General features: G+C 39.1%; 40 protein-coding genes, 1 pseudogene, 1 riboswitch and 1 other annotated feature. Of the genes and pseudogenes, 36 read left to right on the forward strand and 5 right to left on the reverse strand.

Going from position 1 to position 45056, the window contains the following annotated elements; translation table 11 throughout:
- Nucleotides 1-162, reverse strand: a pseudogene (locus tag T408_RS12205) (transposase); the annotation flags it as partial.
- Nucleotides 163-353: 191 nt separating this feature from the next.
- On the opposite strand from T408_RS12205, the gene T408_RS0105565 reads away from it, so the two are divergent.
- The 32 genes from T408_RS0105565 (at nt 354) to T408_RS11745 (ending at nt 37517) form a co-directional block, all read left to right on the forward strand.
- Nucleotides 354-1865, forward strand: a complete 1512-nt coding sequence (locus T408_RS0105565) for an FGGY-family carbohydrate kinase (protein ID WP_028119075.1) — start codon at nt 354-356, stop codon at nt 1863-1865.
- A gap of 14 nt (nt 1866-1879) precedes the next feature.
- Nucleotides 1880-3202 carry a GntP family permease gene (locus tag T408_RS0105570; protein WP_028119076.1) on the forward strand — a complete coding sequence of 441 codons (1323 nt, stop codon included), beginning with the start codon at nt 1880-1882 and terminating at the stop codon, nt 3200-3202.
- Between the two features lie 4 nt (nt 3203-3206).
- Nucleotides 3207-3515, forward strand: a complete 309-nt coding sequence (locus T408_RS0105575) for a PTS sugar transporter subunit IIB (protein WP_028119077.1) — start codon at nt 3207-3209, stop codon at nt 3513-3515.
- Nucleotides 3516-3619: 104 nt separating this feature from the next.
- Nucleotides 3620-6217 carry a DNA mismatch repair protein MutS gene (gene mutS, locus T408_RS0105580; protein WP_035420240.1) on the forward strand — a complete coding sequence of 866 codons (2598 nt, stop codon included), beginning with the start codon at nt 3620-3622 and terminating at the stop codon, nt 6215-6217.
- A gap of 11 nt (nt 6218-6228) precedes the next feature.
- Nucleotides 6229-8070 carry a DNA mismatch repair endonuclease MutL gene (gene mutL, locus T408_RS0105585; RefSeq protein ID WP_028119079.1) on the forward strand — a complete coding sequence of 614 codons (1842 nt, stop codon included), beginning with the start codon at nt 6229-6231 and terminating at the stop codon, nt 8068-8070.
- 73 nt (nt 8071-8143) lie between these two features.
- The gene (gene msrB, locus T408_RS0105590) at nt 8144-8581 is read left to right on the forward strand and encodes a peptide-methionine (R)-S-oxide reductase MsrB (protein WP_028119080.1); all 438 of its coding nucleotides are present in this window, start codon (nt 8144-8146) and stop codon (nt 8579-8581) included.
- A 6-nt stretch (nt 8582-8587) separates the two neighbouring features.
- Nucleotides 8588-9178, forward strand: a complete 591-nt coding sequence (ruvA, locus tag T408_RS0105595) for a Holliday junction branch migration protein RuvA (RefSeq protein WP_028119081.1) — start codon at nt 8588-8590, stop codon at nt 9176-9178.
- Between the two features lie 21 nt (nt 9179-9199).
- A complete protein-coding gene (ruvB, locus tag T408_RS0105600; protein WP_028119082.1) occupies nt 9200-10210 on the forward strand; it encodes a Holliday junction branch migration DNA helicase RuvB in 1011 nt (336 codons plus the stop codon).
- Between the two features lie 4 nt (nt 10211-10214).
- Nucleotides 10215-11252 (forward strand): tRNA preQ1(34) S-adenosylmethionine ribosyltransferase-isomerase QueA, encoded by a 1038-nt coding sequence (gene queA, locus T408_RS0105605; RefSeq protein ID WP_028119083.1) that lies wholly within the window; start codon nt 10215-10217, stop codon nt 11250-11252.
- 55 nt (nt 11253-11307) lie between these two features.
- Nucleotides 11308-14670, forward strand: coding sequence for a DNA polymerase III subunit alpha (locus T408_RS0105610; RefSeq protein ID WP_028119084.1), 3363 nt, complete (start codon nt 11308-11310; stop codon nt 14668-14670).
- Nucleotides 14671-14811: 141 nt separating this feature from the next.
- On the forward strand, nt 14812-15786 hold the full coding sequence (pfkA, locus tag T408_RS0105615; protein ID WP_028119085.1) for a 6-phosphofructokinase: 975 nt from the start codon (nt 14812-14814) through the stop codon (nt 15784-15786).
- A 42-nt stretch (nt 15787-15828) separates the two neighbouring features.
- Nucleotides 15829-17586 (forward strand): pyruvate kinase, encoded by a 1758-nt coding sequence (gene pyk / locus T408_RS0105620; protein ID WP_028119086.1) that lies wholly within the window; start codon nt 15829-15831, stop codon nt 17584-17586.
- A gap of 109 nt (nt 17587-17695) precedes the next feature.
- Nucleotides 17696-18565, forward strand: a complete 870-nt coding sequence (locus tag T408_RS0105625) for a CvfB family protein (RefSeq protein ID WP_028119087.1) — start codon at nt 17696-17698, stop codon at nt 18563-18565.
- Nucleotides 18562-19473: a site-specific tyrosine recombinase XerD gene (gene xerD / locus T408_RS0105630; RefSeq protein WP_235731624.1), complete on the forward strand. Its 912-nt coding sequence runs from the start codon at nt 18562-18564 to the stop codon at nt 19471-19473. The genes T408_RS0105625 and xerD overlap by 4 nt, the downstream gene beginning before the upstream one ends.
- Before the next feature lie 12 nt (nt 19474-19485).
- A complete protein-coding gene (gene deoB, locus T408_RS0105635) occupies nt 19486-20655 on the forward strand; it encodes a phosphopentomutase (RefSeq protein WP_028119089.1) in 1170 nt (389 codons plus the stop codon).
- 82 nt (nt 20656-20737) lie between these two features.
- On the forward strand, nt 20738-21145 hold the full coding sequence (locus T408_RS0105640) for a hypothetical protein (RefSeq protein WP_028119090.1): 408 nt from the start codon (nt 20738-20740) through the stop codon (nt 21143-21145).
- 8 nt (nt 21146-21153) lie between these two features.
- On the forward strand, nt 21154-21933 hold the full coding sequence (locus tag T408_RS11005; RefSeq protein ID WP_035420230.1) for a segregation and condensation protein A: 780 nt from the start codon (nt 21154-21156) through the stop codon (nt 21931-21933).
- Nucleotides 21911-22522: an SMC-Scp complex subunit ScpB gene (gene scpB, locus T408_RS0105650; RefSeq protein ID WP_028119091.1), complete on the forward strand. Its 612-nt coding sequence runs from the start codon at nt 21911-21913 to the stop codon at nt 22520-22522. Before T408_RS11005 ends, scpB begins: the two co-directional genes overlap by 23 nt.
- Nucleotides 22523-23245, forward strand: coding sequence for a pseudouridine synthase (locus T408_RS0105655; protein WP_028119092.1), 723 nt, complete (start codon nt 22523-22525; stop codon nt 23243-23245).
- Nucleotides 23246-23307: 62 nt separating this feature from the next.
- Nucleotides 23308-23435: riboswitch (FMN riboswitch) on the forward strand.
- A 242-nt stretch (nt 23436-23677) separates the two neighbouring features.
- Nucleotides 23678-24265 carry an ECF transporter S component gene (locus tag T408_RS11010; RefSeq protein ID WP_035420232.1) on the forward strand — a complete coding sequence of 196 codons (588 nt, stop codon included), beginning with the start codon at nt 23678-23680 and terminating at the stop codon, nt 24263-24265.
- 152 nt (nt 24266-24417) lie between these two features.
- A complete protein-coding gene (locus T408_RS0105665; RefSeq protein WP_028119093.1) occupies nt 24418-25137 on the forward strand; it encodes a LysM peptidoglycan-binding domain-containing protein in 720 nt (239 codons plus the stop codon).
- A gap of 68 nt (nt 25138-25205) precedes the next feature.
- Nucleotides 25206-25880: a (d)CMP kinase gene (gene cmk / locus T408_RS0105670; protein WP_028119094.1), complete on the forward strand. Its 675-nt coding sequence runs from the start codon at nt 25206-25208 to the stop codon at nt 25878-25880.
- A gap of 119 nt (nt 25881-25999) precedes the next feature.
- The gene (gene rpsA, locus T408_RS0105675) at nt 26000-27313 is read left to right on the forward strand and encodes a 30S ribosomal protein S1 (protein WP_035420234.1); all 1314 of its coding nucleotides are present in this window, start codon (nt 26000-26002) and stop codon (nt 27311-27313) included.
- 85 nt (nt 27314-27398) lie between these two features.
- Complete coding sequence (gene der / locus T408_RS0105680; RefSeq protein ID WP_028119096.1) at nt 27399-28715, forward strand: ribosome biogenesis GTPase Der; 1317 nt, start codon at nt 27399-27401, stop codon at nt 28713-28715.
- Nucleotides 28716-28848: 133 nt separating this feature from the next.
- Nucleotides 28849-29127, forward strand: a complete 279-nt coding sequence (locus T408_RS0105685; protein ID WP_028119097.1) for an HU family DNA-binding protein — start codon at nt 28849-28851, stop codon at nt 29125-29127.
- A gap of 111 nt (nt 29128-29238) precedes the next feature.
- Nucleotides 29239-30531, forward strand: a complete 1293-nt coding sequence (locus tag T408_RS0105690; protein ID WP_028119098.1) for a tetratricopeptide repeat protein — start codon at nt 29239-29241, stop codon at nt 30529-30531.
- Nucleotides 30521-31075, forward strand: a complete 555-nt coding sequence (locus T408_RS0105695) for a YpiB family protein (RefSeq protein ID WP_235731625.1) — start codon at nt 30521-30523, stop codon at nt 31073-31075. The genes T408_RS0105690 and T408_RS0105695 overlap by 11 nt, the downstream gene beginning before the upstream one ends.
- Entirely contained in the window at nt 31053-32276 is a 1224-nt protein-coding gene (locus T408_RS0105700; protein WP_028119100.1) for a CCA tRNA nucleotidyltransferase, read from the forward strand. Before T408_RS0105695 ends, T408_RS0105700 begins: the two co-directional genes overlap by 23 nt.
- A gap of 14 nt (nt 32277-32290) precedes the next feature.
- On the forward strand, nt 32291-34789 hold the full coding sequence (locus tag T408_RS0105705) for an exonuclease domain-containing protein (RefSeq protein WP_028119101.1): 2499 nt from the start codon (nt 32291-32293) through the stop codon (nt 34787-34789).
- Nucleotides 34790-34853: 64 nt separating this feature from the next.
- A complete protein-coding gene (locus T408_RS0105710; RefSeq protein ID WP_028119102.1) occupies nt 34854-35330 on the forward strand; it encodes a PepSY domain-containing protein in 477 nt (158 codons plus the stop codon).
- 50 nt (nt 35331-35380) lie between these two features.
- On the forward strand, nt 35381-36109 hold the full coding sequence (locus T408_RS0105715; protein WP_028119103.1) for a DnaD domain-containing protein: 729 nt from the start codon (nt 35381-35383) through the stop codon (nt 36107-36109).
- A gap of 142 nt (nt 36110-36251) precedes the next feature.
- Nucleotides 36252-37517 carry a LysM peptidoglycan-binding domain-containing protein gene (locus tag T408_RS11745; RefSeq protein WP_051444816.1) on the forward strand — a complete coding sequence of 422 codons (1266 nt, stop codon included), beginning with the start codon at nt 36252-36254 and terminating at the stop codon, nt 37515-37517.
- 96 nt (nt 37518-37613) lie between these two features.
- Here the strand turns inward: T408_RS11745 and T408_RS0105725 are convergent, their stop codons facing one another.
- The 3 genes from T408_RS0105725 to T408_RS0105735 are packed head-to-tail and all read right to left on the reverse strand — an operon-like array spanning nt 37614 to nt 40295.
- Nucleotides 37614-39014 carry an ABC transporter ATP-binding protein gene (locus T408_RS0105725; RefSeq protein ID WP_028119104.1) on the reverse strand — a complete coding sequence of 467 codons (1401 nt, stop codon included), beginning with the start codon at nt 39012-39014 and terminating at the stop codon, nt 37614-37616.
- 12 nt (nt 39015-39026) lie between these two features.
- On the reverse strand, nt 39027-39704 hold the full coding sequence (locus tag T408_RS0105730) for an energy-coupling factor transporter transmembrane component T (RefSeq protein ID WP_028119105.1): 678 nt from the start codon (nt 39702-39704) through the stop codon (nt 39027-39029).
- Nucleotides 39705-40295 (reverse strand): MptD family putative ECF transporter S component, encoded by a 591-nt coding sequence (locus tag T408_RS0105735; RefSeq protein ID WP_028119106.1) that lies wholly within the window; start codon nt 40293-40295, stop codon nt 39705-39707. It lies immediately after the preceding gene.
- 144 nt (nt 40296-40439) lie between these two features.
- Between T408_RS0105735 and T408_RS0105740 the strand changes: the two genes are divergently transcribed.
- From T408_RS0105740 to T408_RS0105755, 4 genes are all read left to right on the forward strand, one after another.
- Nucleotides 40440-41861, forward strand: coding sequence for a Y-family DNA polymerase (locus T408_RS0105740; protein ID WP_028119107.1), 1422 nt, complete (start codon nt 40440-40442; stop codon nt 41859-41861).
- Nucleotides 41858-42226: a hypothetical protein gene (locus T408_RS0105745; protein ID WP_035420236.1), complete on the forward strand. Its 369-nt coding sequence runs from the start codon at nt 41858-41860 to the stop codon at nt 42224-42226. The genes T408_RS0105740 and T408_RS0105745 overlap by 4 nt, the downstream gene beginning before the upstream one ends.
- 103 nt (nt 42227-42329) lie before the next feature.
- Nucleotides 42330-43955, forward strand: coding sequence for a hypothetical protein (locus tag T408_RS0105750; protein WP_028119109.1), 1626 nt, complete (start codon nt 42330-42332; stop codon nt 43953-43955).
- A gap of 64 nt (nt 43956-44019) precedes the next feature.
- On the forward strand, nt 44020-44388 hold the full coding sequence (locus T408_RS0105755; protein ID WP_028119110.1) for a glutaredoxin family protein: 369 nt from the start codon (nt 44020-44022) through the stop codon (nt 44386-44388).
- 97 nt (nt 44389-44485) lie between these two features.
- Nucleotides 44486-44683 (forward strand) — a binding site (T-box leader).
- Between the two features lie 64 nt (nt 44684-44747).
- Here T408_RS0105755 and T408_RS0105760 read toward each other — a convergent pair.
- On the reverse strand, nt 44748-45056 hold a 309-nt coding region (locus tag T408_RS0105760), incomplete at its 5' end, for an IS30 family transposase (RefSeq protein WP_028119111.1).

The following is a 45056-nucleotide window of genomic DNA, read 5'->3' on the forward strand; positions in this document are numbered from 1 at the left end:
CATGGAAAAATCATACTCTCTCGGTCGACCAAAGAGATAGGGGTGATGAATTTCTAAGTCTTCAACAAATTCGTGAATGGTCCAGACAATATGATTGGATTCTGGAGAATATTGAGTTGAGAGTTCTAAAGTGAGTTGGTTTATGTTATAATGGTTACACATTGGAGGTAGTCCTTTCTGGATTATCTTTAAACAGAGGGTCCGATCCTCTGTTTTTTAATTTTACTAACTTAATTATACCATAAAGCCCACCAAGAATGTTGATATATCAACACTCTTGGTGGGTTTTAGATTGACTTATCTTACAGCCTCTTGATTATTAATGATAGCGCTTACTGAAAGGGAGTTTTTCTATGAAACATATAATAGCTGTTGATGTAGGTACAATGAGTATGCGAGCAGGTATCTATGATGAAAAAGGCGACAATTTAAGCTCTTCAACATACGAATATAGTTCAATTTATCTACCTGAAGGTCATGTTGAACAAGATCCTAATGATTGGAAAAAAGCACTAGAATTTGTGCTTTCTGAGGTTGGAATTTATGCACATAATAATAATATTGATATTGACGCTATTTCAGTTACATCACAGAGAGCATCAGTTATTCCAATAGATAAGTATGGTAATACTCTTTATAATGCCGTAACCTGGCAGGATAAGAGAAGTATTCCAATTAATGACAGAATACTTTCAGAATATTCATTACAAGATCTCTATCATAAAACTGGTTTAAGATCTAATCCATATTTTTCTATGCCAAAAATGATGTGGTTTAAAGAAGAGGCACCACTAATCTATCAGAAAACATATAAATTAATTGGCGTTCAAGACTATGTTATTTATCTTTTAACAGGAGAATTCAAGACTGATACTTCTCAAGCTGCTCGAACAATGTTAATGAATATTAAAACCTTTGAGTGGGATGAAGAAATGCTTAATATTTCTGGAATTGAAAGAAGACTCCTTCCAGATTTGATGCCGGTAGGCTCTATTGCGGGAGGTCTTCAAGATCATGTATCTGATTACTCGAAACTAGCTGAAGGAATTCCAATTATAATGGCTGGAGGAGACCAACAAAATGCAGCCCTTGCCCTCAACGTTTTATCTGAAGGTAAGGCAGAGGCAAATACGGGTACAGGTTCATTCATTATTGCCCACACTGACAAACCAGTTTTTGATGATGAGGCAAGGGTTCTATGTAGTGCATCGGCGATGCCAGGAAAATGGATAATTGAAGCTAGTATTTTTAACACTGGATCAATTTATAGATGGTTTAGAAACCAGTTTTATGGAGAAGATACTAGTTTTCTAACATTAAATGATGAGGCAGCTAGTTCGCCTGTAGGCTCGAATGGCGTAATGCTTATTCCTCACTTCGAAGGAAGCGCGGCTCCTTTCTGGAATGCTTATGCTAAAGGTTTATTCTTTAATCTTTCATTGGGAACGACAAGAGCTGATATGACAAGAGCTATTCTAGAGGGAATAAGCTTAGAGATCGCAAGTAATATAGCTCTCATTGAAAATATTTCTGGACAAATAAAAGAAATAAGTGTTGCTGGGGGCCTTACTAAATCCGATCTATTCAATCAAATGCAATCTGATATATCATATAAAAATGTTGTTAGATATAAAGATAGTGAAGCCTCATCGCTTGGAGCGACAATGTCAGCCTTTGTGACATTAGGCGTTTATAGTAATTATGAAGAGGCATTTGAGGGAGTCATCGGGCATGGTGATAAGAAGGAGTACTTGCCAAATGCACAAGCCCATTTGACATATAATCACGTACAAGCTAGAAAATTAGAATTATATGATGCTTTAAATGAAAATCAAGTTTACAATAAATTCATGGGTCAATTATAAGAAGGAGGAAAAATATGTCACCACAAATTCAAATGATTTTTGGACTAATTATTGCTATTTTGCTGTTTGTTTGGATGCTTCTAAAATCAAAAGTACACGTATTTTTAGCTTTACTAATTACAGCTGCTGTTGCTGGAGTTATTGGAGGGATGGACCCCATTGCGGTTGTTGGGGCCATGAAAACCGGGTTTGGGAACACTCTAGGTAACCTTGGTATCCTAATTATGTTCGGAGTAATGTTAGGGAAAATTCTAGAGATTTCTGGAGCTACCGAGCAAATTGCTAACTTTTTAATTGATCTCTTTGGCGAGGGGCGGGAACATATTGCTTTAATAGTGACCGGATTTATTACCTCACTAGCGATATTCTGTGTGCCGGCTTTAGTTATGTTATTTCCTATTGCAAAAAATATCGCTGTGAAAAAACAATTGCCACTAAGTAAAATGGTCTTCTCACTTGCAGCTGGACTGTTATTGAGCCATACTTTTGTTCCACCAGCCTCTGGTCCTATCGGAGCGGCTGGAATATTCGGTGCTAATATAGCTAGTGTTATGCTTTGGGGCTCATTGCTAAGTTTAATTTTATTTTTTGTCTTGGTAATGTATGCAAATTATATAGGGAAGAAATTTAATGATATACCAAGTGCAGATGAATTGGATATTGAGGTGGATACAGAACATGATTTACCATCAACCTTCAGTTCTTTTTTCCCGATTATTTTGCCTATCATATTAATTATTGTAGGAAATGTGCTAGACACAAATTCTGGTGGCTTTTTAATGACCACTATTGCCTTTCTCGGTCAGCCAGTAATTGCCCTAGGTGTAAGTGTTTTAGTAGCAGTGCTTCTTCTTACTGCAAGAATGGAAAGAGGACAAGTGTTGTCAGCTTTTGATCATGGATTAGAAGGTGGCGTTAAAATTTTACTAATGGTAGGTGCAGGAGGTGCTTTAGGTAATGTCGTTAATGAGTCTGGGGTAGGAACTTTTATTGCAGAGTCTATTGCAGCAACCAATATTCCTGTAATCTTATTACCATTTATTATTGCAACGATTTTACGTTTGATTCAAGGATCCGGAAGCGTTGCAACCGTTACAGCAGCATCTATTTCAGCTCCAATAATGGCTACATTGGGGGTTGATCCAGTTTTAGGGACTCTAGCTGCTTCAGCAGGATCAGTATTCTTTTCATATTTCAATGATTCCTATTTCTGGACTATCCAGGAATCAATTGGTAATGAGGACGTAAAAGATCAAATCATCACTTGGTCAGTACCTACAACTATAGTTTGGGGTATCGCCTTGATCTATGTTCTGATTTTAGGATCATTTTTATAAGCTTATGAAGATCATATTAGTTTGTAACGCAGGTGTTTCAACAACATTTTTAGCTCAAAAAATGAAGGGGAAAATTGAAAAAGAAAATTTATCTATATCTTTAGAAGTAGTTCCCTATTCGCTAATTGATGATTATTTTAAGACGTGTAATGCTGATTTAATTCTCGTAACACCGCATTTAAAACTTTTTTATAACTCATTATTAAAAAAATATAAAGACTTATCTCGCGTAGAGATGATTGATTATAATGATTTTACGAATTTAGACGGAGATCAAATTTTAAAAAAATCGCTTGATCTACTTCATGGATAACCTTTTAAATTATTTGAGAACAGCCGAGGCTGTTCTTTTTTATGCCTTTCTTTATTTTTCAAGGTATAATTGATATGATTGTTAGTATGTTTAGATCGGAGAGGATGGATTCGTTGACAAAGAAAAAACAAACGCCAATGATGGAACAATATTATGAAATAAAGGCCAAGTCGCCGGGTGCTATCTTGTTCTTTCGACTAGGTGATTTTTATGAGATGTTTGATGAAGATGCTCGTTTAGCAGCTGAGATCTTAGAGATAACCTTAACTACTCGGAATAAAAATGCGGATAACCCCATACCGATGGCCGGGGTTCCCTATCATTCTGCTAGTGATTATATCCGGCGTCTAGTTGAAGCGGGCTATAAGGTGGCCATTTGTGAACAGATGGAAGATCCTAAATTAACTAAAGGAATGGTTCGACGCGATATTGTAAAAATTATTACACCTGGAACAATTATGGAAGCTGATGCGCTTGAAAATAAAAAACATAACTATTTAGCAGCGCTCAGAAAAGGAAGCTCTGGACAGCTTTTTCTAACTTATATTGATGTTTCAACGGGTGATATTTCAATGACGTCCTCCAGTGATGCGCGGCAAATTTATTCAGAGCTTCAAACAATCTCTCCCAGTGAATTATTACTAGATCCAGATAAGATTGACGACTTTGATATTCTGCAATCTATCCTCCCTCAAGTCTATATTAGTAAGCGAGCTGAAGAGAATTTTTCAGGTTCCAAGTCATTTACTTGGCAATTAGCGGCTGCTAGTCGAGACGAAGCAGAGCTATTGAATTATTTGTTTTCATATTTAGAATCGGTTCAAAAACAAGCTATTAACTATGTCAAGCCCGTTATCCGTTATGAATTGGATCAATATTTGCAAATGAACCATTATACGAAGGCCCAACTTGAACTAACTCAATCTTTAAGAACGCAAAGAAAAAAAGGAAGTCTTTTATGGTTTATCGATAAAACTCGAACTGCTATGGGTGGACGGCTTCTAAACCAGTGGTTAGACAAACCCCTACTTTTGGAAGAGCCTCTTAATGACCGCCACCAAAAAGTAGCGGCATTGATGGATTGTTATTTTGAACGCCAAGAACTAGTTGATAATTTGCGTAATATTTATGATTTAGAGCGATTAGTCTCTAAGATTAGTTTAGGCTCAGCTAACGCCAGGGAGCTGGACCAACTTCGCCTATCCTTATCCTATTTACCTCGGATTAATCAAATACTTACCTCTATTAATGAAGCCATAGCAATTGACTATTTTCAAACATTACCTTCCTTCGAGAAATTGTATCATTTGATTGATCAGGCACTTTTGGATGAATTACCAATATCGATCACTGAAGGAGGGCTGATTCGATCGGGATATAATGAAGATTTGGACCGCTATCAAGACGCTTTAAATAATGGAGAGAATTGGTTAGCTGAATTACAAGTCCGGGAAAGAGAGAAGACGGGCTTAAAAAAGTTAAAAATTGGTTTCAACAAAGTCTTCGGCTACTATATTGAGGTTAGTCGATTACAAGCCCAACAGCTAGATGACCAACGATATCAAAGAAAGCAAACTCTAGCTAATAGTGAAAGATTCATAACAGAAGAACTAAAAGAAATGGAAGCCGTCATTCTTGAGGCTTCTGAAAAGTCAGTGGACTTGGAGTATCAGCTATTTGTTGAACTACGCCAAAAAGTTTCTAACTTTAGCTCATCTTTGCAACAATTAGCTGAATCGATAGCAGAGCTAGATGTTTTAGCTAGTTTTGCTAGTCTCAGTGAAGAAGAAAATTATGTTAGAGCAGAAATTAGTCAACATCCGCATGACTTTAGCCTAGAGGCAAGTCGCCATCCAGTGATTGAGTCGTTAATTGGCCAGGCTAATTTTGTAGCTAACGATGTCGACTTTTCAGCTGAACACTATATCCTATTGTTGACCGGACCCAATATGTCGGGTAAAAGTACCTACATGAGACAAGTGGCCTACTGTGTTATTTTAAATCAAATTGGCTGTTTTGTTCCTGCTAAGAAAGCTCGCCTCCCTTTAGTAGATCAAATATTTACTCGTATTGGAAGTTCAGATGATATTTCAAGCGGTCAATCAACCTTTATGGTAGAGATGATGGAGACTAATACCGCCTTAAAACAAGCCACTTCTAGATCTTTGCTCTTGTTTGATGAGATTGGACGAGGAACGGCCACCTTTGACGGAATGGCTTTGGCAGAAGGAATTATTCATTATTTAGCGACTCAAGTGAAAGCAATTACGATTTTTTCCACACATTACCATGAATTAACTGATTTGGAGTCACAAATTCCTAGCTTAAAGAATATTCATGTCGGTGCTGAAGAAGTAGAGGGGCATTTGGTCTTTCTTTATAAAATCATTTCTGGACCAGCCGATAAGTCATATGGCTTACATGTGGCGAAATTAGCTGGCTTACCGGATTCTCTTATTAATTATTCAGCACAAGTATTGGAGGAATTGGAATCAAACGCTACGTATCTCAGACATATACCAGATTTGGAGCAGGATCAGTCAGATAGGGATCAAGAACAACTGAGCCTGTTCACTGTGTCTGAAACGAATTGTTCAGAGGCGGAGTTGCTAGATGAAATTAAAAAGATAAACCTTAATCGGTTAACACCAATAGAAGCCTTGAATTTAATGTATAAATGGCAAGATAAAATACTAGATTAGGAGGGGCGTCGATGGCTAAAATTCAAGTCATGTCAGATCAATTGGCCAACCAAATCGCAGCTGGTGAAGTTGTTGAACGTCCTGCTTCAGTTATCAAAGAATTAGTAGAGAATTCGATTGATGCGGGTGCGAGTCAGATATTGGTTGAGGTTCAAGAAGCAGGTATTCAATCGATCCAAGTAACAGATAATGGGATAGGGATGGAAGTGGATGACTTAGCGGCGGCTTTTTTACCCCACGCCACGAGTAAAATTTTTAACGTTCAGGACCTCTTTAATATTCAATCGCTAGGCTTTAGGGGGGAAGCATTAGCGAGTATTGCTTCTGTTAGTCGAGTCTATCTTCAATCAATGGTTGAGGGGCAGAATAAGGGACATTTCATACAAGTAGCCGGCTCAAAGATTAAAGACCAGGGAGTAGCACAAGCCAAACCTGGTACCTTAATTAGGGTAGAGGACTTGTTTTATAATACACCCGCTCGTCTCAAGCATTTAAAGTCTTTGAGAACTGAAATGCGTCATATCTTAAATTTTATGCAGGATATTGCTTTATCTTACCCCCATATTCGCTTTGTTTTGGAATCTCAAGGGCAAGTCGTGTTTCGAACGGTCGGTAATGGAGATCTCCAGCAAGCGATTGCTAGCGTTTACCAGCCGGCCATTGCTCGAGAGTTACTTCCCATTGAAGCGCAGGATATGGATTTTGAAATAAAGGGTTATTTATCGAAACCCACTTTGACAAGGACCAGTAAGGATTTTATCCATTGGATTATTAATGGTCGCGCGGTTAGAAGTATTAGTTTGGATCGTGTATTAATTCAAGCGTATGGCCGGCAGCTGATGATTGGTCGCTATCCGATAGCTGTGATTCATATCCACTTGGATCCTCAATTGGTGGACGTCAATGTTCACCCTACCAAGCAAACGGTACGCCTGAGCAAGGAAGAGGAACTGGCCCACTTGTTGCAAGCAGCCATCCAAAAATTTTTGAGTGAAATCAACCCAATTCCAGAAGCAGATGTTGAGCTTATTAGTAAGAACTCTAATATGGAGAGTGGTCAGGTAAAGGTTGATCCACTGCCTTTAAATCTACAATCTCAACCGGTCGTTATGGAAACGGAAGCTAGCTATCAGAGCCAAAAACCACTATTTACTGAATCAAGTTTAAATGATGGACCAACGAATGAGTTGAATTCAGGGGATGAAAATTTTAAAAAAAAGCCAACTTCAAACAAGCCTTTAATAGATTTTGCTAATTTACGTTATGTGGGGCAAATTCATGGTACCTACTTGATCGCTGAATCTGAGAATGGCTTTTACTTGATTGATCAACACGCCGCTCAAGAGAAGATCCGCTATGAAGCTTTTATGGCTGACGATCAGACAGAATTCGTGCAGCAGACTTTACTTCTGCCTATTGTTTTTCAAATGTCCGCTAGCGAGTTTCAAGCGGTTCAGGAATCTCGAAAAGATCTTGAACGCTTAGGTATCCACCTTACACCATTCGGACCGCAAAGTTTTCAACTAGAGTCTTATCCTAATTGGATAGAAGAATCAGCGATCGAAAAGACCGTAAGGGATACCCTGCAATTGGTCATTGATCAACCTAACCTAACCATTCCCCAGATCAAGGAAAAGAGTATTATCATGAAGTCTTGTAGGGGAGCTATCAAAGCTAACCATCGATTAAGCCCTGATCAAGCGCAAAGTTTAATTCAAGATATGGCTGAATTAGCAGATCCATATCATTGCCCACATGGAAGACCCGTATTTGTTGAATTTACGACGCAAACATTAGAAAAATTATTCAAACGAATTCAAGATGCCCATCAAGCTGGAGCTCGTGCTTATTAAGAGTCAAATGTTTTCAAGGTTAAGCATATCTGCTATAATAAAAGGCGAACAAATGTACGAAAGGATGGTCTCAATGACTTCAAATAAATACCAACAGGATATTGATCAATTAAATGACCTTCAATATAAAGTAACCCAGGAATCTGCCACTGAAAGACCTTTTACAGGTGAATATGACGACTTTTACCAAAAGGGGATTTATGTTGATATTGTAGGAGGCGAACCTTTATTTTCAAGTGCTAATAAATTTAATGCCGGTTGCGGTTGGCCTTCATTTAGTCAACCGATTCCGAATACTCAGCTAGTAGAATTGGCTGATACCAGTTTAGGTCATGTTCGCACTGAGGTTCGAAGTCAAGATGCAGATTCGCACTTAGGTCACGTCTTCACTGATGGACCCGAGGAATTAGGTGGATTACGATACTGCATTAATTCAGCTTCTCTGAAATTCATTCCCTTGGGAGAGATGGACGAAGCTGGTTATGGCGCTTATAAAAAATATGTGGAGTAATTATCGATGTATGATTATCTTGAAGGAAGCCTAGTAGGCATTCATCCCACCTATGTTGTGATTGATGTAAATGGGATTGGATATCGTATTTACACGGCTAACCCTTACAGCTTTCAAGCTTATTTAGAACAAAAAGTTAGATGTTATATTGAACAAGTGATACGTGATGATGCTCATTTATTGTATGGCTTTCTAACGGAAGATGAAAGACAGCTTTTTCTTATGCTGAATCGTGTGTCAGGTATTGGACCTAAAAGTGCCTTATCTATCTTAGCCGCCAATGATCATCAAGGACTTGTAGATGCAGTTGAATCTGGCGATAGTAAGTATTTAACTAAGTTTCCAGGTGTCGGAAAGAAAACGGCATCACAAATAATATTAGACCTACAAGGAAAATTAGCCCTCATTGAACCAGAAGAACAAGCTGCTAGCAAGTTGGATCATGATAATGACTTGTTTGATACTGTTTATGAGGCTTTGTTAGGATTAGGTTATTCTAAACGTGAAATCAATCGGATCAAAAAACCATTGGAAGCCGAGCAATTTCAAACGACTCAGGAGGCCTTATCTTATGCCTTCAAATTGTTAATTAAATAAATCTGAAAGGAGGGAAGTCGAATGGAAGATCGTCTGATGTCTAATCATGAATTGGCTGGCGAAGAAGCAGATGGTGATTTACTTAGTTTACGTCCCCAATATTTAAGAGAATATATTGGCCAAGAACCTCTCAAAAAGGAGTTAGCGATTTATATTGAAGCCACTAAGTCTAGACAGGAAGCATTGGATCATGTTTTAATATTTGGTCCCCCAGGTTTGGGAAAGACAACATTAGCTATGATTATCGCGAATGAGCTGTCAGTGAATATTCAAACAACCAGTGGCCCTGCCATCGAGAGACCGGGTGATCTTTTGGCTTTATTAAATGAGTTGAAGCCGGGCGATATTTTATTTATTGATGAAATTCATCGTTTACCTCGAGTTGTAGAGGAGGTTCTTTATTCAGCGATGGAAGATTTCTTTGTGGATATAATTATCGGTCAAGGTCCTAGCAGCCAACCCATTCATTTTGAATTACCTCCTTTTACATTAATAGGAGCTACCACTCGAGCAGGGAGCTTAACTCAGCCACTTAGAGATCGCTTTGGTATCGTCTCAAGAATGGAGTATTATACGCCGGAAGAGTTGAAATTAATTGTAGAGCGGAGTGCAGCTATCTTTGACGCGGTGATTGATCCAGCAGCCGCTGGGGAGATTTCTTTGCGTAGCCGGGGGACACCACGGATAGCCAATCGAATCTTGAGGAGAGTTCGTGATTACGCTCAAGTGATCGGTGAGGGAACCATCACACAGAAGCTAGCTCAAGATTCACTCAATTTATTAAAGATCGACCAATACGGCTTAGATCAAACGGATCGGCGTATTTTGGAGAGTTTAATTGAAGACTATCAGGGTGGGCCAGTCGGCTTGAACGCTTTGGCTGTTAATATTAGCGAAGATTTAGAGACTGTTAGCGATATGTATGAGCCCTATTTGATTCAAACAGGCTTTATGAAGCGGACACCAAGAGGACGCATTGCCACCCGGTTAGCTTATGACCACTTACAATACCCTTATGAGATTGGAGACTAGATTAATGACTTTAACTAGTAGTGATTTTGACTTTAATTTACCTGAAGAATTGATTGCCCAAACACCTCTGATTGATCGGAGTGCATCTAAATTGCTGGTTTTAGACCGAGAGATGGGTAGGATGAGGGACACTCATTTTAATCATATTCTTGACTATTTGGAACCAGGAGATGGGCTGGTTGTCAATGAATCTCGCGTGATTCCAGCCCGTATTTTTGGGGTGAAACCTGACACAGGTGGGCATTTAGAGGTCTTACTTCTTCATAATACATCGGGTAACTGTTGGGAGACTTTAGTTAAGCCTGCTAGAAGAGCGCGAGTAGGAACTGAGATCGTTTTTGGCGATGAAGGTCAGTTGAAAGCTCAAGTTGTTGAGGAGTTGGATCATGGTGGACGTATCATTGAATTTCAATATGAAGGTGTTTTCTTGGAGCATTTGGAGCGTCTGGGACAAATGCCTCTTCCACCCTATATCAAAGAAAAACTAGAAGATCCTGAACGATATCAGACTGTCTATGCTAAAGAAAATGGATCAGCTGCGGCTCCCACAGCAGGCTTACATTTTACCAAGGAATTGTTAGCCCAGGCTCAAGAGAAAGGCGTAGAAATAATTCCTTTAACCCTTCATGTTGGATTAGGAACCTTTAGACCTGTGTCTGTTGATCAGATTGAGGATCATCAAATGCATGCTGAGTTTTATCATTTGAGTCCAGAAAGTGCGGCTAGCATCAATCGAATCAAACAGTCAGGTGGTAGTATTACAGCTGTTGGGACCACTAGTGTCAGAACGCTGGAAACAATTGCCAGGGACAACAAAGGGCAAATTGTTCCTAGCTCTGGCTGGACGGATATTTTTATTACGCCGGGATTTGAGTTTAAGGCAGTGGATCATTTAATTACTAATTTTCATCTACCTCAATCAACCCTGGTGATGCTAGTGAGTGCTTTTTATGAACGAAGTAAAATATTACAAGCCTATGAACATGCTGTAGAAGCTCGCTATCGCTTTTTTAGTTTTGGCGATGCCATGCTAATTATTTAATTTTTATTAGCCGTAGAATTTCCAGTAAATTTTACGGTTTTTTTGGAGGGAGTTTATGTTACTTAATACCCAAACTGTTTACTCCTTATTAGCAAGCACCGTAACCCTTGAAGAATATATCAAAAAAGCCAAGGAATTGGGTTATTTATCCCTAGGAATTGCTGATAAGGAAGTCTTGCATGGAGCCTTGGAATTTTACCGACTCTGTCAAAAATACGGTATGCATGCTTTGATTGGTATGCGCTTGGAACTTGCGGGTCTTGTTAAACAAGACCAGTCTTATTCTTTCCTTCTTTATGCTCGGTCTTATTCTGGTTACCAGGCCTTGATGCAAATTTCATATTTGCTGAATAGTAGTAATAGAAGCAGTCATCAAATATGGCAACTTATTCAGCGATCTCATGGAGATTTGGTATATGTTTCTCTGGGTAAAGAAAGTGAATTGGAGCAAGCCTTGATTAGACAAGATATCCAGCTGGCTCATCAAATTGAAGAAGCATTAGTGAATCTTTTTGGCCAGGATGAAACTTACCTTGGTATTACTGCTTATCCTGCAAATAACTTAGAATTAAGTCATATCAGTGACTATTTAAAGCAATCTGACTTAACACCGGTGATGGCCCAACCTTTAAATACTTTGTCTAGCGACCAGCAAACCAGCCTGAATGTTTTACAAGCAATACGGGATAATCGAACGCTTGATTGGTCGGCTATGGCTATGAGAGGTCCTTACACACTCTATTCACCCGATGAATTAAGAGCACTTTATGGTCAAATTAACTTCTCACAAGCTTGGGATAATACCCTTAAATTGTCTAAATCATTGGTGATTGACTTACCACTTGATAGGGAGCTGTTGCCTAAATTTCCAGTTCCAAGTGGCTATGATTCTAAGACTTATTTAGCTCATTTAACTTACCAAACCATGGAAGATCTGGGGCTAGATTCTCAAGATAAGTATGTCCAGCAACTGGAACATGAATTAGCTGTTATTGATCAGATGGGTTTTAATGATTATTTTTTAATTGTTTGGGAAATTATTGATTATTGCCATCAAAATAATATCCGGATTGGACCAGGAAGAGGATCAGCCGCTGGTTCATTGGTGAGTTATCTGCTAAAAATTACTGGCGTTGATCCTATTCAATATGACCTCTTATTTGAACGCTTCTTGAATCCTGAGCGTTACTCCATGCCGGATATTGATATCGATATTCCTGATAACCGTAGAGATCAGGTCATTAATTATGTGGTTAGGCGGTACGGCTATCAACAAGTTGCCCAGATTGCAACATTCGGTACATTCGGAGCCAAGCAGGCTGTAAGAGATAGTTTACGAGTTTTAGGTGCTGATAATCAAACCCTCAAAGCATGGTCTTCAAGCATACCATCTGATGCCAACCAAGTAATGACTTTGGATCGAGCTTACCGTGAATCCACTGCTTTAAGGCAAATTGTAACAGCTAATTCTGAAAATCAAGAAATATTTAAAATTGCGCAAACCATTGAAGGACTGCCCAGACATATTTCCACCCATGCGGCTGCTGTTGTGATTTATGACCAACCCTTGGTTGAGACCATTCCTGTCATGGAACGTAAAGATGGTGGAGACCAAGCCTTGATGACTCAATTTTCAATGTATGATGTCGAGGCAGTAGGTCTTTTAAAAATGGACTTTTTAGGTCTGCGTAATTTAACCATTTTGGATGAGACCTTGACCACAATAAAAAAGCAAACAGGTCAAGAAATAGCGATTGAATCAATTAACAAAAATGATTCATCTGTTCTTGAATTATTCCAAAAAGGGGACACAATTGGTGTCTTTCAATTCGAATCAGATGGGATCCGTCGAGTGCTAAGAAAGTTAAAACCAGAAAGTTTTGAGGACATTGTAGCAGTCAACGCTCTTTATCGTCCAGGCCCTATGCAACAAATTGATCATTTTATTGATAGAAAACATGGGCGAGAAAAAATAACTTATGTTCATTCAAGTTTAGAGCCTATCTTAAAGAACACCTATGGTATCATTGTTTATCAAGAACAAGTCATGCAGATTCTTGTAAGAATGGGAGGCTTCAGCTTGGGTGAAGCAGATTTGGTTAGGCGAGCCATGTCTAAGAAGCAAGCCGACGTTATGGAAGCCCAGCGCGATCATTTTATTCAAGGCGCATTAGCAAGGGGCTATAGTCAGTCAGAAGCGGAAGAAGTTTTTGACTACATTTATGCCTTTAGTAATTATGGCTTTAACCGAGCTCATGCTGTCGTTTATTCTACCTTAGCTTACCAACTTGCACACTTGAAGGTATACTATCCAGCTTTTTTCTTTAAAAGTTTATTGAACAATACAGACGGTCGATCCAGTAAATTTCAAGCGAATGTCCAACAAGCCAAACGTTGGGTCAAGCAATTATTGCCAGTTGATATTAATCGAAGTTTGATGACTTTTAGTATTGATGGTCAGGGACTGAGAATTGGTTTAGAATCTGTCAGAGGATTGAGACGAGAATTGATCGGTCATATTGTTGATGACCGTCATCTCATTGGACCCTATAAAGATTTTATAGAGTTTTTGCGACGATTACCCGATAAATTTCAAAAAACAGAAATGATCCAACCTCTGATTCATGCGGGAGCCTTTGACAGCTTTGGTTATAATCGACGGACACTTGATTTTAACCTAGATACACTCGTTCAAAGTATTCAATTTGCTGGTAATAGTATGAGTCTCTTTGAAGAGATGGAACCGAAAATTGAGCTTGTCGCTGAATACTCCAATGACGAATTATTGCAACTTGAAGAAGAGGCCTTAGGTTTTTCCTTGGCTCCAGATGTGATGGAGGCATTTGAGCCTATCTTTGATCAAGATCACTCAATTCTAAGGTTGAATGATGTCTTAGAGCAAAGGGTGGGAGCTCGCATTAAAACTATCGCCAAAATAAAAGATGTTCGTGTGATTCAAACTAAAAAAGAGGAGTTAATGGCCTTTTTGACCTTGGCTTATCAAGGTCAAGAAGTCTCCATTGTTGTCTTTCCTAAAATCTATAGACAGGTCCAACAGCTACTATCACTGGGAGAAGTTATAGGCCTTGAAGGAAAAATTGACCTCGATCGACGTCAGCAAAAACAAGTCATTGCTTTAAAAATCCAAGAAGCTGAGACAGTCATAAAAGCCAAGTCCTCTTCAACAGAATTAGTTCCTAACTGCTTTATACGAATTCAGGACTTTACTCAGGATCAGCTTTTGATTGAAAAAGTAAAAAGAATAATTTTAGCTCATCCTGGCCCAAGTCCGGTAATTATTGTCGATCAAGCCAAAAATACAATTCAACTGGATCATCCTTACAAGGTAAGCTATAGTGACCGCACCAAGTCTGAATTGTATGATTTGCTTGGGCGTTCTAATGTCATTTACCACTGATAATTTGTAAAAAGCGAATAGAACGTTTTCATTTAATTTACAGCGAATTTTATATGACTTAGCCTATCTTTAATGCTAGAATAGGGCTACGGGTACAAACTTTTAGTTACTAATAAAATCACCTAAAGAGGGGAGTAATATATGAAACGTATTGCTGTCTTAACTAGTGGTGGAGATGCTCAAGGTATGAACGCAGCCATTCGTGCTGTTGTAGAGCAAGGGCTTCACCATGGGTTAGAAGTTTATGGTGTAAATGACGGTTATCGTGGCCTGGTTGAAGGCGATTTCCGATTACTTACCGTTAGCGACGTACACCATCGAATTAAGACTGGAGGAACACTCCTTCATTCGGCACGTTTTCCTGAATTCAAGGAACGTATCCAGCAAGAAAGAGCAATTGATCAACTAAGTAAACAAAATATTGAAGGATTAGTTGTTATAGGCGGGGACGGTTCATTTGGTGGCGCTTTAGCCTTAACTAAATTAGGTTTTCCTGCCATAGGTATTCCTGGAACCATCGATAATGATATTCCGGGTACGGAATATACGATCGGTTTTGATTCTGCTGTGACGGTAGCCCTAGATGCTATTGATAAGATTTCAGATACGGCTTCCTCCCATGAACGCACATTTGTTGTAGAAGTAATGGGACGACATGCAGGAGATATTGCCATCTGGGCTGGTGTAGCAGCTGGGGCAGATGCAATCATTATTCCAGAAGAGCCTTACGATATGGATGAAGTTGTTCATCGTGTTCGGGTGGGTCGCCGATCAGGTAAGGATTACTCACTGATTATTCTGGCTGAGGGAGTAGACAGTGTAGAAGACTTTGTCGAAAAATATAAAGAAAAAGCCCCAGAGCAAGACGTTAGAGGTGTAGCTCTGTCTCATATTCAACGAGGAGGTAGCCCAACCGCTCGAGATCGTGTGTTTGCAACTTTAATGGGTGCTAAATCCGTCGATTTATTAATGGAAGGCCAGCAGGGAATTTATTTAGGAATTGTTCAAGAACAATTAGCAATCTTTGATATTGTTGAAACGCTCGAGAAGAGAGAGCATCGTGTTCGTGAAGATTTATTTAACTTAAACCAGGCCTTAACTGACAGAGAACTATAAGCCTAAACGTTTTATTGTTCACAAAAGGAGAAATTTTATATTATGAAAAAAACTAAGATTGTATGTACTTTAGGACCAGCAACAGATACTCAAGAAATCATGGAGCAATTGATCAATGCGGGAATGAACGTGGCGCGCTTTAACTTTTCGCACGGTAATCATGAAGAGCAAAAAGCACGCCTTGATAAATTAAAGGCCGCTCGTCAAGCAACCGGTAGAACGGTCGGTGCTCTCCTTGATACTAAAGGACCTGAGATTAGAACGCATAAGATGGCTGAACCTGTCATTCAATTAGAAAAAGGTAATACTGTTCGTATCGCTATGAGCGAAGTGGCTGGAACACCTGAAAAAATCTCAGTCACTTATGACAAATTAATTGAAGATGTAGCTATCGGTGGACACATCTTATTAGATGATGGTTTAATTGATTTATTAATTACTGATATTGACCATGATTTAAATGAAATTGTTACACAAGTTCAAAATACAGGTGTACTGAAATCAAATAAGGGTGTCAACGTTCCAAACGTATCACTTCAACTTCCAGGTATCACAGAAAAAGATGAAGCTGATATCCGCTTTGGTGTACGTGAAGGCATGGACTTTATTGCTGCTTCATTTGTTCGTCGTGCTCAAGATGTCATGGAAATTCGTGAAGTCCTAGAGCAAGAAGGTCGTACGGATGTTCAAATTATTTCTAAGATTGAAAACCAAGAAGGTGTGGACAATCTAGAAGAAATTATTGCGGTTTCAGATGGAATTATGGTTGCTCGGGGTGACTTAGGGGTAGAAATCCCAACCAACGAAGTGCCAATTATCCAAAAAGACCTAATTCGTCGTTGTAATCAAGCGGGCAAACCGGTTATTACGGCTACTCAAATGCTTGATTCTATGCAAGTTAACCCTCGTCCAACTCGTGCAGAAGCTAACGACGTTGCCAATGCTATTTTCGATGGAACAGATGCGGTGATGTTATCGGGTGAGACAGCGTCTGGAGATTATCCGGTTGAAGCTGTACAGACGATGGCAAGTATTTGTCTAAGAACTGAAGAAGCCTTGATCGGTCAAGATGCTATGGCTCTTAAAGCATACGACAAAGGTGATTTAACTGAAGCTGTTGGACAAGCTGTTGGACATACTGCTCGCAACTTAGGAATTGAAACCATTGTTGCAGCTACTTCTTCTGGCCACACAGCTTACATGATCTCTAAGTACCGTCCTAAAGCAAATATTATTGCGGCTACTTTTGATGAAGAAACAAACCGCCGTCTAACTTTAGCATGGGGTGTTCAAGGATTTACCATTGAACGTCCAGCTTCTACCGATGAGATGTTAGATGCAGCAACGGCTCTAGCTCAAGAAAAGGGATTTGCTCACGAAGGTGACCTGATTATAATTACAGCAGGTGTTCCAGTTGGTGAATCAGGAACAACCAATATTATGAAAATTCAACAAATTGGCACCCTGCTCGCTAAAGGTGAAGGTGTTGGTACAGGTACCTTCATTGGTAAAGCAGTTGTGGCTACTTCTTCTCAAGAAGCAATTGACAAAATGCATGACGGTGCAGTGTTAGTAACAATGACTACAGACGCTAGCTACCAGCCAGCTCTTGAAAAAGCCGGAGCATTAGTTGTTGAACAAGGAGGAATGACTTCTCACGCAGCAATTATTGGTCTAGAATTAGGTATTCCAATTATTGTAGCAGCAGACGGGGCTACTCAAGCTATTCAACAAGATGAACTGGTTACAGTAGATGCTAGACGTGGACGCATTTACCGTGGGGCAACTGTTTCAATCTAATAACAAGTGCTTAAGCTCTAAGCTGTGCTTAGAGCTTTTTTGTATTTTTTTGAAAGAATGATCTAGTATGGTAAAATGTTGAGAGGTATAAAGAAATGAGGAAATAATCATGGCAGGGCAACTAATGGAAACGAAAATAACAGATATAAATGAAAATGCGGTATTTACTCAACGAGAAGGTATTACTTACCAAGTAGCACTAGATCAGCTAGAAGCGACTCCCCAAATTGGTGATAATTTGAAAGGATTAGCTTACGAAGATCGAAAAGGTACAAAGAGACTACAGGTTCAATTACCTAAAATTCGACCGGGTATTTACGATTGGGCTCCGGTAGTCTCTTTGCATACTGAAGCCGGAGCTTTTGTAGATATTGGTTTGGATCAAAAAGACATATTACTATCCAGTGATGATTTGCCACTAGAAAGTTGGGAATGGCCAAAGGTGGGTGATGAGTTGTTTGTCACCTATGAAATAGATGAACGGGAGAGGTTTTGGGCAAAGCTAGGCTACCAAGAAGAAATTAGTCGAATTAGAAAAAAAGCACCAGCTAGATTACAAAATCAAGATACTAAGGCACGGGTCTATCGTCTAATTGGTGCTGGGGCGCAAGTATTCACCAAGGATGGTTATGATGCCTTTATTCATACCGATGAGCAATTAAATCCCTTAAGATTAGGGGAAGAGGTAGAGGCGCGGGTGATAGATGTTCATTTGGATGGACGATTAAATTTATCCACTCGTCCACGAGCACACGAATTAATCTCTGAAGATGCCCAGATGATTTTGGCTGTTTTATCACGAAGTCTAGGTGGCTTTCTTCCCCTACATGATAAATCACACCCAGATGAGATCAAAAACTTATTAGGTATTTCCAAAAAGCAATTCAAACGAGCTGTTGGGAACTTGTTGAAAGAAGGGCGAATTCGTCAGGAAGTAGGAGAAGGGATCTATTTACTTGATAAAGGGGCAGACAAGTGACAGGGAATTCAAGCTTTACTTCTCTGATCGATGATTTTATTCGTTATCTTGCTATTGATTTAGGTAGGAGCGAGAATACCCAAACGAGCTACCGAAATGACTTGCATAGATTTATTAATTATTTGAAGCAAGAGGAAATCCAATCTATCCAAGAGGTCAAGGAACTAGACATTCAAGCCTATTTAATAGATTTAAAAGCTAATAATCTTAGCGCTGCCACAACTTCTCGCCATATTACCAGTTTAAAACAATTTTTTCAGTTTTTGTTGAGAGAAAATATTATTCAAGAAAGTCCGATGTCACTCATTCAGGCACCTAAAAACAAAAAGCATCTACCCACGATCTTAAATACGGATGAGATAGACTGTTTATTAGAAGCGCCAGATACAACTACTAACAACGGACTTAGAGACCGGTCCATTTTCGAGTTGATGTATGCGAGTGGTTTGCGTGTCAGTGAATTAATTAGTCTGACCATGGATGAGTTACATTTGCAGATGGGATTTATTCAAACTGTTGGAAAAGGTAACAAAGAGCGACTCGTTCCAATTGGTGGTGAGGCAGAATATTGGTTGAAACGATACTTAGATGAGGTACGTCCCATCTATGCTAACAAGTCAGCCAACTCTAATGACTCAATTTATTTGACTCAACGAGGCAATACTTTCACAAGACAGGGTATCTGGAAGAACCTTAATAAGTATGTCCAAATCGCTGGCATTGACAAAAAAATTTCACCTCATATATTAAGGCACTCTTTTGCCAGTCATTTACTTGAGAATGGAGCAGATTTACGGATGGTACAAGAATTATTGGGCCATTCAGATATTTCTACAACACAGATATACACGCATTTAACTAAAACTAGATTGCAAGAAGTTTATCGCAAGAATTTCCCTAGAGCATAAAAGGAGGACATGATGAATTTTAAACGAATACATTTATTGGTGATGGATTCTGTGGGTATCGGTCAAGCACCAGATGCTGCTGAATTTAATGATGAGGGTGCTCATACACTGGGGCACATAGCCGAAACGGTTGATTTGAAATTACCAAACATGGAAGCGATGGGATTAGGGAATATTGAAGCCTTAAAGGGTATCCAGACCCAATCAGCTCCTAAAGCCTACTGGACTAAATTACAGGAAGTTTCAGCCGGCAAGGACACGATGACCGGTCATTGGGAAATTATGGGCTTAAAGATTGAACAACCATTTAGAGTTTTTCCTGATGGTTTCCCAGATGAGCTTATTCAACAAATTGAAGATTTTTCAGGTCGTTCGATAGTGGCAAATAAACCTGCTTCTGGAACAGCGATCATTGATGAATATGGGGCTCATCAAATGGAAACTGGAGACTTGATTGTCTATACTTCTGCAGATTCAGTGCTTCAAATTGCTGCTCATGAAGACGTTATTCCTCTTGATGAACTTTATCGTATCTGTGAATTTGCACGCGAAATTACCTTAGAGGATCCTTATATGCTGGGCCGAATTATTGCTAGACCTTATATTGGCCAGCCAGGTAATTTTACAAGAACAAGTAATCGCCATGACTATGCCCTGAGCCCATTTGGCAAGACAACCTTAGATTTCTTAAAAGAAGCTGGGCATGAAGTGATATCGGTTGGTAAAATTGAGGACATCTTTAATGGAGCGGGTATTACTCAGGCCAATCGAACCAAGAACAATATGGATGGGGTCGACAAGTTATTGAAGGTTATGGATCAAGATTTCACTGGATTATCCTTCACTAATTTGGTAGATTTTGATGCAGTCTATGGTCACCGTCGTAACCCCGAAGGATACGGTCAGGCGCTTGAAGAATTCGACCAAAGAATTCCAGAAGTTCTAGATAAAATGGAAGACAATGATTTGTTTATAATTACGGCTGATCATGGGAACGATCCGACTTATTCTGGAACTGACCACACGCGTGAGTATGTTCCTCTATTAGTCTACAGTCCATTGCTAACCCAAATGAAGGAGCTAGATGCCAGCTATTTTGCTGATATTGCTGCTACTATCTCAGATAATTTTGGTGTTGCTCAAACAGAAAATGGAACTAGTTTCCTCAGTCAATTGATCTAAATATTGAGCTAACTTCCTACTTATTAAGACTTGATTATTGCTGATTAATTGGTTAGAATTTAAACTCGAAAGGAGGGCGCTTGTGCTCATTTCATCAAAAAATAAAAATGACTTAATTGTCTTGGGTCTTCTATCCTATACTTGTCACGATGAACAAGTAACAACAGAAGACTTGAGAGAATTACTTGAAGAATATCGTCAGAATGATCATTATGAATTGTTCTTGTATCGTCAAGAAGACAGCGAAAATTTTATTGGATTACTAGCCATTGAAGAAAACCGTGATGAAAGCCATGAACTTAATTCTGTTACCTTGCATCGAGTGGCAGTCATCCCGTCATTTAACAATGATCAAATTGATTTTCAGATGTACCGTGAGTTGAGAGCCATCTATGAAGGAGTTCCAATTATTGGTTCGATGGATACTGTCGACCAATTAGCCACTTGGAATCAGCAGTTGGAAGATGAACCTGTTGCTGATGAATATTAGGTTATCTGATGGCTGATTACGAATTAGAATTAGAGCTTGAAGATTTCCATGGTCCTTTAGACTTGCTATTGCATTTAATTAAAAAAATGGAAGTAGACATCAATGATATACCGATGGCTGAGATTACGCAGCAATATTTAACCTATGTTCGATCCATGCAAGAATTGCAACTAGATAAAGTGGCCGATTACTTGGTGATGGCCGCTACTTTGATTGAAATCAAGAGTCGGCTCCTACTACCTGTTGAACCAGATCAAGACTGGGAGGATCCTTATCAAGGTGAAGACCCTCGTGCGAGCTTAGTGGAGCAATTACTTGTGTACCAACAGTTTCAGGAAGTCTCAAGCCAGTTAGAGAAACTAGAAGCGTCACGTGCCTTAAACTATGGACGCCCAGCTAGTGATCTGACCAGCTATTTAGAGACGGTTCCACTTAAAGATGGCGAGCTGACTGTTGATCATCTCGTTGAAAGTATGCAACAAGTTCTAATGGAACAATTGGAGCGAGAGCCTAGGCATAAGCAAATCCATCAAGATACTGAAACGGTTGATGATAAAATCAAGCTAATGCATGATTATTTTAGACCGCTTTCAAGAGAAGATCGAGTTTCTTTTGATACATTTGTTTCTACTGGTAATCGCCGGGAGATTATCAATAGTTTTCTAGCCGTGCTGGAATTAGTTCGTAAACAATACTTGACCTTTTTTCAAGAGGAAATTATGGCTCCTATCTATCTAAAAAAGAATGCAAGAGGAGATGACGATAATGAGTCCTTTAGCTCGTATTAAAGCCCTTATATTTGTAAGTGGGGAAGAAGGGATTACATTGGAGGCATTAGCCTATTCTTTAGATATGGATCAGGATCTAGTAAGAGGTCATCTACAGACCATCGAATTATCTTTTAGAGAAGATTCTGAAAATCCTTTAGAACTCGTCAAGTATAATTCGGCTTATCAATTTGTTACAAAAAAAGAATATGCGAGTGATTTGGAAGCTTTTGCACAGGCTCCCCATACTAAAACGTTGAGTCGAGCAGCCATTGAAACATTAGCGATCGTTGCTTACCGCCAACCCATTACTCGATTAGCGGTTGATCATATTAGAGGCGTCGTATCCTCCAATATGTTGCAACGCCTTCAAGGTAGAGGTTTGATTAAAGAAGTCGGTCGTGTAGATAGTCCGGGTAGACCCCTCTTATATGGCACGACTGATTATTTTATGTCTTATTTTGGCCTACAAACCTTAGAAGATTTACCAGAAATTGAGCCTTTGGCTCTAAATCCTCAAGAAGCAGACAATGAATTATTTGATTTCAAGGAATGGCATCCCAAACTTGAATTAGAAGAAACCGATCAAAGGATAGAAGGAGCCGAATAAATGGAACGACTACAGAAGGTCATGGCCCACGCAGGGGTTGCTAGCCGACGCAAGTGCGAAGAGATCATTAAAGCCGGTAGAGTTAAAGTGAATGGCCAGCTTGTGGATCAACTGGGCGTTAAAGTTAGTCCCAGTGATCAAGTGGAAGTAGATGGTGTTCCGATTTACCGAGAAGAACCCAGATACTTTTTATTCTATAAACCTAGAAATGTTCTTTCAGCTGTGAGTGATGATAAAGGCCGTCCGGTGGTCAACGATTATTTTGAAATGATTGACGAACGGATCTATCCTGTTGGACGTCTTGACTTTGATACGACCGGGCTTTTACTAATGACTAATGACGGAGAATTTGCTAATAGAATGACCCATCCTAGTCATCAAATTGATAAGGAATATATTGCTAAGATTGAAGGCATTCCGAGTCCAGAAGATTTGAAAAGGCTTGCCAAAGGTGTAGTGGTTGATGGTAAGAAAACTTCCAGGGCAAGAAGTCGCTTGGTCAAATCTAATCCGAATAACCAAACAGCTGTCGTGAGTTTAACGATTCATGAAGGATGGAACCACCAAGTCAAGAAAATGTTTCAAGCGATTGGCTACCCGGTGGTTCGCCTCAAAAGAGAACGCGTTGCATTCTTAAACTTAGGACAGCTTAAACCGGGGGAGTATCGGGAGTTGACTGCCTTTGAAGTTGATAAACTCAACAAGATGGCCACGGATGAGTAAAAGTGATGAAAGCCCTTTACAAGTTTATATTATTGTGGTATATTGCCATTAATAGAATAGTATTAGTTCTTCAGGGACAGAGTGAAAATCTCGACCGGTGGTAAAAGTCCACGAGCCTAAGGTTCATACCGAGGGTTGAATCGATGTAATTTCGATACCGACAGTATAGTCTGGAATAAAGAAGACATAAATACGTACTAATGTATTTAAGCGCTTTATCTTGAAGAAGTTAAAGCGTTTATTTTTGTTTGGGCTCATTGCTAGCTACTGTCCACTCAGAAATAATCAGATAACTTCTAATGGGTGAGTGATTGAATGGTCTAATGTAGGATCACTCAATCTTAGCAAATATCTTAAATGAGTATACTGAGACCTCATTACTTTCCCTTGATTAACCTATTATTCTAATTAAAGGTAGAAAGTAGTGACATTATGAAACGTTTATCGACTCAAGATTTAGTTATTTTATCAATATTAGGGGCTCTATCCTTGTTGGTTCGGACGATTGAATTCCCAATATTACCAGCTGCTCCATTTTTAAAAATTGATTTCAGTGATTTAGTTGCCTTAGTTGGTATGTTAATTAAGGGACCTGTCGGTTTTTTCTTGGTTGGATTTATTCGAGATTTATTGAATTTCATTTTGAAAGGTGGTCAGGCAGGGATCCCGATTGGTGCGATTATGTCTTTACTGGCTACCGTAGCCATGCTATTACCAACCCACTGGGTTCTTGCTTATGCTAAATCTTGGTCTAAAGCAATGCAATCCGTTGTTATTGTGGTATCTTCAACCTTATTATTGACCTTAGCTCTCGCTTTACTTAATTATTTTGTTACATTGCCTATCTATATTACGGTTATGAATTTTCCGATTGATGATATTTTATCTTATGTGATGGCCGTGGTAGTTCCTTTTAATTTAATTAAGGGTGTGATTATCGGTATCGGACAATTGATAACGATCAAAGTATTTAAACCTTTGCTTGCTAAGCGAGATCGCTATTATTATAAATATAGTTAAAATTGCTGTAAATGTTACGTTTAGGTTACAATTTAGTGTCATTTAGCCTCAAAAGCCTAAAAGCGCTTTATCTAATTGTAAATTTGGCGTATTATTGTGGTAAACTTATTAGGTAAGATCGCTTGGTGATCTATCTTATTAGGAGGTATTTTATGACAAAAGATAATGAAAAGGATTATCGCGAGAATATTAATCCTTCAACTGAAGAGTTGGATCAAGAGGTGACCCATGAGGAAGCGGAAGTTAAGCAAGACAAGAAGCCGTGGAATCGTAAGTTCTCTCAAGATGAAAACCTAAAGACTCGCCAGTTCTCTAGAACGGCCCGTAACCAACCACAAAAAGAAGCAACAACCTTATCAAAGGTGCTTTTGGGCGCTATTGTAGTGACTGTCATCGCTCCTTTTATAATTTGGTGGTTAATTTCATCTCAAAGAGACAACCAGCAAGTTGCTCAAAGAACCACTGAACAAGTGACAATCTCACGCAATACCGAATCGGCCTCATCACAAGAATCAGCCAGTTCCCAGTCTTCTCAAGCGAGTCAATCAAGCCAATCATCGAGTGTTTCTTCAAGCACTATTGATAATGATGAGTCACGTTCATTAGCTCAAAATCAAGCATCATCTACTAATGAAGCAGCTAATACAACGACTGCGCCGGAACCAACAGCTCCTGTTGCGCCAGCTACTCCAGTAGCACCCGTAACCCCGGCTGAAGAGGCGGCTCCTGCTGGTGGGCATACAGTTGCTCAAGGTGAATCTTGGTATGGTATTGCTCGAGCTTATGGGATTGATGTTTATACTTTAGCGGCTGCTAATGGTGCTTCTATTGATACGCCGATACATCCAGGTCAGCAAATTATTATTCCGTAATTTACAAGTTAATGCAGACAAGACTTCCTTTGAAGTTTTGTCTGCTTATTTTATGAAAGGATGAAATCATGATTCCTAATATTCAAATTGCCATTGATGGTCCGGCCTCATCAGGTAAGTCTACTTTGGCCAAGCAGTTAGCACAAGACTTAGATCTAATCTATATTGATACCGGTGCTATGTACCGTGCGATAACGCTAGCTACTATCCAATCCAACACCGACTTATCCTCCGACCGCCAAGTGGAAGAATTGTTGGAAAGTTTAAATCTGACTTTTCGAATTGATCAAGGGCAACAGAATATATTTTTGAATGGTCAAAAATTAGATCAAGAGTTAAGAAGCCCTCAAGTTAATCAAGCAGTATCAAAAGTTTCTGCCAATCCGCTTGTACGTGAATTTTTGGTTAAAACTCAACAAGACGTTGCTCAGTCCCAATCTGTAATTATGGATGGTCGTGATATAGGGACGGTGGTTCTGCCTGAAGCGGACTTTAAGTTCTTTTTAACAGCTAGTCCGCGTGTTCGTGCCCAGAGACGTTATGATGAAAACATGGAAAAAGGGTACTCCAATCAAACACTTGAAGAAATCGAGAAAGAAATAATTAAAAGAGACCATTTAGATTCGACAAGAGAAATAAGTCCGCTTACTAAAGCCAAGGATGCTATTGAAATTGACACTAGTGACCTTTCAATCCAAGAACTAGTAGCAAAAATAAAATTAATTATTCAAGATAAAAATTAAAGCGATGCGGATTTATTTGGCATAAGTCTAGACTTTATGAACAATATTTGGTATTATAGGTATACTTGATTGATTACAATCAATCATAGATATAGGTAACGCTTAGGAGGAACTGGTAAATGTCAGAGTTTGTAGAAAACAACGAATTAAACGAAGAAGAAGCAGTACAAGAAGAGGCTGTTTCAATGGAAACAATGGAAGATGCTCTTGATTCTGTTAAAGAGATTAAATTAGGAGATAGCGTAACTGTAGATGTATTGGCTTTTGATGATAGTCAAGTACGCGTTGCGATTCAAGAAAGTGGCGGATTAGAAGGTGTTATTCCTCGTAATGAATTATCTGCTACACCATTTGAAGAATTAACTGATGTTGTTAATATTGGTGACGAGATTGAAGTTATCGTCCTTAAACCAATCAAAGACAAAGAAAATGGTAACTATTTACTTTCTAAACGTCGTGTAGACGCTAAGAAAGTTTGGGATGAACTTCAAGAAAAAGTAGATGCCAACGAAACAATTACTGCCCCTGTTAAGAATGTTGTTAAAGGTGGTTTAGTAGTTGATGCAGGTGTTCGTGGATTCGTGCCTGCTTCAATGGTAGAAGACTATTTTGTTGAAGATTTTTCAACTTATGTTGGTCAAACCCTTGAATTCAAGATCATAGAAATTGAACCAAGTGAAAACCGTCTAATCCTTTCTCACAAAGAGATTGCTCGTCAAGAACGTGAAAGTAAACGTGCTGAGCGCTTAGCTGAAATTGAAGAAGGATCAATCATTGAAGGTACAGTTGCACGTCTAGTTAACTTTGGTGCCTTTGTTGATTTAGGTGGCGTTGACGGATTAGTTCATATTAGCCGTATTGCTCATGAGCACGTTAACAAGCCAAGCGATTATTTAACACCTGGTGAAAAAGTTAATGTTAAGGTTCTATCTGTGGACCAAGAAGAAGGTCGCGTATCACTATCTATCAAAGATACTTTACCTGGACCATGGGATGACATCGAAGAAAAAGCACCTGAAGGAGCAGTTCTAGATGGAACAGTTAAACGCCTAACTAGCTTTGGTGCCTTTGTAGAAGTATTCCCTGGTGTTGAAGGACTTGTTCACATTTCTCAAATTTCTCATGAACATATTGGAACTCCTCATGAAAAATTAGAAGAAGGTCAAGAAGTTCAAGTTAAGGTTCTTAGTGTAGACCCTGAAGAAGAAAGATTATCACTTTCTATCAAGGCTTTACAAGATGCGCCTGCTCGCCAAGATGATGCACCAGCTAGACCTGCTAAGAAAGACTCTTCAAGAAGAGGATCTAGCAAGCGTGGTAATCGTTCTAACAACAACCATCAATCATTCCAAAATGATGATGTAGAATCTTCATTTACAATGGGAGATCTTTTAGGAGACGCTTTATCTCAATTTAAATCAGATGAAGAGTAATTCTTACTTTGTTTAATTCGTAATTTAGGACTGACTGGATTCCGGTCAGTCTTTCTTTGTTATAATAACTTTATGGAGGTGTAATATGACTACTATACCTACAGTAGCGATTGTTGGTAGGCCAAACGTTGGTAAGTCGACCGTATTCAATCGATTGGTCGGTGAGCGGATCTCGATTGTTGAAGATATGCCCGGTGTCACCCGAGATCGTATTTATGCGACGGGTAAATGGTTAGGTAGAGACTATCGCTTGATTGATACGGGCGGGATTGAAATGAACGATGAGCCACTGATGAAGCAAATTCGCTACCAGGCTGAGATTGCAATGGATGAAGCAGATGTTATTGTGATGATTACTAGTGTGAGGGAAGGCGTATTGCGTGAAGATGAAGCGATTGCCCGTCTGCTTCATCGAAGCGATAAACCAGTTATTTTGGCAGTCAATAAGGCCGACAATCCTGAACAACGGCAAGAAATATACGAGTTTTATTCTCTAGGTTTGGGTGATCCCATTCCTATTTCTGGTTCTCATGGGCAGGGACTAGGTGATTTATTGGATGAAATTGTAGCTAATTTTCCAGAATTCACTGATAATGACCCGGATGATGATCTGATTCGCTTCTCATTTATTGGTCGACCGAATGTGGGTAAATCCAGTTTAGTGAATGCGATCTTGGCTGAAGACCGGGTGATTGTCTCCAACATGGAGGGGACGACGCGAGACGCCATTGATACAAATTTTGTAGATCAAGAGGGTCAAGAATTTACAGTGATTGATACAGCTGGAATTCGTAAACGTGGTAAAGTTTATGAGAATACAGAAAAATATAGTGTCATGCGAGCTATGTCTGCGATAGATCGTAGTGATATCGTTTGTTTGGTGCTTGATGCTGAAACGGGTATTCGTGAGCAAGATAAACATATAGCTGGATATGCTGCTGATGCAAATAAGGGGATCATTATTCTAGTCAATAAGTGGGACGCTGTGGATAAGGGCAATAATAAATTTGAGGAATTCACTCAAGATATTAGAGAAGCTTTCAAGTTTATTCCTTATGCGCCAATTCTTTTTGTTTCTGCTCATACCCATCAAAGATTGAATCGATTACCAGAGCTATTAAAGACGATCTACAAGAATCGTCACCATCGGATTCAATCCTCGACTTTAAATAATGTTTTAATGGATGCTATTGCGATGAATCCTACGCCAACCGACAAGGGTAGACGTTTAAATATCTTTTATATGACTCAAGTGGCAGTTGCGCCTCCAACTTTTATCATCTTTGTTAATGATCCTGATTTGATGCATTTTTCTTATTTACGGTTCATTGAAAACCAACTCAGAGAAGCATTCTTTTTTGAGGGAACAGCCATTAAACTATTAGTTAGAGAGCGACAATAATTGTTAAGAAAGCGATAATAACAGTCTTTTCCGTTGTAATTATCTATCGTATATGATATTCTTATTAAGAAATGACCCGAGAGGTTTAATTTCAATTGGCTCGAGGAGCCCAAATATAAAGGAGGACGATATAATGGCAAATAAAGCAGAATTAATTGAAAAAGTTGCGGAGAAAACAAACTTAACTAAAAAAGATGTTACAGCAACAGTTGAAGCCTTATTCCAAACTGTTGAAGAAACACTAGCAGCTGGTGAAAAAGTTCAAGTCATCGGGTTTGGTACTTTTGAAGTACGTGAGCGTGCTGCTCGTAAGGGTCGCAACCCTCAAACAGGTGAAGAAATTGAAATCCCAGCTACTAAAGTACCTGGATTCAAAGCTGGTAAAGGTCTTAAAGATGCCGTTAAAGGTTAATTAATTCCTTTTTCTGGGACTGTCTAAGGACAGTCCTTTTTATTTTGGATTCCTTTATAGAAAGTATTAATTTTGCTATAATAGTCAAGTATAAAGATAGGATGTGGTTTAGTGGAACTTTATGAAGAAATCTCTTATCATCTTGAACATGTTGCTATTGATAATGAAGAAAGTATTCTTGGTATTTTATCCGACTATATTGATCGTGCCCCAAATGAAGTGAAAGTTTTTCAAGTCTTGGAATTAATCAGTCAAGATTTAGTTGACCAAGGTCGCATCCATCATGGACTTGAATTAGCCATTAACTTATACGATATCAATGGGCATGATCATTTGGCCTATTTAATTGCAAAGTTTTATCAACAATATCTGTTGTCAAATCAAGCATTAGAATGGATTTATAAGATTCCATCCGAAAATAGGGATTACAACTGCCAGCTTTTATTAGCCGATATTTTAATTAGTCTAAATAAGGTGAATGAAGCTAGAGAAATCTTAACCAATCTGATCCAAGATTATCCTGTCCAAGTTGAAGCATATCATCAGTTGGCTGATCTATATGACAGTCATGATATGATTGAGAGCGCGCAAAAGTACTATCAATTAATATTTGATTATTTCTTGGAGGAGTCAGATCGGCGTCGGTCTAGATTAAAACTATTAGAATTAGCGCTCAAGCAAGAAATCATTGACCAGCAATTAATTGATCAGTTGATCCAAGTTAAAGACCTTCCACTTGAATCTAGGGATGAACTTCAGTTATCTAGCTATGCTTATTTATGGGTCAACGAGTTAACAAAAGCTAAGAAATTGGCTGGTCAACTGCTTGATTTAGATAAGGATTCGTTTGATGCTCACTTTATTTTGCTTCAGATAGCGATCGAAGAAAGTAACAATCAAGAAGCTCAAGATCAAATAGACTGGCTCTGTTTGAGTTTGCCCCCTTATTCTCAAGAGATTATAGAAGTGGCACGTTGTGGTTTGGCAATCAATTACTTACCCGATCGTCTGCTAGAGCGATTGGGGCAATTATTGGATCTGATTGATGATTTTGACTCTTACTATGAAGTATTATCCTTGCTTGTCAATCATTATTTAGATGAAGAACAGCCTGATAAAGCTTTAGAATTGTTATCTCAAGCAAGTAAGGAATTAGAGGATGATCAAATTTATTTAAGTTATTTATTTGGTAAGGCATACCAAGACAAGGGTCAATTAGAGGAAGCTGCCCTTGCTTTCAAGCAAGCACTGGACTTACAAGTCAATGAAGCAAATTTATATGATTCTTATTATCAAGTTCTTAGTGATTTAGGTCGAGTAGAGGAAGCAGAGATTTTGAGAAGAGACTGGATGGGTAACACATTGAAGATGGATGAAGGGGACGATCATGACTATGGTGGTTAATCTGACGAAGATTGAGTTTTTTTCCTGGATCTTAGATCACTTTCCACCTTTGCAACTTCCAACGGCTTATTTTTTTCAATTTCTCATGAAAGAACCTAAGCTTTTGGATCAAATAATTATCACAGAACACGTTCAACAATCACCAAGAGGTATTAGAATTGATTTAATGTGTCAAGATCCTGAGAATGTTGTTTATTTCAAAAATCAGATTGAATGGCAAAGCCTGGATCAGGTCTTTCATGATTTGCGGCTAAGTCGGAATAAACCCAACGACTTTTATTGCTTGGAATTAGTTTTGCCTGATTATTATTATTGGGCGAATTACTACCAAGTATTTGAAGAAAATCCCTATCTAATCTCCCCAACCTTGAGCGATGACTTGGACCAAAGTTTAAAACTTGTGAGTTTGATAGGTAGGATGAATCAACTGACTCAGGCCTTGAATCAAGCCCTTGATGGGGGACATCCTGAAGTAAGTGCCGAATACTTGCAACAAATCAATCGTTTGAAAGAGGAATATCATGTGGCTAGATTTAAAAAATAAATATTTTACACAAGCGATGCCCGTTATGTCAGAACTAGTTGATAAGGGTTTTGAAGCCTATTTTGTGGGGGGCTGTGTTAGGGACCTGCTTCTAGATGATCCGATTCACGATATCGATATAGCCACTAGTGCTAGGCCTGAAGAGATTCAAGCAATCTTTCCTTCGACGATTGATGTAGGAGCCGAACATGGAACTATCATTGTTCTCTATCAACAGCAACCTTATGAAATTACAACCTTTAGAACGGAAGGAAAATATTCTGACTATCGTCGTCCGGATTCCGTTGAATTTGTCCGAGATTTAAAAGAAGATACCTTGAGAAGAGACTTCACGATTAATGCCATGGCTTGTGATCTTGATGGAAAGCTATATGATTATCATGGAGGCTTTGCTGATCTTGAGTTGGGTTTGATTCGGGCGGTAGGAGATCCGAGTGCACGATTTCAAGAAGATGCCCTTAGAATGATGCGTGCCGTTCGTTTTGCTAGTAAATTAGGTTTTAAAATTGAGCGAGCCACTTTTTCAGCTATTCAATCGCTGTCTGAATTGATAACTAAGATCGCCATAGAAAGAATCCGTATCGAAATGGATAAGTTTCTAATTGGTGATTATTTCTTTAAAACTTATTTATCCCTTCAAGAAACAGGTTTAATAGTTTATTTACCTGGGTTTTCAAATCCAGTAGCTGGGCAAGCCTTGGCTGATTTAGCCCAAGATTTAAAGCCTATGATTGAAAACGACATGGATCGTCCTTTACCTTTAGTTTGGGCTTTATTATTAGGGCACTTAGGCCTAGATACAGGCGCCTGTAAAAAAATGTTGCGTGCATGGACCCACAGTAATCAGATGATCAGTGAAACACTGGAAATCATTGAGTTTTTACAAGAAGAATCAAGAGGTCAACTGAATGCTTGGTCGATTTATCAATACTCAGATTTAACAGTTGAACGTTGTCTGTCCTACTTGCAAGTCCATGGAGTGGATACCCATGATTATTTAACTATCTGGCAAAATCTTCCAATTAAGAATCGCCAGGAGATTGTCATGGATGGCCGTTGCTTAATGGCATACTTACAAATGGACCAAGGAGGCCCTATTATCGGTCGTTTGCTCCAGCAAGTGGAAAAAGCAATCGTCCAAGGAGAGTTAATGAATCAGGAAGAGGCTATTAAAGAATTTATTGATCAATACCAAGACTAGGGGAGGTGAAGCAATTGACTGTAAGTAAGGCTAAAATAGCTGTGGTTGACTTAGAGACCACGGGACCCAACCGAAAAGAAGGGGATCAGATCATCCAGATCGCTGCGGTAATTTATTGTGAGGGTCAAATCATTGAGCAAGTCAGTCAGTTAGTGAATCCCTTAATGGATCTGCCCTTTGAAATTAGCCAGTTAACAGGTATTAATGATGATGATTTGTTGGAAGCTCCAACATGGGATCAAATAGTTGATGAATGGTGGCTAAAATTGCAGGATTGCATCCTAGTTGCTCATAATATTAATTTTGATTACAAATTTTTACAGCAGTTTTTCAAGGAGTATGGCTATGATTATCAACCGCTTAGAATCGATACCGTTGTTCTAAGTCAAATTTTGTTGCCTCAAAGTAATGGCTTTAGTTTATCAAGTTTAAGTCGGCATCTAGCTGTCGCTTTTGAGGATGCTCATGATGCCTTATCGGATGCTAAATTTACGACCTATTTATTGGCGAATTTAGCCCAGCAAGTCGTTGAAATGGAAGCTAGTGTTAGAGACCAGTTGCTTTTAGTAATGAAACACTTAAATGATGATGAAACTTATTTTATGAGTCATGCCACTGATTTTGTATTAGGAGATCCTCAGTCCTTAATTGATGGGCAAGGACAACCGATCAGTACCAGACAATTAAAAGATGAAACGCACTTGAGTCTTCAATTAGCCAAGTGGATGGAAGAACAAGCTCGGCCACACTCCTCTATTCTTTTTGAAGACCCTGATCGACCGATCTCGCCTACAATAATGAAGGCCTACGCTTATCTGCAAAGTCAAAGAGATCCCGTTCTCTTATCCATTCCTGATCAAGAAGAATTATCTACTTGGCTGAAAAAATTTCAAGCAATGGATCCATCCTTAAAGTTTGGGCTTTTACTACCTTCTTCAAGCTTTATCCATCTTGAAGCGTTTGAATCAGTTTTAGCTTTGGTTGGTAAAGAATCCTTTAACCAATTGCAACTTATTCAATTGGCCGCTTGTTATTATTGGTTGAGTCAGTCAAATACAGGAAACTATCAAGAAATTCACTCTCATCTCCATTGTCATTCTTTAATTGATAAGTACGCAAAATCTATTAAGGAAAATCAGCCCCACTATTTTTATCTAAAAAATAAAAAGAAGTGTCTGCTTGCTAACTTCTGCTTGGTAGACCATACTTATCTCCCTTATAGTCTACAAGTGATGCCAGTTGAATTCAGCCAGCAGCGCCGTTTGTTAGTTTATGATACTCATTCGCTCGCTCAAGAACTTCGCTATTATTATTCAAGGAAATTAAACTTGTCGCATTTGCTACTTCAGCTACGTCGTATTAACGAAGGAAGTTTAGCTGTGCTTCAAGGAGAACGGATAAGAAATCTACAAGAGATCATCAAGAAATGCCTTCAAGATTTGTCTCATTTCTTAAAGGCGCAGATTCAACAAAACAAACAATCTTCTTTGCAAGTAATCGAGAAATACTTATCATTCAATCAACCGATCTGGGATCAGTTACAGGCTAATCTTCAATTAGCCTGTCAGGACCTAGAGCGTTTAATTCTTGAAATTAGAGAGGCTAGTGAAGAATCCTTAGCTGATCTCAATAAGTTTTTGCTTGACCTGAAGTCAATCGCGACTTGTCAAAGAGTTGGTTGGTATCTATCAGCGCGCGCAAGTTTCTCTCATGGTCAGTTTTTTGATTTAAATTTAATTTTGACACCCCTTGTTATTAACAAAGATTACCTAGCTTTTATGGATTCTTTTAAACAGGTGTCCTTGATTAGCTTGGGAAATTATAGCAATGATCAATTGATGACCAACTATACAGGTATACAAGGGCAAAAGCTCGTCTACCTAACGCTTCCCAAACTTAATCAACAGCGGACCAAACTAAGGCTTGAAATTCCTCTTGAATTTATCAATGAACAAACTGAGGATCTGCAGTTGACAGCCCAACTGCTACTTGACCACATTAAATTGAACGACCTCCAGTCGCGCTTAGCAATTGTTGCTAGCAATCAAGAACAGCTCCACTATCTTTATCAAGTTCTGGGAGAGGATTTAGATATAATCAATCGTTATCACTTGTTGGCATGTGGAGTGACAGGTAATGCTAGCAGAATTAAGAGACGTTTACTTGAAACAGATACTTGGATTTTACTAGGGAATCGTCGCCAAATTCAATCTTTATCAGCAGATATGGGGGCTATCGATATTTCTGTCTACATTCAACGGCTTCCCTTCCAATCATTTGACCATGTACAGTTTCAAGCAATCAAAGATCAAGTTAATCTAGATGATTCGGGAATTTTTGAGCAATTTGTCTACCCGAGGATGGTCCAAACGCTTAAAGAATTACTGGTGACTTTAAATGCTTATCATTTTGTCAGTCCAATATTTTTGATGGATGCTAGAGTATTTACTAAGAATTATAGTCTTCAGTTAAGACAAGATTTACAAGCCATTTGTGAGATTGAAAGTAGCTAGCTTATTTATTTTGCGGCTAACTTATGTTAGAATGAATGAGCTATAAAAGAAATGAGGGAAGTCATTGAGCCGTAGAACAGTTACGATTTTAACTATTATTCTTTTGATTGTACTAGCAACTGGTTTGTGGTTGTTTTCTGAAAGTCAAGAGAGTATCGAACAAGCTGAAAAAGAAACAATCGAACTAGTCAATTACGACTATCCGATTGATATTGTAAATGATTTTTATTGGTTTACTCTTGATGATTCATATTTTAGTTTAGATTTTGTTGATCAAGAAGGCCAAAGACGCTATGCTATTGTTGCTCAAGATGGCGGTGACGTAGATTATTATACTGATCAAGACTTAATTTCTGAAGATGATGCCAAGTCTTTAGCTGCTAATTATAATGAAGTGGCCTCTTTTATGAATACGCGCTTGGGGATGGTTGAAGATGTCCCCGTTTGGGAGGTAGCCTTTAAAGGCAAGGATCAGCACTTGAATTATTACTATATCAATGCTAAATCAGGTGAGTGGCTTCAAACAATCGGAAACTTATAATTTAATGGAGCATCACTTAGGTGGTGTTCTTTTTAATAGGAGGGGATTCAATGGACTTACTCCATATGATGCAATCTGGCTTTACATTAGTGCCGACTGTATTTATTAGCAAGTTTAACCAGCTTGATTTAACAGGAGATGAAGCTATTTTACTGATCTACTTAATCTATGCTAGTAATCAACAAAAGGATATTCAAGATTTAGACCAAGTAGCAGCCGGCTTGGCTTGGAGTGTGGACCAACTTTATGATACTTTAGCTAGTCTGCTTGATAAGGGATATATTCATATGGATACTATTACCAATCAAGAAGGGAAGCAAAGTGACCACTATTCCATTCAGCCTTTTTTTAATGTTCTAGAAAATTTAGCTTCTGCTGAAGATTCACCGGTCGTAGAAGCAGAATCAAGTTCTAATACTCAGTTTCAAGTGGCAACTCATTATGATGTGGGACAATTATTAGATGACTTTCAAATGGAATTTGGACGTAACCTATCGTCAATGGAGCTGGAGATGGTGAGTGCCTGGGTTGATAAGGATCAGCAGCCGCCTGATCTGATCCGTCTAGCTCTTAAAGAAGCTATCTTAAATCAAGCGCCAAATATTAAATATATTGATAAAATCTTGCTGAATTGGCAGAAGCGAAACATTAGAACAGCTGAGGAGGCTAAGGCTTATATTGAAGAAAGAAGTGGGCGCATTCTCAAAACCAAGCAAAGAAAAGAAGAAAGCCTGTATGATCAAGTTGAAATTCCTATTTATGATTGGGACTTTAAATAAGATTATTACAAAGTGAATACAATTCAGTTAAGTAGCTGAAATCTGCTTGATGTCTATCTGATTCCTTGTTAGACTATGAAATAGTTCAGGTTCGAAACAAGGCCTGAAATTATTTAATTATTAAACTAAACAAGGTGATAAAATGAAATTCAAAAATAAATTAATGTTGGGAGCTTCTTTCTTAGGACTCTTAGCACCAAATGCTTTGGTACAAGCTCAAGAGACGGAAGCTATTCAAGACGATAGTCAATGGCAAGCTCGAAATGTTAACGATGTTGTCAGTGAAATTATTCGTGATAACAATGGAAACTTAACTTATACTATTCAAGCAGGGGATACTTTATCAGTGATTGCTGAAGCTTTCTCTAGCGAACTTGAAATTTTTCAGGCTATGGATAGACAAGTGGGCGCACAATTGATGCAAACAGGTAGCCAAATAACAGCTCATCAAGATGTCAACGACTTGACCTATGCCTTTACTGTTGAAACGGTAGCAGGAGACTCTTTCTCATTTGATACGCTAGGCAATCATCAAGCCAATCAAGTAAGTAGTGAGACCGTTCTTGCCCCCGTTCAAGAGTGGGTTGAAACAGAATCAGAGCCAACAGTTTCCCAAGTAAATGTTTCTGATTCAGCTAACCAGTCAAAAACATTAGTTGAAGAGGTTCCAGAATGGACCGCAAACGAGCCTAGTCAACCAGCTATTGGCGGTAATGAACAAGTTGTCACTACAGATGTTGCGCCTGCCAACCAGCTAGTTACTGATTCGGCCGTATCGACTGATCAAGCAAGCTTTTTGGGTGCAGAGACAGAAGCTGACTTAGCTGGGGAAGTGACTCCGGTTAGTGAAGAATTACCAGTTAGCCAGTCTGGAGAATTGAATCCTGCTGGAGAGTCTACTCCAAGTGAAGAAAGTCACTTAGAGACAAATAATCCAGTTGAATTGGAAGTGACGAACCCAGAAGTTATCACTAGCTCTGAAGCTGAAGTGGAGACTGCTCCGGCAGAATCGACCGTTGAATCAGTATCAGAAGAAGTAGTAGCTACTCCGGCTGAAGCTATTGACCCTTATGCTAATCCAGAGAATGCTGGCCTTACTGCAGATGCAGCAGCTTACAAGGAGAAGGTAGGATCTATGTACGGCGTGGAGGATTATAGTCTATACCGTGCGGGTGATCCTGGTGATCATGGGCAAGGTAAAGCAGTAGATTTTATGGTCTATGATGATGTTGCAAAAGGTAATGCTATTGCGAATTACTCGATTGAAAATATGGCTGCTAATAATATTAGCTATGTCATTTGGCAACAGCAAATCTACGGAGACTGGAACCGTCAATGGACGCCTATGGAAGACCGTGGTTCTGTAACAGCTAATCATTATGACCATGTTCATGTATCTTTTAACTAATGATTATGAGACCTTCGGGTCTCTTTTTTCATCGTAACGGAAAGCTCCCGCTAGTGGATTCTAATTAATTAGATCACTGGCGGGAGCTTTTTTATTCTATTCGAATGAGGAAAAGTCAACGATGCGGTCACAATATTCACAAGCCAATTCTTCATCGTGTGTAATGACAATAACAATTTTTCCAGCTTGAGCTAGCTGCTGGAGAATTTGTCCCATGGACTGCATATTCCAATAATCTAGTCCGCTTGTCGGTTCATCAAAGATAATTATTTCTTTACCTGACAAAACGGCTGAAGCAACGGCTACGCGTTGTTTTTGTCCTCCAGATAAAGTCATGGGATGACGATCTTCAAATTCAATTAAATGCAGTTGTTTCATCACTGAGTGATACTGGTCTGGGTACTTGGCTTGCAGTAAAACTTCTTTTTTGACCGTTTCGCTAAAGAGTTGGAAGTTAGGATCTTGCATCACTAAAAATGCTTGATTCAAAAGTTGATGGCGAGATTGTTTTTGACCTAAATAGCGTATCTGACCTTTGAGTGGTTTGAGGAGTCCTGTCAGAGTTTGAGCGAGTGTTGTTTTTCCAACACCATTAGGGCCTATTAATCCCGTAATTTCTCCTTTGTTAAAAGAAAGATCCAAGGATTGGATGATTGGGTCTTTTTTAGAGTAACCTAGTGCTAGTTGTTGACATTGTAAGTCACCAGTTACGGATTGTTTTGCCTTTTCTTGGAGTTCTTGTCGTTGCCGGCTGAGATTGGTCGACCTCAGGCCTAGATTATGCAGGCTTTGGTCTTTAAGTTGGGTAAATTCTTCTTTGGACCATTCTCTTGTTATTTGTCCATCTTCCATATAGATGAAGCGGTCCACTAAATCCACAGCCCATTCTAACCGGTGTTCTAGAATGATTAGACTTGCGCCCTTGGCTTGAATTCTTTGGATGAGACGTCTTAGTTTTTGAATCGCTGCATGGTCTAAATTGCTCGTTACCTCATCTAATATTAACAGAGGCGGACGGGTAGTGGTAGCAGCTAGGAGAGCGACTTGTTGTTTTTCTCCGCCTGACAAGTCAAAGATGTTGCGGTCCAATAGTTGTTGACAAGAAAAAATCTCACATAAGTGGTCAATCGTCCATTGAATTTTATCTGCTGGTTTGCCAAGATTTTCTAAGGTAAAGGCAAGCTCATGGGTGGTATTTGTAGCAAAATGCTGTGTTTTAGGGTTTTGAAACACGGTAGCCACTAAGGGGACATAAGCTTCGATTGGAGCTGAACCAGCCACTAAATGGCTGGTTTTGGCTTGACCTGTCAGTTTCCCTTGCAAATAATTTGGCGCCAGGCCATTGATTATGCGAGTTAGACTTGTTTTGCCACTACCACTGGCCCCACAGATAAGGATAGTCTCTCCCTGTTTAACTGTTAGATTGATATCTTTAATACTGGCTTGGGTTTGGTGCTGATAGGTAAAGGTTAAGTCTTGACAGCTAACAAGATTCACTGAATTCCTCCTTTATAAGGTTACAATTAACATGATTAGCGCCAGAACAAGGTAGATATAATCATATAAACTAAGCCTTAATTGGATCAGGCTTGTTTGTTTATGTTTAATTCCAAGTCCTTTGGTTAGATTAGCAATTGTTAAATCTTCAGCCACTTGGCTAGCATTCATTAAGAGAGGGATCAAACCATATTCAAGGGATTGGAGGGGGTGGCGTATAGATCCCCAAGCCCCGATGGTGATTCCCCTAAAGGCTAGAGCGTGGCGAATCTGCTGATAATCATTCTTAATGGTTGGAAAAAATCGCCCTGTAACTGCTAAGGGTATGGTGACAAATTTGGGTAGACCGTATTGTTTGCATAAGGCAATCCATTCTTCAACGGGAGTAGTCGTTAGGGCATAAGTACCCGCTATCAGACCCGGCATCATATCTCTTAAACCAATGCTTAAAAAAGACAACATATAATAGATAAAAGAGTTGCCAATATGGGGAAGGATCCACAGGTAGATGATAATTTGGATAAGATAGCAAGTAAAAAACACACAGGCAAGCTTTAGTCGCTTACCTACAACAAATAGTAACAACAAAAATAAAATCCAAAGAGTCTCAGCCCATAGGAATAATGACTGAGCCATAAGAATGATGGCAATAATGAGAATTGCTAATTTGCTTCTAGGATCAAGAATCATCTAAATAATCCCCGATTGTTCAAAGTGCTTACTAATCATTTTTTGCCCAAAAATTCCCCCAATTAAGGCAGAAATTAAAATTACTAGGACCATTATCCCTGGTGAATCGACCAGCAAATGATTGAAAACGGACTGCACATAGGATAAGTCCCGGCCCTGGTTAAGTAGTTCCTGGGTGTAAGATTTGGTATTTAGATAAAGCGGGATAATGGGACCACAATTGGCTAGGGAAAAGATAAGGTAACTAATGACCAGCATGGGCTTGCTACGATAGTGGCTAGGTAGGTTCACTGCATCCGCTAATAGAGAAAATCCGACAGCCGGTATCAAGGCAAACGGAAAGCGACCGCTAATAAAAAAGAATATCCCCATAATGGAACCCATAATCGTGATGGCTCCGAACTTTTGTACCTTTGCGACACACAACATGAAAACTGTACCACTAATCAGAGCGGTAATGGCTGGAATAAAGATATAAGAATAGCCAGGAATTAAAAAGACACATATTAGGGCAGCTACAGCCACCAGGATAAAGTAAATGGTTGAATAGATCGCGATAGAAATGAGGTCTGAAATTGTTAGTTTTTGCATCAAAGGGCCTCCTTAGTCATAAATACTTTCATTATAAGAAAAGCCTAGAGTGATTTCAATCCCTTTGCGGCAGAGATGAGAAAAGAAAATCAACTTGCAAAAAAGAACATATGTTCGTATAATTAAAAAGAAAGGAGGTTCAAAATGGGAATTATTGATTATAGCCTAGAACCAAGGTCAGATATTGCCTTTATTGATATGAAGTCTTTTTACGCAAGTGTGGAATGCGTCGCTATGGGACGGCATCCCTTAAAGACTTCTCTTTGTGTAATGAGTCGATCGGATAACTCTAAGGGCCTAATTCTAGCTGCTTCACCTACCTTTAAAAGAGTATTTGGTCAGAATAATATTGGGCGAGCTTATGACTTACCTTTTAGGGTGGAAGATCGCCGGTTCAATTTTCAAAGAGCGCATCGTCTAGGCCTAGCTGTAACAGATGATTATGTTCACTTTATCGAAGACTGGGCCCGTAAAACAGAAATTGTTCCGCCCAGAATGTCTTATTATATTCAAGTGAATATGCAAATTCAGGAAATACTGACCCATTATGCTCCCAAGGAGGAGATTGTTCCTTATTCAATTGATGAAGCCTTTATTGATTTAACACGCTCCTTAAATTATTTAGCTGGAGAATACAAGGGCCGTCAAAAACAACTCGATGTGGTTTCTCAGAGAATCCAAGAAGAAATATTAAATGAAACAGGAATTTATTCGACGATTGGTATGAGCAATGCGAATCCACTTTTAGCTAAGTTAGCCTTAGATATTGAAGCCAAAAAGAATAAAAATATGCGGGCTAATTGGTCTTATGAAGATGTTGAAAGTAAAGTATGGCAAATCGAAAAGTTGACTGACTTTTGGGGCATTGGTAAACGAATGGCCAAACGTTTAAACCGCCTGAAAATATATTCCATCTATGATTTAGCCCATGCTAACCCGCAAATCTTAAAAGATGAGTTAGGGGTCATAGGCTTGCAGCTATGGTTTCATGCCAATGGAGTTGATGAAAGTGATGTTCGCTATCCTTACCGTCCAAAATCTACTGGATTAGGTAATTCACAAATTCTACCGCGTGATTATTATCACCAAGCGGATATTGAACTTGTTTTAAGCGAAATGGCAGAACAAGTAGCAATCCGATTGAGACGATCCCACCAAAAGGCTTCTTGCGTAGCTATTTATATTGGATTTTCTAAGACTTGTTCCAAGCAACCGATCATTGCTCAAAAATCGATAGAAGCAACCCAACGAACAAAAGTCTTAAGGCAACATGTCCTAGATTTATTTAGAAGAAAGTACCAAGGAGGGCCAGTACGCAATATTGGTGTTCGCTATAGTCAAATGTCCGACGATACTTATCAGACGATTTCTTTGTTTGATGATTATGAGGCCTCGATCAAGATGGAAAAATTAGAAAATGCGATTGATGAAATTAGAAGCAAACACGGCTTTTTAGCCGTACAACCGGCTACAATACTCAAGGATCACTCACGAACCTTGGCACGTAGTCGTTTAATTGGAGGTCATGCTGCAGGTGGAGCAGGGGGGTTAGATGGACTATCATGAGAGTTAATCGTTCCTATTTACCTTATCGTGCGGCAAGAAATTACCAAGACCGTCAAATGGCTAAGTGGATGGGTTTTTTCTTGTCTGAGCATACGACAGCTATGGGAAAAACAGATCCTAGTATTGATTGGGATCAAGTGATGGAGGAGGAAGTGAAGCTTGTTCTCTTAAATCAAATTTATTTTCACCATCTCTCTGCCAACTTTTGTATTCGTAAGCAAGAAAGTTATTTTTATTTTTTTGGTCAGATTGATCAATGGACTCACGACCGATTGGCCTTGGTGAACTCGGAATCCTATCTATGGGTTAATTTTGCTGATATTTTAAATGTCTATTATCTAGACAGTGATGACGATGGATTTTGATAGTAGGCATTAATTGGCTTAAAATTTAAAAAATAAAAATGTAAAACAGAAAAAAATGTGTATTTATATTATGAAGACATAAATTTTAAAAGGAGTCGATACTATGTCCTATGTTAAATACACAAGTTTATTCTGTTTGTTAGGCTCTCTCTTCCCCCAGCCAGTTCAAGCCATTAGCCCGGTTACACCTTATGTGTTAGCCCGAGAGATCCAAGTGGAGGAATCTAACGCCCAAGCGTGTGCTATTTATTTGCGCGGGGAGGAAGCTACACCAACAATTGTAGACCAGAGCAATCAGCAAAGCCAAGAGCAAATTCGTTCGGCACTTGAAGAAAAGCAAGCTTTATTCGAAGCGTTGAATCAAGAGATCGTCGCTCTTGAATCTCAAGGGGAACATTCGCTAGCGAATGTAGCCGAGCAAGTAGAGCATGTGATAGAAGAAGTTTATATGCATTATTTCGACACGGATCCCGATTTTCCTAGCTATAGCCAAGAAGCACAGTATCAGCTCGTCAGCCAGCATGAATCTGTTCAAGAATGGCAGGCTTATCATGAGGAATTGAGGCAAGAATTGGAGTCTCTCTTGGCCCAGCGCAATGAGGTTGAGGCAGAGTACAATGAGCTTAACTATCAATGGAGCCAAATACAAGAACAACAACAAGCCAATTCACAGCACCAAGCAGCTTTGAATCAGTGTGCTTTGTATCCTTACACTAGCGACTATTTAGCAGTGGACCAGATTTTGATTGATCAAGATACTCTACCCTTGAGTGCTTATTTGATTCAGATTGATAAATACTTAGCTCAGCTAGTCCCCCCAGCCTACAGTAAAGTTAAATTTAGTGATATTGAGCGAATCTATGATAAGTATTTACAGCAGGCGAATACCTTCCAAGTTCCTGCTGACAAGCAAAATGTTCAAGTTGATCCTCAAGCCTACCAAAAATACCAAATGGTCAAAGAATTAAATTTAATTGAAGTTGAAACGCTAGCCATTTATCATCTGGCTCAATATCAGGCTAATTCGGATCTTCAAGCTTATACGCGGGCGTACAATCAGCTGATTGAGACCAAGGAAGCTCAGTTTCAAACATTCTACCAAATCAATGCGGAGTCCTTTCAACTCCTTAAAGAAAAACTAGCTGATTATTTGAATCAACAAGCCCTAACAGATTCAGAAACGATTGGTCAAATTGCCAAACTCCATAATCGCTATCAAGTCAAATTAGTTCTCTATGATGAAGCTAGCGGCCAGTGGCAAATGAGCGGAGAATCTTCAGGTTATGTTAATGATTACCGTGGACCCATTCAAGCGGACCGGGTTCAAGCTCAAGAACAAGTTCCTCAACCGGAAATACCAGCAGAGGATAATTCAGCCCACTTAAGCTCCGAGATAGAACTAGACTCTGAATTACCAGAGCGGAATCAATTGAATAATCACTTAGCTGCCATCAAAGATAGGTTAGGCAATCGACGGTCTCCCTCCAAATCTAAGAATCTACCAAAGCCTAGCCATTCGATTAAGTCATTGGATTCTTCCAGTGAGCTTTCAAGTGATGAGACTGGCCTGTCTAACAAGCAAAATATTGGCTTGCCTGATACAGGCGAACAGCGACGCTACTTGATGATAGCTGTGATACCATTGGTTATCGGACTGGGTTTACTTGGATATCAGCTTTGGACTAAGTACCAAAGGCGTAAGGCATGGAAAGAGATGGACCTGGATTAGCGGTCAAATCCTTGAAAGTCCTTGACTAGCTGGTTATAATATGGACTATAAAGGAGAGGATAACATGACTTATACAGCGCAAGATTTCACCAATGATGCCCGAGATTTTAAGTCGGTGACGGCAGCAGTGGCAGAAAAATTAATTGCTAGTCAAACGGGTGAAGTAGTATTTGTGGGACGGCCAACTTGTCATTTTTGTCGCAAGTTCATGCCGAAGCTACATCAAGTTGCTAAAGATCATCAAATCGAAGTCAACTATTTATCATCTGAAGTAAGTGGCAATACAGAAGAAATTGAGGCTTTTCGTAACCATTACAAGGTTCAGACCGTTCCAGCCTTAGTCTATTCTGATCAAGAAGGGACTAAAATAGTCTGTGACTCATCTTTAGAACCAGAAGAGATTGAGGCCTTCTTAAATTTACCTATAAAGTAATCAATTAGTTTATTCATTAAATTCTCATTTTTGACAAATTTAATTTGACTTGTTGAATGAAATCACTTAATATGGCATTAATCAGTTTACTAATACAATAAAATCAAAGAATTGGCTAGTAAGTCTTTAGGTATTTCCAGCGAGATAATGTAGGTGAAAGATTATCAATAGCTAAAGACTGAATCGCACCAATGAGATGCATCTTAGGATGCCGCTTGAAGGCGTTATTTTAATGAGTGATAGTAAGGAATACTATTAATGTAGAGTGGTACCACGGATTTTGTTCGTCTCTATTTTGGTTTAACCAAAATAGAGACCTTTTTATTTAAATGATAAATTGCAATAAATACTGCGACAAATTAATTCATCTTTTCAAGTTCGTGCATTAGTATCTCAAACGGCGTTTTAAAACCTAAACATTTACGAGGGCGATTGTTTAATAGCCATAAGGCCTCATATAAATCTCTTAAGTTTATCCTGGCCAAATCAGTTTTCTTGGGAAAGAATTCTCTTAATAAACCGTTTGAATTTTCATTTGACCCTCGTTGCCACGCGCTATAGGCATCAGCAAAATAGAAATCGATTCCTTTTTCCTCCACCTTTGGATAACAAGCAAACTCTTTGCCACGATCAGACGTAAACGTTTTTAAAGCTTTCAATGGAAAGGA

This window comes from Hutsoniella sourekii ATCC 700629 (assembly GCF_000518205.1).
In the GTDB taxonomy this organism is placed as follows: Bacteria; Bacillota; Bacilli; order Lactobacillales; family Aerococcaceae; genus Hutsoniella; species Hutsoniella sourekii.

Bases quoted from the DNA above. Each gene is read 5' to 3' on its own strand.
- T408_RS0105565 (WP_028119075.1), top strand. From the start codon at position 354: ATGAAACATATAATAGCTGTTGATGTAGGTACAATGAGTATGCGAGCA.
- T408_RS0105570 (WP_028119076.1), top strand. From the start codon at position 1,880: ATGTCACCACAAATTCAAATGATTTTTGGACTAATTATTGCTATTTTG.
- T408_RS0105575 (WP_028119077.1), top strand. From the start codon at position 3,207: ATGAAGATCATATTAGTTTGTAACGCAGGTGTTTCAACAACATTTTTA.
- mutS (WP_035420240.1), top strand. From the start codon at position 3,620: ATGGATTCGTTGACAAAGAAAAAACAAACGCCAATGATGGAACAATAT.
- mutL (WP_028119079.1), top strand. From the start codon at position 6,229: ATGGCTAAAATTCAAGTCATGTCAGATCAATTGGCCAACCAAATCGCA.
- msrB (WP_028119080.1), top strand. From the start codon at position 8,144: ATGACTTCAAATAAATACCAACAGGATATTGATCAATTAAATGACCTT.
- ruvA (WP_028119081.1), top strand. From the start codon at position 8,588: ATGTATGATTATCTTGAAGGAAGCCTAGTAGGCATTCATCCCACCTAT.
- ruvB (WP_028119082.1), top strand. From the start codon at position 9,200: ATGGAAGATCGTCTGATGTCTAATCATGAATTGGCTGGCGAAGAAGCA.
- queA (WP_028119083.1), top strand. From the start codon at position 10,215: ATGACTTTAACTAGTAGTGATTTTGACTTTAATTTACCTGAAGAATTG.
- T408_RS0105610 (WP_028119084.1), top strand. From the start codon at position 11,308: ATGTTACTTAATACCCAAACTGTTTACTCCTTATTAGCAAGCACCGTA.
- pfkA (WP_028119085.1), top strand. From the start codon at position 14,812: ATGAAACGTATTGCTGTCTTAACTAGTGGTGGAGATGCTCAAGGTATG.
- pyk (WP_028119086.1), top strand. From the start codon at position 15,829: ATGAAAAAAACTAAGATTGTATGTACTTTAGGACCAGCAACAGATACT.
- T408_RS0105625 (WP_028119087.1), top strand. From the start codon at position 17,696: ATGGCAGGGCAACTAATGGAAACGAAAATAACAGATATAAATGAAAAT.
- deoB (WP_028119089.1), top strand. From the start codon at position 19,486: ATGAATTTTAAACGAATACATTTATTGGTGATGGATTCTGTGGGTATC.
- T408_RS11005 (WP_035420230.1), top strand. From the start codon at position 21,154: ATGGCTGATTACGAATTAGAATTAGAGCTTGAAGATTTCCATGGTCCT.
- scpB (WP_028119091.1), top strand. From the start codon at position 21,911: ATGAGTCCTTTAGCTCGTATTAAAGCCCTTATATTTGTAAGTGGGGAA.
- T408_RS0105655 (WP_028119092.1), top strand. From the start codon at position 22,523: ATGGAACGACTACAGAAGGTCATGGCCCACGCAGGGGTTGCTAGCCGA.
- T408_RS11010 (WP_035420232.1), top strand. From the start codon at position 23,678: ATGAAACGTTTATCGACTCAAGATTTAGTTATTTTATCAATATTAGGG.
- T408_RS0105665 (WP_028119093.1), top strand. From the start codon at position 24,418: ATGACAAAAGATAATGAAAAGGATTATCGCGAGAATATTAATCCTTCA.
- cmk (WP_028119094.1), top strand. From the start codon at position 25,206: ATGATTCCTAATATTCAAATTGCCATTGATGGTCCGGCCTCATCAGGT.
- rpsA (WP_035420234.1), top strand. From the start codon at position 26,000: ATGTCAGAGTTTGTAGAAAACAACGAATTAAACGAAGAAGAAGCAGTA.
- der (WP_028119096.1), top strand. From the start codon at position 27,399: ATGACTACTATACCTACAGTAGCGATTGTTGGTAGGCCAAACGTTGGT.
- T408_RS0105685 (WP_028119097.1), top strand. From the start codon at position 28,849: ATGGCAAATAAAGCAGAATTAATTGAAAAAGTTGCGGAGAAAACAAAC.
- T408_RS0105695 (WP_235731625.1), top strand. From the start codon at position 30,521: ATGGTGGTTAATCTGACGAAGATTGAGTTTTTTTCCTGGATCTTAGAT.
- T408_RS0105700 (WP_028119100.1), top strand. From the start codon at position 31,053: ATGTGGCTAGATTTAAAAAATAAATATTTTACACAAGCGATGCCCGTT.
- T408_RS0105715 (WP_028119103.1), top strand. From the start codon at position 35,381: ATGGACTTACTCCATATGATGCAATCTGGCTTTACATTAGTGCCGACT.
- T408_RS11745 (WP_051444816.1), top strand. From the start codon at position 36,252: ATGAAATTCAAAAATAAATTAATGTTGGGAGCTTCTTTCTTAGGACTC.
- T408_RS0105730 (WP_028119105.1), bottom strand. From the start codon at position 39,704: ATGATTCTTGATCCTAGAAGCAAATTAGCAATTCTCATTATTGCCATC.
- T408_RS0105735 (WP_028119106.1), bottom strand. From the start codon at position 40,295: ATGCAAAAACTAACAATTTCAGACCTCATTTCTATCGCGATCTATTCA.
- T408_RS0105740 (WP_028119107.1), top strand. From the start codon at position 40,440: ATGGGAATTATTGATTATAGCCTAGAACCAAGGTCAGATATTGCCTTT.
- T408_RS0105745 (WP_035420236.1), top strand. From the start codon at position 41,858: ATGAGAGTTAATCGTTCCTATTTACCTTATCGTGCGGCAAGAAATTAC.
- T408_RS0105750 (WP_028119109.1), top strand. From the start codon at position 42,330: ATGTCCTATGTTAAATACACAAGTTTATTCTGTTTGTTAGGCTCTCTC.
- T408_RS0105755 (WP_028119110.1), top strand. From the start codon at position 44,020: ATGACTTATACAGCGCAAGATTTCACCAATGATGCCCGAGATTTTAAG.